This window comes from Vagococcus fluvialis bH819 (assembly GCF_900163795.1).
In the GTDB taxonomy this organism is placed as follows: domain Bacteria; phylum Bacillota; class Bacilli; order Lactobacillales; family Vagococcaceae; genus Vagococcus; species Vagococcus fluvialis_A.
In genome coordinates, this window is the sequence record NZ_FWFD01000005.1 from 1 (window position 1) to 57671 (window position 57671).

At 32.4% G+C, this 57671-nt stretch carries 44 protein-coding genes (1 of these 44 running past the window's edge); 34 read left to right on the top strand and 10 right to left on the bottom strand.

Annotated features, from left to right (window positions below):
* Positions 1-1341: IS66 family transposase (tnpC, locus tag FM121_RS02300; RefSeq protein WP_086950538.1), on the top strand; the 1341-nt coding region annotated here is incomplete at its 5' end.
* Between the two features lie 301 nt (positions 1342-1642).
* Here the strand turns inward: tnpC and FM121_RS02305 are convergent.
* The 4 genes from FM121_RS02305 to FM121_RS02320 form a co-directional block, all read right to left on the bottom strand.
* On the bottom strand, positions 1643-2434 hold the full coding sequence (locus FM121_RS02305; RefSeq protein ID WP_086950539.1) for a glycoside hydrolase family 25 protein: 792 nt from the start codon (positions 2432-2434) through the stop codon (positions 1643-1645).
* A gap of 394 nt (positions 2435-2828) precedes the next feature.
* Entirely contained in the window at positions 2829-3041 is a 213-nt protein-coding gene (locus FM121_RS02310) for a DUF2922 domain-containing protein (RefSeq protein WP_086950540.1), read from the bottom strand.
* A 21-nt stretch (positions 3042-3062) separates the two neighbouring features.
* Entirely contained in the window at positions 3063-3275 is a 213-nt protein-coding gene (locus tag FM121_RS02315) for a DUF1659 domain-containing protein (RefSeq protein ID WP_086950541.1), read from the bottom strand.
* Between the two features lie 80 nt (positions 3276-3355).
* A complete protein-coding gene (locus FM121_RS02320) occupies positions 3356-3856 on the bottom strand; it encodes a sigma-70 family RNA polymerase sigma factor (protein ID WP_086950542.1) in 501 nt (166 codons plus the stop codon).
* Positions 3857-4028: 172 nt separating this feature from the next.
* Between FM121_RS02320 and FM121_RS02325 the strand changes: the two genes are divergently transcribed.
* The 4 genes from FM121_RS02325 to ntdP all read left to right on the top strand — a co-directional run bounded on the left by FM121_RS02325 (position 4029) and on the right by ntdP (position 7529).
* Entirely contained in the window at positions 4029-4841 is an 813-nt protein-coding gene (locus tag FM121_RS02325; RefSeq protein WP_179203776.1) for a competence protein ComK, read from the top strand.
* 55 nt (positions 4842-4896) lie between these two features.
* Positions 4897-5697 carry a recombination regulator RecX gene (gene recX / locus FM121_RS02330; protein ID WP_086950544.1) on the top strand — a complete coding sequence of 267 codons (801 nt, stop codon included), beginning with the start codon at positions 4897-4899 and terminating at the stop codon, positions 5695-5697.
* Positions 5687-6886 (top strand): A/G-specific adenine glycosylase, encoded by a 1200-nt coding sequence (gene mutY, locus FM121_RS02335; RefSeq protein ID WP_086950545.1) that lies wholly within the window; start codon positions 5687-5689, stop codon positions 6884-6886. The genes recX and mutY overlap by 11 nt, the downstream gene beginning before the upstream one ends.
* Before the next feature lie 106 nt (positions 6887-6992).
* Entirely contained in the window at positions 6993-7529 is a 537-nt protein-coding gene (gene ntdP, locus FM121_RS02340) for a nucleoside tri-diphosphate phosphatase (RefSeq protein ID WP_086950546.1), read from the top strand.
* Positions 7530-7756: 227 nt separating this feature from the next.
* Here the strand turns inward: ntdP and FM121_RS02345 are convergent, their stop codons facing one another.
* Together FM121_RS02345 and FM121_RS02350 are read right to left on the bottom strand one after the other, a co-directional pair.
* Positions 7757-8878 (bottom strand): hypothetical protein, encoded by a 1122-nt coding sequence (locus FM121_RS02345; RefSeq protein WP_086950547.1) that lies wholly within the window; start codon positions 8876-8878, stop codon positions 7757-7759.
* Positions 8879-9058: 180 nt separating this feature from the next.
* Positions 9059-9487: a GNAT family N-acetyltransferase gene (locus FM121_RS02350; RefSeq protein ID WP_086950548.1), complete on the bottom strand. Its 429-nt coding sequence runs from the start codon at positions 9485-9487 to the stop codon at positions 9059-9061.
* A gap of 142 nt (positions 9488-9629) precedes the next feature.
* On the opposite strand from FM121_RS02350, the gene FM121_RS02355 reads away from it, so the two are divergent.
* From FM121_RS02355 to FM121_RS02415, 13 genes are all read left to right on the top strand, one after another.
* Positions 9630-10754 (top strand): AI-2E family transporter, encoded by a 1125-nt coding sequence (locus FM121_RS02355; protein WP_086950549.1) that lies wholly within the window; start codon positions 9630-9632, stop codon positions 10752-10754.
* Between the two features lie 97 nt (positions 10755-10851).
* A complete protein-coding gene (locus tag FM121_RS02360) occupies positions 10852-12237 on the top strand; it encodes a hemolysin family protein (protein ID WP_086950550.1) in 1386 nt (461 codons plus the stop codon).
* A 188-nt stretch (positions 12238-12425) separates the two neighbouring features.
* The gene (locus FM121_RS02365) at positions 12426-14333 is read left to right on the top strand and encodes a DUF6020 family protein (protein ID WP_086950551.1); all 1908 of its coding nucleotides are present in this window, start codon (positions 12426-12428) and stop codon (positions 14331-14333) included.
* Positions 14334-14515: 182 nt separating this feature from the next.
* A complete protein-coding gene (locus FM121_RS02370) occupies positions 14516-15922 on the top strand; it encodes a DUF6056 family protein (RefSeq protein WP_086950552.1) in 1407 nt (468 codons plus the stop codon).
* A 37-nt stretch (positions 15923-15959) separates the two neighbouring features.
* Positions 15960-16913 (top strand): glycosyltransferase family 2 protein, encoded by a 954-nt coding sequence (locus FM121_RS02375; protein ID WP_086950553.1) that lies wholly within the window; start codon positions 15960-15962, stop codon positions 16911-16913.
* 49 nt (positions 16914-16962) lie between these two features.
* The gene (locus FM121_RS02380) at positions 16963-17676 is read left to right on the top strand and encodes a glycosyltransferase family 2 protein (protein WP_086950554.1); all 714 of its coding nucleotides are present in this window, start codon (positions 16963-16965) and stop codon (positions 17674-17676) included.
* The gene (locus FM121_RS02385) at positions 17676-18020 is read left to right on the top strand and encodes a DUF2304 domain-containing protein (RefSeq protein WP_086950555.1); all 345 of its coding nucleotides are present in this window, start codon (positions 17676-17678) and stop codon (positions 18018-18020) included. The genes FM121_RS02380 and FM121_RS02385 overlap by 1 nt, the downstream gene beginning before the upstream one ends.
* A 1-nt stretch (position 18021) precedes the next feature.
* Complete coding sequence (locus FM121_RS02390; protein WP_086950556.1) at positions 18022-18363, top strand: EamA family transporter; 342 nt, start codon at positions 18022-18024, stop codon at positions 18361-18363.
* A gap of 187 nt (positions 18364-18550) precedes the next feature.
* On the top strand, positions 18551-21343 hold the full coding sequence (locus FM121_RS02395; protein WP_086950557.1) for an immunoglobulin-like domain-containing protein: 2793 nt from the start codon (positions 18551-18553) through the stop codon (positions 21341-21343).
* A gap of 470 nt (positions 21344-21813) precedes the next feature.
* Positions 21814-24042, top strand: a complete 2229-nt coding sequence (locus tag FM121_RS02400) for a C39 family peptidase (RefSeq protein WP_086950558.1) — start codon at positions 21814-21816, stop codon at positions 24040-24042.
* Between the two features lie 50 nt (positions 24043-24092).
* The gene (locus tag FM121_RS02405; RefSeq protein ID WP_086950559.1) at positions 24093-26288 is read left to right on the top strand and encodes a M15 family metallopeptidase; all 2196 of its coding nucleotides are present in this window, start codon (positions 24093-24095) and stop codon (positions 26286-26288) included.
* A gap of 200 nt (positions 26289-26488) precedes the next feature.
* The gene (locus FM121_RS02410) at positions 26489-28066 is read left to right on the top strand and encodes a peptide chain release factor 3 (RefSeq protein ID WP_086950560.1); all 1578 of its coding nucleotides are present in this window, start codon (positions 26489-26491) and stop codon (positions 28064-28066) included.
* Positions 28067-28091: 25 nt separating this feature from the next.
* The gene (locus FM121_RS02415; RefSeq protein ID WP_143597053.1) at positions 28092-31595 is read left to right on the top strand and encodes a bifunctional glycosyltransferase/CDP-glycerol:glycerophosphate glycerophosphotransferase; all 3504 of its coding nucleotides are present in this window, start codon (positions 28092-28094) and stop codon (positions 31593-31595) included.
* Positions 31596-31693: 98 nt separating this feature from the next.
* On the opposite strand, the gene FM121_RS02420 is transcribed toward FM121_RS02415, so the two are convergent.
* Complete coding sequence (locus FM121_RS02420) at positions 31694-32722, bottom strand: acyltransferase family protein (protein ID WP_086950562.1); 1029 nt, start codon at positions 32720-32722, stop codon at positions 31694-31696.
* A 221-nt stretch (positions 32723-32943) separates the two neighbouring features.
* On the opposite strand from FM121_RS02420, the gene FM121_RS02425 reads away from it, so the two are divergent.
* Entirely contained in the window at positions 32944-35226 is a 2283-nt protein-coding gene (locus FM121_RS02425) for a C39 family peptidase (RefSeq protein ID WP_179203777.1), read from the top strand.
* 116 nt (positions 35227-35342) lie between these two features.
* Here the strand turns inward: FM121_RS02425 and FM121_RS02430 are convergent, their stop codons facing one another.
* Positions 35343-36608: a hypothetical protein gene (locus FM121_RS02430; protein ID WP_086950564.1), complete on the bottom strand. Its 1266-nt coding sequence runs from the start codon at positions 36606-36608 to the stop codon at positions 35343-35345.
* A gap of 385 nt (positions 36609-36993) precedes the next feature.
* Between FM121_RS02430 and FM121_RS02435 the strand changes: the two genes are divergently transcribed.
* Entirely contained in the window at positions 36994-39414 is a 2421-nt protein-coding gene (locus tag FM121_RS02435) for a GH25 family lysozyme (RefSeq protein ID WP_086950565.1), read from the top strand.
* A gap of 105 nt (positions 39415-39519) precedes the next feature.
* Positions 39520-42126 (top strand): serine hydrolase, encoded by a 2607-nt coding sequence (locus tag FM121_RS02440; RefSeq protein ID WP_086950566.1) that lies wholly within the window; start codon positions 39520-39522, stop codon positions 42124-42126.
* Positions 42127-42207: 81 nt separating this feature from the next.
* On the opposite strand, the gene FM121_RS02445 is transcribed toward FM121_RS02440, so the two are convergent.
* Both FM121_RS02445 and FM121_RS02450 read right to left on the bottom strand, forming a co-directional pair.
* A complete protein-coding gene (locus FM121_RS02445; RefSeq protein WP_086950567.1) occupies positions 42208-42522 on the bottom strand; it encodes a DUF1827 family protein in 315 nt (104 codons plus the stop codon).
* Positions 42523-42730: 208 nt separating this feature from the next.
* Positions 42731-44908, bottom strand: a complete 2178-nt coding sequence (locus FM121_RS02450; protein ID WP_086950568.1) for an ATP-dependent Clp protease ATP-binding subunit — start codon at positions 44906-44908, stop codon at positions 42731-42733.
* 211 nt (positions 44909-45119) lie between these two features.
* Here FM121_RS02450 and FM121_RS02455 point away from each other — a divergent pair, with 211 nt between their 5' ends.
* The 13 genes from FM121_RS02455 to FM121_RS02515 form a co-directional block, all read left to right on the top strand.
* Positions 45120-45308, top strand: a complete 189-nt coding sequence (locus FM121_RS02455) for a hypothetical protein (protein ID WP_086950569.1) — start codon at positions 45120-45122, stop codon at positions 45306-45308.
* A 165-nt stretch (positions 45309-45473) separates the two neighbouring features.
* Positions 45474-45740, top strand: coding sequence for a phosphocarrier protein HPr (locus FM121_RS02460; RefSeq protein ID WP_086950570.1), 267 nt, complete (start codon positions 45474-45476; stop codon positions 45738-45740).
* The gene (gene ptsP, locus FM121_RS02465) at positions 45740-47464 is read left to right on the top strand and encodes a phosphoenolpyruvate--protein phosphotransferase (protein WP_086950571.1); all 1725 of its coding nucleotides are present in this window, start codon (positions 45740-45742) and stop codon (positions 47462-47464) included. The genes FM121_RS02460 and ptsP overlap by 1 nt, the downstream gene beginning before the upstream one ends.
* Positions 47465-47763: 299 nt before the next feature.
* Positions 47764-48786: a glycosyltransferase family 4 protein gene (locus FM121_RS02470; protein WP_086950572.1), complete on the top strand. Its 1023-nt coding sequence runs from the start codon at positions 47764-47766 to the stop codon at positions 48784-48786.
* Positions 48787-48802: 16 nt separating this feature from the next.
* The gene (locus FM121_RS02475; protein ID WP_086950573.1) at positions 48803-50035 is read left to right on the top strand and encodes a glycosyltransferase family 4 protein; all 1233 of its coding nucleotides are present in this window, start codon (positions 48803-48805) and stop codon (positions 50033-50035) included.
* The gene (locus FM121_RS02480; RefSeq protein ID WP_086950574.1) at positions 50028-51062 is read left to right on the top strand and encodes a lysylphosphatidylglycerol synthase transmembrane domain-containing protein; all 1035 of its coding nucleotides are present in this window, start codon (positions 50028-50030) and stop codon (positions 51060-51062) included. Before FM121_RS02475 ends, FM121_RS02480 begins: the two co-directional genes overlap by 8 nt.
* Before the next feature lie 20 nt (positions 51063-51082).
* Positions 51083-51997, top strand: coding sequence for an NAD(P)-dependent oxidoreductase (locus tag FM121_RS02485; protein WP_256958398.1), 915 nt, complete (start codon positions 51083-51085; stop codon positions 51995-51997).
* A gap of 98 nt (positions 51998-52095) precedes the next feature.
* Positions 52096-52329, top strand: coding sequence for a YkuJ family protein (locus tag FM121_RS02490; RefSeq protein ID WP_086950576.1), 234 nt, complete (start codon positions 52096-52098; stop codon positions 52327-52329).
* Positions 52330-52461: 132 nt separating this feature from the next.
* Positions 52462-53397 carry a hypothetical protein gene (locus FM121_RS02495; RefSeq protein ID WP_086950577.1) on the top strand — a complete coding sequence of 312 codons (936 nt, stop codon included), beginning with the start codon at positions 52462-52464 and terminating at the stop codon, positions 53395-53397.
* 102 nt (positions 53398-53499) lie between these two features.
* Positions 53500-54783, top strand: coding sequence for a trigger factor (gene tig, locus FM121_RS02500; RefSeq protein ID WP_086950578.1), 1284 nt, complete (start codon positions 53500-53502; stop codon positions 54781-54783).
* A 151-nt stretch (positions 54784-54934) separates the two neighbouring features.
* Entirely contained in the window at positions 54935-56185 is a 1251-nt protein-coding gene (gene clpX / locus FM121_RS02505) for an ATP-dependent Clp protease ATP-binding subunit ClpX (RefSeq protein ID WP_086950579.1), read from the top strand.
* A 416-nt stretch (positions 56186-56601) separates the two neighbouring features.
* The gene (locus tag FM121_RS02510) at positions 56602-57495 is read left to right on the top strand and encodes a phosphate ABC transporter substrate-binding protein PstS family protein (RefSeq protein ID WP_086950580.1); all 894 of its coding nucleotides are present in this window, start codon (positions 56602-56604) and stop codon (positions 57493-57495) included.
* A gap of 70 nt (positions 57496-57565) precedes the next feature.
* Positions 57566-57671, top strand: the 5' end (the start) of a protein-coding gene (locus FM121_RS02515; RefSeq protein WP_086950581.1) for a response regulator transcription factor. 602 nt of this gene lie beyond the right edge of the window; the window shows 106 of its 708 coding nt (coding positions 1-106); its start codon is at positions 57566-57568; its stop codon lies off the right edge, out of view.

Sequence of the window (57671 nt, forward strand, 5' to 3'; positions counted from 1 at the left end):
TCGTCTTTTAATCTAGCAGAGACAACTGAAGAAAAAACCGTCTTTGAGGAAATTAACTATCATCGGAAAAAGAAAAAAGGCTACAAAGCAGCCCTCACAAGAGATTTACCTATAAAAGAAGTTCATTGTCAGCTTGAAGGAGAAGACTGCACTTGTGATTGGTGTTGTTCTGATTTAAAAGATATTGGTAAATCTAAAATCCGTGAAGAAGTTATTTTTGTTCCTGCAAAGATGTATAAAAATGTGTACTATCAACATGCCTATGAATGTCCTATCTGTAAAAAAGATGGGGCTGATGCGATTAAAAAAGCTGTTGTACCTAAACAACCAATCACTCATAGTTTGGCATCTGCCTCTGTCCTAGCCCATTTATTTCATCAGAAAATTGAAATGAGCCTACCTTTTTATCGCCAAGAGAAGGAGTGGGAATCTTATGGATTACGAGTGCCACGTCGAACACAAGCGAACTGGTTCATCACCTCATGTGAAAAATGGTTAACTCCTATTTGGAAGGAACTAAAAAAGAAGCTAGTCAAAGAAGAGCTCATCCATGCGGATGAAACTTACTATAATGTGTTATCCAGTGAAAAACAGAAGTCTTACTTTTGGCTCTTTCGAACCATCGAACAAGCAGAGCATCCAATTATCTTATATCATCATGACCTGAGTCGTAAAAGTAGTGTCGCCCAACAATTTTTATCCGAATTCTCAGGCTATTTACATTGTGACGGTTACTCGGCTTACAACTCCATTGAGAAGACGACTTTGGTTAATTGTTGGGCTCACGTCCGAAGAAAATTTTTTGAAGCGAAAGATTCCACTTCTAAAGATACTCCAGCAAGTCAAGGAGTTACCTATTGCGATCAACTCTTTCATATTGAAAAAGAAATGAAGGGATTAAGTGATCAAGAAAAATATGATTCACGGTTGGCAAAAAGCCAACCCATTCTTGATGAATTTTGGCAATGGATCGAGTCATTTATCGCTCTTCCAGGTTCTAAACTAGGAAAAGCCGTTAACTATGCGCTTAATATGAGGGAAGGCTTGATGAATTTCCTGAAGGATGGACGGTGTGCGTTGTCTAATAATTTAGCTGAACGAAGTATTCGCCCAACAACGATTGGTAGAAAAAATTGGCATTTTTCTGCGAGTGAACGGGGAGTGACAGCTAACGGGATCGCATATTCTATCATTGAAACGGCTAAAGCCAACAACTTAGTCCCTGTGAAGTACTTAGAATATTTGTTTAAGCATCTTTCTAATTTAGAAGATAATTTAAAATCTAAAGCTCTCGAGGTTTATTTACCTTGGTCAGAACAGGTTCAAGCTGCGTGTCGATAAAAAATAAGGAGCCACTTGTCATAGTATGACAGAGTGACGCCTTATTTGGCATATACTCGATTACTTCCCGCTTACCAAGGGCGGTTTAAAAATGTAGGTTTTCGGCGGTTAAAATTTGTAGGAAAACCGACAATTCTTAATCGCCTTTTTCCTACATTTTAATACAGCTGTCTTCAGGACTTACTGATAATGCCAAAAAAGATTTCAAAAAATAGATGGTGTTAGGCGTAAGTGGGTGATAGCAGTAATAAAAAGAGACTAACTCACTTTTCTGAGTTAATCTCTTTTTTTATTACTCTACTTATTCTACCAATTCAACATAATCCTTATGAAGTGTAACAAAGACTTCACGATGATTATAGTATATAAGAGCGTGCGTTGTTGTCTCGGTGTGGCAAATGGTTTGAATATCAAACACAGTACTTTTGGAAAAAAACATCCCAGTATCTTTTTTAAACCATTCATCGGCTTTTATGATGAGTGGTTTTAATGCTTTGAACCGTTTGCCTTTCAGATGATAGTTTGTGCTGTTGCTTGTTTCTGGTAGTCCGTATTTCTTCCAAGCATTTAAGTCACCGTAAAAGTAACTTGTATCGTAAGGAGTGCTAGTGTATTGCCACATGGCGTAATTAGGCCACTGTGAGAGCTTCGGTAAGTTGCTGGAGTATTTAGCTACCCACAGTCCGTAATCTGCTGAAATGACCTCCGACCAGTCTTCAGCATTCGCATCACTTTCATTCATGTAGATGAGTGGTTTGACCTGTGTTTTCTGATAGATGATGTCTAAGAACCGTTTGGCTTGATCAGGTCCTTGTCGACCATACTCTTCGTAGTCCAAAACTAGGAGACATTCTCCAAGGTAAGGCGTGATACAAGAGAGAAAGAAGTTTGCTTGTTCTTCAACAGGAGATTGATCTAAAAAGTGATACAGCCCGAAAGGTTTATCTAAAGAACGAGCTTGTTGGATGAAGTCTTCTAGAGTATCATCTTTGAAGTAATCCCCTTCTGTGACTTTGAAGATAAAAGTATCCGCACTAAGGGAGTTTAACGCTAATCCTCTTTGGTGATTTGAGATATCAATAATAGTTAACATACATATTCTCCTTTAATCAGAGGTTATAAAAATTGTGTTTAGCTTCAAGAAATAAAAAGGAACTCATGAAAATTGCACTTCAAATTTTAATGAGATTCGGTTTATTTGCGAAGAAGCTACAATTTTTATACCGTTTTAATCAGAGGTTATAAAAATTAGACTTCAAAGGGTGAAAAGAGCGGTTAGCTCCAAGCAACTGGAGAAATCCAGAAACAATTCGTGTTCTTTGGATTGATTCTGGATTTTGAAGTTGTCGTAGGAGTTGCTCTTTGAACCTAGACTTCAAAGGGTGAAACAGGTGTTAATTCCAATTTTTATACCGTTTTTTAAAAAGACTATAACAAACTTTTTTATTTGTTATAGTCTCTGTTTTTCGTTTATTTATTTAAATTTATTAAAATAACTCAGTGGTAATTGTCTCAGTGTACTTAGCTGATTTAGTTTCAACGTACATTTTTTCACCTGTTTTTTCGAATAAATCTAGGCCAGTCACACCATCCATAACGTCTTTTACAGTTTCAGCATCCAGTGTTTCACTAGCTACTTTTGGTCTTAGGTAAGTTTTCTTTCCTGTTTCGTTTAAGAATGTCATTGATAATTTTTTCATGGTAATCTCTCCTTATTTTTATTATTTGATGTCAAAGCGTGATTTTTCGATAACCATTACTGCGTTGATGGCTTCATCTTGTGGTGCTAATTGTCCCATCAGTTGTCCGAATTGAACGATTTCTTCATTTTTTGAGTCTTTTTTCATATTATTTAATGTTTGTTGACGTGGTTTTTCATCTCCTACATTGTTGTAATGTAATTCTAATTTTTTTGCTTCAAAGATTGGTTCCATCTTAGCCACTTCCTTCTTTTAGTTTTGTAAGTTGCGCGCCCTACACTATTAATAACGAAATGAGATTGAAAAATGTCCAACTATTTTTTTGAAAAATGAATTATTTTTAAAGCAACATGGTCTCGCCAGTTATAAACAGTGGATCTTGACACGTGATATTTTTTAGAAATTTCGATGATTGAAAGCTCGTTGATATAAGCTTCTTCAAGATAGATTTTTTCTTTTTGAGTTAGCTGTGGACTAATTTTTTCTAAGAGTTCTTTGATTTCTAATAAATCTTCCGTTTCTTTTCCTGGAAGTTGGTACAGTGTTTCTTCGGTGCTAGTTGCTTCACGACGTTCTTTGTCTAAGTATTCTTTTCTAATTTCATCTGTAATCTTCCAGTAAATCCGTTGGTAAACATATTGATTAAAGGTGGCTAAATCTTTTTCTTCTTTGATAAAGTGTCGGTGTGTTTCGATTAATGTCCATCTGGCAATTTGTAAGTAGTCTTCAAATAAGGGATGATAAGTTGTAATGTGACATTTTTTGAGTGCTCCTAATAGTAGAACGTGGTGTTGTTTTATTAAGTCATTTTCCATTTCTATCTCTCCTTTAATCTTTAGACCGGCCAGTCACCAAGAGTATAGAAAAAAATAAAAAGAAGAGCTGGATTCAAAAACATGATGATTTGATTAAATCGTTCAAATAATCCTCGAAATTTGTTGATAAATAACTAAAAAATATGCTATAGTTTTAATGGAAAACGTTTTCATGGTATTTAAAATTAAATCAATTGGAGTTGGTAAAATGTCACTTCTAGATCAAAAAGAGGATCGTTATATTGAGTTATTACATGGTGAGGAGATATCATTACAAGATATGTCGGAGAGTTTTAAGGATTGCTGGTTACATGATGGTTCTGTGAAGATTAATCGAGAGACCATTGGGTTATTTAATATTGCTTCTAAGGATCATCAGTATCAGTCTTTGGTTCTAAGTAGCCAAGAAACACCTACCGTAACAAGAGTCAAGACCAAGGACTTAGTTGTAAAATCCCGTGAAGAAACCGATTTTTGCTTTGATATTAACAAAAAAGTAATCGAAGAAATCTTTAATAAACAAATCTATAAGTTTCCAGAAATCGAACCCAATTTTTTGTTTATCCCTCTAGAAGGACCGTCACAAGGGAATGTGAGCTATATTAATTTTACTAAGTTAAATGATTTAAGAGCATTATCTGGTCATGAAACTGTCCTTTCTTTTTGTAATCATTTAGAAATCATCGTGCCACAAAGATTCCAATCTCTTGAACGACATTTAGAGCGTTCTTTTGAATATTACACTGTTGTCACTTATTTTTCCGATTCGTTTTCAGAGCACCGGGAGACGCTTAGTTTTTTAACTAACTGGGAAGGTAATTATCCAAGTCTTAAAAAAGAGTTAGTCGGTAAAGCCCTTCAAAGAACGTCCAAAAATGATTATCGTCGTCTCACAGCAAAACATCAAACCAAAGAATTATTTTCAAGTGAAGAGGATACGCTAGCGATGGCTGATTTTTTTTTGATTTATAGGCATGCGCTTTAGAGAAGTTTTTCAGATTATGCTATAGTTAGTATTAGCAAATTAGAGGGTGAAAAACATGGAAATTATACAGTCGATTAGAAAATTAAAAAACAACCACTACAACATAACGACAAAGTCAGGACGTAAAATTAGAGTATCAGAAGATACCTTAGTTAAGTTCCGATTACTTAAAGGTCAAGAAATTGAAGATGACACTTTAACAGAAATTGAAAAAGAAGCGGAGTTGGACATTGGCTACCAGTTTGCCTTGTCTTTTTTGAGTTACCAATTAAGATCTGAAAAAGAAATTAAGGATCACTTGAAGAAAAAGGAAATCTCCCCTGAAGGAATTGCTTATGTGATTACCAAGTTAAATAATATTAACTTATTAGATGATTTAGTTTTTGCAGAAAGTTACGTCAGAACAGTGATGAAAACGCAAGATAAAGGCCCACAAACTGTGAAGCAGCAATTATACAAAAAAGGGATTGCTGATGACGATATCGCAAAAGCACTAGAATTATTTACTTTTGAGGATCAGGAAGAGATGGGGACTCGTTTAGCACTAAAATCTTTGAAGAAATATCAAAATAAAAGTCATAAAGAACAAATCAACAAAGTTCGCCAGCATTTATCCACAAAGGGATATAGTGGGGACGTTATCGATCTTGTGATGAGTAGTTTAGAAATCGAAAAAGATGAAGACGATGAGTGGGAAAGACTAGCTGTTGAAGGTGAAAGACTTTGGCGAAGACACCAAAGCTTAGACGCTTCAAAGAAAAAACAAAAAATGCGTCAATCTCTTTTTCAAAAAGGGTATGATTTTGATCTTATTAACCGCTTTATAGAAGAGAAAGAGTTGGAAAATGACAATTAATAATCAGCCAATTATATGGAGTGACAGTCAAAATAGAGAAATGAGTCCAGCGTTACTGGATTGGTATGATCAAGACATGAGGTTATTGCCTTGGCGAGAAAATACAGATCCGTACCGTGTTTGGGTATCAGAAATAATGCTACAGCAAACTCAAGTAGTTACAGTGATACCTTACTTCCATCGCTTTTTAGAATGGTTTCCTACAATTAAGGATTTGGCAGAAGCAGAGGAGGATCGTTTGTTAAAGGCGTGGGAAGGTCTGGGCTATTACTCACGAGTTCGCAATATGCAGAGTGCTGCAAAAGACATAATGGTTCGTTTTAATGGTGAGATGCCATCTAATATAGAGGATATTTTAAGTCTAAAAGGAATTGGACCGTATACCGGTGGAGCGATTGGAAGTATTTCTTACAAACTAGTTGAACCGGCTATTGATGGCAATGTGATGCGAGTGTATAGTCGCCTTTTTTGTTTAGAGGATGATATCGGTGAAGTAAAATCAAGAAAAATTTTTGATGAAAAAGTTCGTGAAACCATCAGCCAAGAGCGACCAGGTGATTTTAATCAAGCATTGATGGATTTGGGAGCAACAGTCTGCACACCAACTTCTCCTAAGTGTGAAATTTGCCCGCTAAAAGAATTTTGCGGGGCACTTTCTAGGGATCAAATGACTGATTATCCTGTAAAGAAGAAAAAAATAAAAACTGTTCCGATGTATTATGTTGCTTTGGCCATTCAAAATGAGCTGGGGGAGTACTTATTGAGTAAACGACCTTCAGATGGCTTACTTGCGAATATGTGGACCTATCCTTTGTTAGAAGTGACAAAAGAGGCATATTTTCAGATAGAAAAAGATTGGAAAAATTATCAGTTAGATATTAAAGAACCTAATTTATTTGATTTTGTTGCTGAGGAGGATTTAAATTTACTAGATGGTAGCATGATGGCTCTTTTAAAAAAAGAGAAACCAGCAGTCATTTGGCAGAAGCAACCATTGGGTGAAGTAAAGCATGTTTTTAGTCACCGTAAGTGGCATATTTTACTAGCCAAGGGATATAAAGTTGCTGAAAAAGAGTTTATTTTAGATCAAAATGAATACTGGGTGAAAGAAGAAGACTTTGATAGCTTTGTTTTTCCTAAGCCTCAACAAAAAATGGTAGGTTTATTAGATGAAAAAAGAAATAAATAGTGATAATAAAATAAGATATATGATATAATAATTTTGATATTGGTGTAATGAACACCCTAGTGGTAAATTTGGCAAAAAGAGCCAAGGAAAGCAGGGTAATTGAGGAATGCGTGTACCTAAAGAAGGAGAGTTTATAACGATCCAAAGTTACAAGCATGACGGGAGCTTACATCGAACTTGGCGTGACACGATGGTTTTAAAAACCAGTGAGTGTTCTATTATTGGGATGAATGATCACACGTTAGTGACTGAATCTGATGGTAGAAGATGGGTGACACGAGAGCCGGCTATTTTGTATTTTCATACAAAGTATTGGTTCAATATAATTGCTATGATACGTGAGAAAGGAGTTTCTTATTACTGTAATCTGGCTTCACCTTATGTTTTAGATGAAGAAGCCTTGAAATACATTGATTATGATTTGGATATTAAAGTTTTTCCAGATGGAGAAAAACGTTTATTGGATGTGGATGAGTATGAAGACCATAGACAAGAGATGAATTATTCAGATGAAATTGATCTTGTATTAAAAGAAAACGTCAAGATATTGGTAGACTGGATTAACAATGAAAAGGGACCTTTTTCTATGGAGTACGTTGATGTTTGGTACGAAAGGTATCAACAATTATCAAGAAGACAGTAAGACTAATCCATCATGTTACGTAGAAAATAATAAAAAGAAACGTTAGGAAAAATCCTAACGTTTCTTTTTTTGAAGTTGCTTGGAGTAAACCGTTTTTTTTTCACCTTATTAATGACGGGAAGATAAAAACTACTCCTACGGCAACTTCAAACTGTAGAATCAATCAAAAAAGCTGATTGTTTCGACAGTTCTCCAGTTCCTTGGAGTAAACCGTTTTTCTCTTCACCTTATTTTAAAATAGACTCGATTTCTTTGTATTGTTCTTCTGATAAGACTGTTTTATAGTTTGCTAGTAGATTTTCTTTTGTTTTGTCGTCGATTTGATCTTTGTGTTCTTTTAGGGCTTTAGTTGCTTCTTGGAAATCAGCATCAGAAATTTCTTCTTTTTGTCCGGCAGGAGCACCTTGTGGGAAGAGTTTTTCTAGTTCTTTAGAAGAGATAATATCTTCTTTTTTAGGTAGCTTGATGTCGGCTTTTTTATCTTTCATTGTTGTACTCATTTTCATTTTTAGTGATTTGATGCCTGCTTCTGTATCTTTTGGTACCATCTTAATGGCCATAGTTGTTTTATCTTTTTTAATGTCTACACTAGTTTTAACTGAAATATCTTTGATTTCATCGAAAGCTTTGTCTAAATCAGCACTTTTATCCTTAGTGCTGTCAGCTGTAATTTTAATCATTTGCGTTAATTCTTCTTTGGTAAAGGTATGAGTAACGACATCCTCTTTTTTTGTAAATGTTTTTTTATCTAATCCTGTTAAGAACTCTGTGTATTTTTTAGTCATCTCTTGACGATTTTTTTCCGATTGTTGGAATTGTTTTGAAGCATCTTGTAATTCTTTTTTACTTGCAGTATCTGCATCGATATCTAAAAGATCAAGGTATTTACCTTTTAATTTTGACATATCTAACTGACTCGTGTCTACAGCACCTTGAGACATAGAACCGACTATATTCATGATGTATTCATAAATATCTGTGGCTAAGTACATTTTAGGCTCTTTACCAAAGGAACCAACCATATTGATTGGCATCTCCATCCCAAGCGCTTTGACTTTCATATCTATTCCAAAGGCTTTCTCTTTTTCAAGATCAGCTTTTACGGTGCCGTCAATTGAGGCATCTTTGATTTGTGTGACCATCATATTGATCATGGGATTAGTTTTTGCTTCTGGTGAGTCGGTTACTTCAATCTCTTCGATTGCCATATTGAAATCCCAAGTGCCAACTGTTTGCTTATTTTGTGATTCCATATACCCGATAAACTCGTCTTGAGGGCTTTTTCCACATGAAGCTAAAATAATAACTGCCAAACTTAAACTGGCAACTGTTCCTAATTTCTTTTTCATTTTTTACACTCTCCTATCATACTTACCCTTTAAATGTATAAAAAGAATTAAACGATGTCAATTCTTTTTCAATGCTTATTTGTTTGTGTATTTATATGTTTGTTTTTTAGAAAAGATAGGGCAACTGTTCTTTTTGTTGTTGAAACGGAAAAAGGGAGAATGGTAAATAAAGGAATGCCTTTATATTTTTTTAGACATTTCAAAGTGCTTAATACCAGCTTCAAAATAAGCATCACTTTCAACTGTGTAGCCAATTGATTCGTAAAAGCCGACAGCACTTTCTTGTGCACCTAGAACAAGTATCTGGGCACCATCTTTTTTTGCTGCTGCTTCTGAGAATAATACTAATTTCTTAGCATACCCTCTTTTTCTTGCTTTTTTGAGGATAGCCATCCGTTGTATTTTAAAAACGTGGTTCCCTTTATCCAGTAATCTAACAGTTCCTTGTGGTTGATCGTTATCATAAAGAACAAAGTGTAGACACTCGTTTTCTTGGTCTATTTCGATAGCTAAGGGAATCTTTTGTTCTTTGACAAATACGTCTTGCCGAATCATTAGTGCGTCTTGATAAGTCGTTGAATGGCTATCTGTTGTTTGCTTGATGTTCATCGTTAAGGCACTCCTTTTTTGATTTAGTAAAAAATAATAAAAGCAATTTTAGTTAAATTATATTATACTATAGGGTAATTATAGAAACAAAAAAGAAACTCTGTTTTCTATCTATGATCTAATCTAATTGGAGGAACTAAAAATGTATGATAAATTGAAACGATCGAAATTAATGTTTTGGTCCATTGAATTATTAGTAATTGCTACACTAATCTTAGTCGGTACCAAAATAAATTTTTTATTTAGACCGATTGGCACGATGTTTACCACCATGTTTGCTCCTATCTTAATTTCTGGGTTTTTATACTATTGTTTTAAACCAGTTGTTTCTTTTTTAGAGAAAAAAGGTGTAGGAAAAACTTTATCAGTAACGATTGTGATGCTTCTTCTAGTGGGCATTATCGTGTTATCTATTTCTTCTTTGATTCCTAATTTAATTAATCAAATTGCTGCGTTAACTAGAAAAATGCCTCAATTTATTACGACTGTTGAATCATGGGCAGATCAATTAAGTAATCAGCCAATGCTTCAGAATTTAGACGTTCAGTCTTATATTGATAAGTGGAATTTATCGCTTGGCAATATTGCACAGTCAACATTTAATGGATTGAGTTCTGGGATTGGTTCTATTGTTTCTTCTGTTGCAGGAATTGTGATGTTAGTTGTGACTGTACCGTTTATCCTATTCTATATGTTAAAAGATGGTCATAAGTTTATCCCAGCGATTGAACCTTATTTACCAACAAAGCATAAAAATGAAATGATCGAGCTTCTAAGTAAAATGGGTGAAACGATTTCTAAATACATTAGTGGTCAAATGATCGAATGTTTATTTGTAGGCGTATCAACCAGCCTTGGTTACATGTTGATTGGGGTAGATTATGCCTTTCTTTTTGGTTTTATCGCAGGCCTAACGAATATGATCCCTTATATCGGTCCTTATATCGGATTAGCTCCTGCTGTCTTTATTACCGTTTTTTCAGATCCTTGGAAAGCAGCTCTGGCTTGTGTCGTTGTTCTGATTGTTCAACAAATTGATGGTAATATTATTTATCCGAATGTAATTGGTAAAAGCCTAGATATTCATCCATTAACTATTATCATTATTTTACTTGTTGCTGGAAATATCGCTGGTTTACTAGGTATGATTTTAGGGGTACCTTTCTACGCAGTGTGTAAAACTGTTTTTGTCTATGTGTTTAACATGATAAAATTAAATAAGCAAGAAACACCACCAACTCAACAGATCGAAGAACCTAAAAAATAGTTGTTTCTGATTGTCAAACTTGCTATAGTGTGATACGATTTTCTGGTAATTGTTTTAAACATTACAACTTATATTTATGTTAGGAGAGAACAAGCTTATGAACGCTGACCCTGATAGTCAGTCTATTTTAATCAACATCATTATTTTAATCATCTTAACGTTACTAAATGCTTTTTTTGCAGCTGCAGAGATGGCAGTGGTATCTGTTAACAGAAGTCGCCTTGAAGCAAAAGCTGAGGAGGGTGAGAAATCTTCCGTTAAGTTATTACGATTGATTAATGATTCTGGTAATTTTTTATCAACCATTCAAGTAGGTATTACCTTAGTCACTATTTTATCTGGTGCGTCTTTAGCTAATTCATTTGCTAGAGAACTTGCTCCATTATTTGGTGAAGCAACTTGGGCGAAACAAGCGTCCCAATTTATCGTTTTGATCTTATTAACGTATATTTCGATTGTTTTTGGTGAATTATATCCAAAAAGAATTGCTCTTAATAAGTCAGAAGAAGTTGCAAAATTTGTGATGGGACCTATTAAGTTTTTAGGAATCATTATGAAACCTTTTGTTTGGTTACTTTCAAGTTCTACTAATTTATTAAGCCGTTTAACTCCCATGACGTTTGATGACGTTGATGATAAAATGACGAGAGAAGAAATGGCTTATATCTTAACCAATGAAGGCGTCCTTGATTCTGGGGAACTTGAGATGGTGCAAGGCATTTTCGATATGGATACAACACTTGCTCGTGAAGTCATGGTTCCAAGAACCGAAAGTTTTATGATCGATATTCATGATTCGTCTGAAGAGAATATAGATAAAGTTTTATCCAATAATTTTTCAAGAATCCCTGTTTATGATGACGATAAAGATCGCATCATTGGTATTCTACACTTAAAAAACTTATTAAAAGAAGCAAGAAAATCTGGTTTTGATGATTTAGATTTATTAAAAGTGATACATGAACCATTATTTGTTCCAGAAACTATTTTTATTGATGATTTGTTAATTGAACTTAAAAGAACACAAAATCATATGGCAATCCTTTTGGATGAATATGGTGGCGTGGCTGGTTTAGTAACATTGGAAGATTTATTAGAAGAAATCGTCGGTGAAATTGACGACGAATCGGATGAATTGACGATTGAAGAGTTATTCGAAAAAATTGGCGAAGATGAATACTTGGTTCAGGCAAAAATGCCAATCGATGATTTTAATGAATCATTTGGTACAAATTTAGCGATGAACGACGTAGACACGATGGCAGGATATGTTATTACTGCTTTAGGTGTCATTCCTGAAGTAGATGAAACCTTATCAATTGATGTGGAAAACGTCACTCTGACAACGCATAAAGTTGAAGGAACTCGTCTTTTAGAAATTAAGGTAAAAGTCCATGAAATAGAAGATGAGCCTGAAGAAGAGAAATATCGACTATTAAAAGGTTCGAGTGATCGTGAGAAGAGTAAGGAAAAAGAAGAGTAGGGAGAGGCTGACTCAAAATGTCAGCCTCTCTTATTTTTTAGTAGTAACAAACAATTTTTGACCATTTTATTTTATAAAATAAAATTTGAATATTCAAGAGAGTATATTTATAGTAGAATAAAACTATGCGTTAAATGAAATATAGGTAGGAGGATATGTGTTTTTTCTAAATACATAAAAAGTAGAAAATGAAAAAAAAGATAAGTTTAGTATTAATGGCTTTTATTATGTCATGTGGTTTGGTAATGACACCTCAGCCGCATAATTTAAGTGGAGGCACTTATGGAAGAATATCCAATGTCTTTATAAAATTTGTCTATCATTTATTTGATGATTTAATGAATTCAATCACTGTTAATCGAATTATTGTTACCATGATATTTGTTCTGATGTATCTTTGTTTAAAATTTATTAGTGAGAAAGCGATCAAGCTAAATTGGATTCAGTATTTATTATCGGCAATTTTATCGGTATTTGCCGTTTCAGGATTAGCATTTTCTTATCCTGATTTAAAAGAGGGTAGTTGGAGCATATTATTTGAAAGTAATACTCAAATAGTGAAAACAGTTATCTTATTTTTATCTTGGTTATGGTTTTACAATTTATTACAAGCTTTATTAGTTTATATGTTAACTCAGTTTGAGATGAAAGAACAAAATTTAGATAAATTTGAGAAATTCAAGATTTTTAATTTTGCAAGAAAGCATGTATTCTTTTCTGCTTTAATATTGTACTTAGTATTAGTGATACCTGTTGTTTTAATGGACTTTCCAGGAACGGTTTCTTACGATACATTGATTCAATTAATTCAGTTTAATCGAGATATGGAGCTTAGAAATGATCATCCGATTTTTTCAACAGCAATGTTTGGGAATGCAGTGAAGATTGGAACTAAATTAGGTTATCCTTCACTGGGTGTCTTTTTCCATAGTTTATATCATATGGTAGGTTCTGGTTTACTCGTTGCTTTTAGTTCTTGGGTCATTTATCAAATAACTGACAAGAAAAAGATGGCCTATAGTTACGTTGTATTGGTAGGACTTTTACCAATTATGACTAATCTGATTACAGTGCCAGTAAAAGATACTATGTTTTCACATGCTTTTGCTGCTTGTGTGGCAAGTGCTTGTTTATATTTATATAAAAAAGACCTGTATTATAAAAATAAAATATATTTAGTAACGATTGTCTCATTAACATTAGCAATACTACTTAGAAAGAATGCTATTTATGCAGTTATTCCACTGTTAATCATTTTAATTCCATTCGAGCTATTTAAGCTTTACCGTAAAAAAGCAACTCATTTCATGTTGATCGCACTGATTATTTTACCAATCGGGATAGCGACTCTTATTGAAAATGGCTTAGTGTCTCATTATCAAGTAAATTCAGCCGTTTTAGAAAGAGAAAAACTATCTGTGCCACTTCAACAAACAGCAAGATACGTGAAAAAATATGGTGACGAAGTAACTCCTAGTGAGAAAAAAGCAATCAATAAAGTTATCAAGTATGAAGGAATTCCTGATAGATATCTGCCGACTAGGTCTGATCCGATTAAAGAATCTTTCCAAGAAGGAGCTTCTTCTGAGGACATAAAAGAATATATGGGCGTTTGGGCAAAACAATTTGCGAAACATCCTGCCGTTTATTTTGAAGCAACTATGCACCAAATATTCCCGTTGTTCACAATGACTAACTACAATGGTTATTATGCGAGTCTAGAATCAACATCTAAAATAACACCTTGGGCTAATTCGCATTTTGAAATTTACAATTTAACACAACCACAAGTTAATACTGATCTTAGCTTAGCTAAATTAAGCTACTCAAAATTATTTGATTCGTTACCCTTATTAGGATTATTAAATAATTATTCATTGTATATTATCCTAATCTTGATGGTTTTAGCGTTGGCTTTGTATCACAAAATGTCTAAGTTACTGTGGCTATTGCTACCGACACTACTCCTTTTAGGTACTTTAGTCGTGGGACCTTTAATGATTGGTTACCATCGTTATTACATACCATTTGTATTACTTGCACCAATTTATTTGGTAGTAATATATAAAGAATTTAATTTAAAAGAAGACAATTAATAAAAACTCTTTAAAATTAGATTAATATCCTAATTTTAAAGAGTTTTTTATAATGGTTGCTTACTATTTTAAATTATCAACTAAAAAGGTTATTTTGTTCAAAAAAATTTTTTTGAGGCTATCTTTTTAACTTTATATCCATTAAAATTAAAAAAATAGGTACTTATTGTGAGGAGGACAAGATGAATAAAGTAAAATCTATTTGGATTTATGCTGCTTTTATTTTTATTATGTCAATGCTTGTTGTGCTATCGTGGGATGATTTCTTTTGGGGTGGTATACAAGGAATGGACCAGCTGGCTAATAACTTTGATGGATATAATGGAAGGTATCTAGGCAACTTAATTATAATGGGAATAACAAGGTCAGTCATCTTGAGAGTTGTTTTATACACAACTGTGAATGTAGGATTAGCATTAGTTATTTCTAAATTACTATCAGATAGAGTGAAGATGAGATACATTGTTTTAATTTTAATGACACTTCCTATTGATATTTTTAGACAAACATATGGCTGGTTTTCTGGATTTGCTAACTATAACATCTCCAGTTTACTCATTTTAGTAATATTCTACCTTGTTTTAAAAAAAGAAAACAGTTGGGTTATGAATATTCTTGTTTTATTAGTTGCTTTTTTAAGTCAATTTTTAGCAGAAAATGTGTCTATGGCAAATGTCATTTTAAGCTTTTTAGCTATTATGTTAATGATCTTTACAGATAGAAAAAGGATCTCTTTAGCTGTTTTCTGGTTTATTGGCTCTGTATCTGGTATGTGGTTAATGCTTCAAAATACAGCCTATCACTCAGACAGTTCAAGAGGGTTATCGAATATTTATTTTTCTGAGTTATTCAAGCATCTTTTGCAAGATTGGTCAGAATTAGTAGTAAAAGATAATATATTTTTAATGGCAGTTTTTTCTTTTGTCATCTACTTAGCATTGAAAAAACCAAAACTGATTGGTTCTTATTTACTTTTATTTAATATTTATTTTATTGGTAGAGATTATTTAAATATTAGTTTTTATCAAGAACCTTTATATATGTTGTTGGGTGAATTATTATTGATTGTTATATTTTTTGGAATTCTTATTTATGCAGGTATTAAAGTGCTTGAAGGTTCCGATCGTACTCTTTACTTTATTTTCTTATTTTCTGCATTAGTGATGGTGGGACCATTTTTAATCGTAACGCCATTTGGACCAAGAAATATCCTTTTAAGTTATCTGCTCTTAGCGATTTCATTAGGCTTAATTTGGGTTAATACCGAAACGACTATAGAAATTAAAACATTTGATAAATATGTGAAAAGTGTATTCCTTTGCTTAGTTGCATTTTATTTGTTCTTATATGGCGTAAACGGTTTTGAAAATCAGCGCCGAATTGCTATGATTAAAGAAGCCGATGATCGTGGAGAAAAAGTAGTAGAAGTTAGAAAATTACCTTTTTCGTTTTTAGGACAAGCATTGGATGATATCGGATATGGTAGTAGAGCAGATGATTTTAAGTATCATTATAAGATAAAATCAAAAATAAAAATTGAAGTGAAAGGTAGAACAATGCCTTTACCTTGGATTCAAACAAATAATTAGACAAAAGGATATTAGTCTAATTTAGGAGGTTTACTTAATGAAATTGATTACTTTTTGTGTTCCGATGTACAATGAAAGTGAGAGCATTAGTGAGTTATATAGACAGTTAAATGAGTTATCTCAGCAATATATCGGCCAATATGAGTTTGAGTTTTTATTTGTTAATGATGGAAGTATTGATAACTCACTGGGGATTGTCAAAGAGTTATCAAAAAAAGACTCAAGGATTGCTTATGTGGATCTTTCCCGTAATTTTGGTAAAGAAGTTGCGATGTTAGCTGGATTTGATCATTGTAAGGGGGACGCAGTCATTATGATGGATGCGGATTTACAACATCCCCCAGGAACGATTCCTCAAATGATTACGGAATGGGAAAACGGTTATCAAGATGTTTACGGCAAAAGAGTGACACAAGAGGGAGAGTCTTTCTTTAAAAAGAAAAGTTCAAAATTATATTATAAACTTCTAGGATATTTCTCTCAGATACCTGTCTTACCAGCAGTAGGAGATTTTAGGCTATTGGATCGAGTGTGTATTGATAGCATAATAAAAATTCGAGAAAGTCAGAGATATACTAAAAGTATGTACATGTGGATTGGTTTTAGAAAAAAAGAAGTCGAATTTGTTTCGAGTGAAAGATTTGCAGGAGAAACTAAATGGAAATTAAGTAATTTAATACAGTTAGCTGTTAATGGGATTGTTTCAGATTCAACAGCAGCTCTTAGATTATCTTTGTATAGTGGCATTTTTATTTCACTCATGTCTTTTGTATACATGATCTATATCTTAATAAAAACACTAATTGTAGGTAGCTCAACTCCTGGATTTCCAACACTAACAATTTTAATTTTATTTTTAAGTGGCTCTCAACTTATTTTTCAAGGTGTGATGGGAGAGTACATAGGAAAAATTTATACAGAAGTCAAAAACAGACCACCGTATCTAATTCAAGAATATCATGCTTCAAAAAAAGAGTCTGAATATTTATAGTAATTATTGGTTTTTTTATTATCTAAAAACTGAGCTAAGGAGATTTTGAATGAAAGTATTAATGATAATACCGGCTTATAATGAAGAAGCGAGTATTTTAAAAACAACCCAATCGATTGAGACATTTAAAAAAGAAGTTTCTTTTGAACTAGACTACCTTGTTATTAATGATGGTTCTACGGATAACACAAAAAAAGTGCTGACTGATAATTCAATTCCTTCTGTGCATTTGATAAAAAACTTAGGCATAGGTGGCGCTGTTCAAACAGGGTATTTATATGCATATTATAATGACTATGATATTGCTGTTCAGTTTGATGGAGATGGACAACATGATATTACTTCTTTACCACAGCTGATTGCACCGATTATTAAAAATGAGGCAGATTTTACTGTAGGATCAAGATTTGTAGAAGGTTCTCCTTCAGCATTTAAGACCTCTTTTTCAAGAAGAATAGGAATTAATCTGATTTCATCCTTTATTTGGTTAAAAACAGGGAAAAAATTATTAGATGTCACTTCAGGGTATCGTGCAGCTAATCGAGAAATTATTGCGTATTTTGCGACACATTATCCTAGGAAATACCCTGAACCTGAAACAAATGCTTTACTTATTAAGAAGAAAAAAAGCGTTCAAGAAGTTGGCGTTAACATGTTTGAACGATTAGAAGGCGAATCTTCTATTACGCCAATCAAATCAGTTCGCTATATGATTGAAGTTCTGACATCGATTATATTATTATCGAGTGGAGGGGAAAACTAATGGCTATTTTGACTATTGTAATGATTATATTTTCTATTTGTTTCTTGGCTTTTATCATAAAGCTCATTCGTTCTTCAACGTTTACTTTGGAGCATTCGTTAGTGTGGTTAGCTATCGGCTTGATAATGTTACTGTTTTCTATATTCCCAAGTATTCCTGAGTATTTTTCGGATGTCTTAGGCTTTGAAACAATGTCTAATTTTCTTTTAGTGATGGCTGTATTCTTTAGTTTGGCTCAATTAATTATTTTTACCAAACACATTACTAAACAGACCAACGATATTAAATCATTAATTCAAGAAGTATCAATATTAAAAGAAAAGATAGAAAGAAAGGAAAAGTAATATGATTTTATTTTTTATATATGTCATTTTATCATCATCAGGAATCATTTTATTTAAATTAGGTTCGGCAGATTTATCGGTCAAAATGGTTAATAGTCAGTTAAATATGAATTTCCCTACATTAAGTCTTTTAGGTTTGTTGTGTTATCTACTTAGCTTTGTTTTGTGGATGATCATTATTTCAAAAGCAGATGTTAGCTTTATTGTACCTTTGGGATTAGGGATAACTAACGTTTTAATTTTAGTGGGTTCAGTTGTCTTTTTAAAAGAGAGTATTAGTACCAATGCGATGATTGGGATTGCTCTGATTTTAGCGGGAACTCTTTTGATGAATTATAAATAAGTGTTTCTTAACAAGAGTTTACTGGCCAGATAGTAAGGGTCAGTAGATTCTTGTTTTTTTTATAACAACTAATAAGATTATTTTTTACTTAAATAAATATTATTGATTAAATAATGAACTAAGATATAATTAAAAAGAAACCAAAATAAAATACGTTATTTAATTATAATGTTAAAAGGAGAAGGTTATGAAGAAGAAGGGTCTTGTTTTAGCTCTATTTAGTACAGTTGTCTTAGCAGCAACATCAACAGGGGTTGTTGATCAGGTTTTAGGGAACGATATTAAAGTAGAAGCAGCGCAAAAGGCAACTGTTTCAGATGCGATTAAAGTATTTAAATATGGTTCAGTGAAAAGAGATAATTATTCAACTTGGAAAAATTTTGCTTGGGATAAAAAAGGCGACTCTAAAGATATTTATAATCAAACGATATTAGTAAAATATAAGTACAAACATAGTAATGGGTCAACTTTCTATTCTTTATACAATGAAAAAGATACTTGGTTAGGCTATATTAATTCAGACGCTGTGGAGATGACATCAGGTAAACAAGGTATGGCATTAAAAGCTGATAAAACAGTTAGTGTGACAGATAGCAACTATCCAATCCATCAAAATTTTGGTTGGACTAAGAAAAATGAAAGCAAAAATTTAAAAGGTCAAGAGCTAAAAGTTAACTATACGTACAATCATTTTAACGGTTCAACTTATTATTCTTTATATAATAAGGACAATACTTGGTTAGGCTATATTAATAAAACAGGGGTCAAAGAAGTAACGACTAATAAAAAACCCCAAGGTGAGGCAATTAAGGTTAATAAGTATGCCACGATAACGAATGGCAACTATGATATTTATCAAAATTTTGGTTGGTCTAAAAAAGCGAGTGCTAGTGATTATAACAATCAAACAGTCAAAATTAACTATGAATATCATCATGTAAATGGTTCTGTTTATTATTCGCTATATGATAATAACGAGCAGTGGCTTGGGTATATTAATCAAAAAGCGACTGTCAATAAAGGATCTAAAGGATTATATCAATCATATGGCAAATATGTTAGTTATAAAAATCAAGAGGCAACTATTTATCGTGATTTAGATAAATTTGAGATGCCAGCTAAAGTCTATACAATGAGAAAAGAAGCAGCAGTTTTTGCTAAAGGTATGTATCAACATTTTGATGGCAAAACATATTATTCATTATATGATGAGAAAGATCGTTGGGATGGTTATGTAGCTGAGGAAGACCTAACCTTAGATGTGAAATCTTCTGGTAAAGGGTATGCAATTTCTCGCCAAGTTAAACTAAGTACACCAAATCAAAAAACCTATCAAAATTTTGATTGGAAAGTGAAACATCAAACGAAAGATTTAATGGATAAAGTATTTACAGCAAAAAGAGCTTATTCACATTCAAATGGAAATGATTATTATTCATTATTTGATGAAAATGGTACTTGGTACGGTTATGTGAATACTGCTTTTGTTAAAGGTGTTGCGCCAACTCTGACTGGTGTGAAAGATCAAACAGTTTATATGTCAGATCAAACATTTAATGCTTTAGCAGGTGTTGAAGCAACTGATTATCTTGGCAGAACATTAAAAGTTAAAGTTACAGGTACTGTTGATATGAAAAAAGTAGGAACTTATGAATTAGTTTATACAGTAGTTGATCAAGATGGTAACAAACAAGAAGCTAAATCAAAAGTAACAGTTGTAGATGATCATGCGCCAATTTTTAAAGGGCTAAAAGATGAAACTATCAAACAAACACCCGTAGCTTTTGATACTAAAAAAGATATTGTTGCGACTGATTTTGAGGGTAAAAATATTGATTATAAAGTAACAGGGGAAGTTAACACTAAAAAAGCTGGTAAGTATGAACTTACTTATGAAGCAACAGATAAACGCCAACACACAACAAAAGAAACAAAAGTTGTCACAGTTGAAAAAGTTGCAGCACCAAAATTATCAGAAATTAAAGATACTGAAATCAAAAAATCTGCTAAAACATTCGATGCATTAAGCGGTATCGAAGCAACAGATTATAACAATAAAAAATTAGAAGTTAAAATCGAAGGTTCTGTGGACATGTCGACAAGTGGTGTTTACGATTTAACGTATACTGCAATTGATGATGTAGATCAAGTCGTAACTGCTAAACGTAAAGTGACAGTAATAAATGATATTAAACCAACAATTACAGGAACTGAAAATGTGAAACAAAATATCGTTGTCGGTTCTTTTGATTCTAAAGCAGATGTTAAAGCAGTTGATAGTGATGGCAACGAGCTTGAGTTTACTGTAACTGGAGAAGTTAAAGCAGACCAATTAGGAATCTATGAATTAACTTATCATGCAAAAGACAAAGCAGGCAATCAAGTTGAAGTAAAACGTTCTGTAGAAATTTTTGAAGTTCAAGTTGAAAGCATTATTGTTTCTGGAGTGAACAAAGAAAAAGTTGGTCGTTCGACACAAATGACTGCTGATATCCAACCGGCAGATGCTAAGGATAAGTCAGTTATTTGGACATCTTCTGATGAGTTAGTAGCCACTGTAGATGAAACTGGTCACGTAACAACTTTAGCTGAGGGAGTAACAACTATTACGGCAACAGCTAAAAATAAAATTGTTGGAAGTAAAGAATTAGTGGTTTCTAATGATCTTTCGGGTAAACTTTATATCAGTTCTCGTTCAACAATAAATGGTGTGATAAAAAGCTTTGGCTTTACATTTATAAATCAAGAAAAAGAAACATTATATGTTAAAGAAGTAGAAGTAGGTGAAGTTGGTTCTAGAAGTACAACATACACAGAACAAGATCTAGCGCAAAACGGGATAGAAACGACAGTAACTTCAAGAAGTCAATTTGGTATGAGTTTAAATAGTAAATTAGGTTGGTTTGAAGACAGACTTGTTGTGAAAGTTAAAGTAGCAACTGAAGATGGTATTGAAAAAGTATTTGAAACAAGACCTTAAAATGTTTTTTTTAAGAGGGCCAGGGTGGGTCAAAAGTCGTTTTGCTCCGAGCAACTGGAGGGAAAATCGAACAATCGCTCTTTTTGATTGATCCATTTTCGTGAAGTTGTCGTGGGAGCAGACTTTTTATCCCCTGACTTTTAAAGATTATTCGCATAAATAAGAATGAGGCTGACATTTGGGTCAGTCTCGTTTTTTTTAACTAAACGGTGTCATAGAAGTAGCTTCTTCGAAAAATAAGCCGAACACTTCTGTCGCAACCTCTTCTTTTTTCAAAAAAATAATAATAGATATATATAGTTATTAATGTTCATTTAATGATATGTTAAACTGATGATAGAAAACAAGCGACTAAAAATATAATCGGAATATTTTTTAAGTTAATGGTTTTATTTTAATGATAACTATCCGATATATAATATGATGCTTTGTTTACAGAACTAAAAGAGGAAAAGGAGGATATAGGTAAAATGAAAAAGAAATTATTACTAGGTTGTTTAAGTTGTGTGTTATTGGTATCGTTCAATCATTACTCTGCTGAAGAGGTAGTCAGCTCAAGTACATCAACTGAAATGACAACAAGCACACAGGACGTAGTGAGTGAAATAGCTAGCACTGAAAAAACAAGTGAAATCACAAGTGATACAACTACGGAAAGATCCAGTGAGGAAAGTGCAGATGAGTCTAAGGCTCAAAAATTAATTACTGAAACTGATGTAAAAAAAGAAGAAATCCATCAGTTTGTTAGTTTGAAAAAAGATAATCCCGTTATCTACGAGGACTTGTCGAGTCAATCAGTGAAGGATAATACTTTTATTGTGGGACAGACATTTTTAGCTAAAGAAAAAATCGAACAAGCAGACAAGGCTGTTTTTTATTTGTTGTTTAATAACTCAGAAGAACCTATTGGGTTTATATCAGCAGAAGACATCAACTTAGCCGAACACCAAGGTGGTGTGTATCAGTCATTCTGGCAATACGCTAATATTACTAATAGTGATGGTCAGGTGTATTCTGATTTTGAAGGAAAGGTAAAAGGGAATTTAGCGCAATATAGTGATGTAACATTAAGAGCTAAAGGTAAGTATCATAGCTTTGAGGGAACTATATATTATTCTTTATATGACAATAAAGATACATGGTTAGGTTACGCTTCTGAAAAGGATGTCAATATTACAGCAGGAGCACAAGGAAATTATCAACCCTTTAATCAATACACTATTGTCAAAATGGGAAACTACAGTATTTGGCAAAATTTTAATTGGCAAAAAAAATATGATGGTAAACAGTTTTTAAATCGAACATTTTTAGCTAAGGGGATGTATCGACATTTTAATGGAGACGCTTATTTTTCTTTATATGATTTAAATGGTACTTGGTACGGTTACATCAATAGCGCAGGAACTCAAATTACTACAAATAAGCAAGGTGATTATGTTTCTTACAATAAATATGTAACAGTAAACAATAGCAATGGAAGTGCTTGGAATAATTTTGAATGGAACGAAAGACAATCTTTATCAAAATTAGCTAATAAAACCTATAAAGCTAAAGGAATATACTACCATGTAAATGGAGAAGATTATCTGTCATTATATGATAAAAATAATACTTGGCAAGGCTATGTTAATAAAAAGTTTGTGACAGTATCAGATGGCGCTCAGGGTGCTTATCAAGCATACGGAAAATATGTTTCTATCTCTAGTAATAATTACACAATGTGGCAAAATTTTAATTGGAAAAAACGCGGTGATTCCAACAATATTTACGAGAAAACATTGTTAGCAAAAGGAAAATATCAACATTATAATGGTGAAACTTATCTTTCGCTTTTTGATAGTTCAGATAAATGGTATGGCTATATTAATGCCAATGGAACAAAGCAAACTGAACGTTCTGGCTATGCTATTCCAATGAATAAAGTCGTTACTGTAAGCAGTGGGAATTATGATTTATGGAATAATCTTAATTTTTCTTCTAAACGTGGCACTACTAAAAATCTAGTCAATAAACCTTATAAAGTGAAATATAAATATGAACATTTTAATGGCTCAACGTATTATTCTATGTACGATGGAAATAAATGGTTAGGTTATTTAAATAACACAGGAGTGAAAGAAGCTGCGAGTAAAAATTCAACATACGTTATGTTAAATGCTCCTACTCATAATCAAAATGAGGCGAATGCTCCGATGGGATGTGAAGCAGCTAGTTTACTACAAGCACTCCAAGTTAAAGGATTTGCTAAAAACCACAAGTTGAACAAATTCATAGGAGAGATGCCTCTTTCAAAAAATAATAACCCAAATGAAGGATTTTCCGGTTCTCCTTATGTGGTTAGAAATGGTATCTATCATTCTATCTTCCCTAAACCACTGACAAATTGGGCAAATGATTATGCTCATGGAACAGCAGCGGATATTTCTGGGACTTCCTTTAATCAACTTTCAAAGGAACTAGAGAAGGGTAATCCGATTGTGTTGTATATTACATTAAACTACAAAGCACCAGAATATTTTAATTACTATTGGGGTAGAGGTGTGGAAAATGCCCACGTAGTAACTTTAGATGGTTACAATAGTCAAACGAATAAGTACCACCTAGTCGATCCAAACTCTAGAAAAGTTAATTGGGTAGATGCATCAACGTTGCAATCGTCGTATCAGTATAATGAAAAAAAAGCAGTGGTTATAAGATAAAAAAATAAAAGGTTGGCTTTTTAGTCAGCCTTTTTTAGAGGAGTTTATTGATGAAAAAAACAAGAATGTTAATGCTGATGGGTCTGCTGTTTGCTACTGCCTTTACAACCAACGTAGCCGCTCAAGAAAGTACTGAGAGTTCGGAAAAAGAAACAACTACACCAATGGAAATGAGTAGTAGCAGCGAAACAAAGGAGAGTTTGATAGAGAAATCAGAAGAATCTGTAGAACAGAAAGTAGCTGATACAGAAACAACAGAATCAGTGAATAATAAAAGTAATCAGGTTAATCAGAAAGTATCCGTTTCTTATTACGGTACGGTCAAAAAAACGGGTGAAACAATTTGGGAAGATCAAGAATTAACTATTATTAAAGGAAAAACAGAGGATATTATTAATAGAACTTTTTTAATAACTGAAGAAGTGACAGAAGAGCATCATCAAAACAAAGCTTATTTATTGGTAGATAATAATCAAAAGAGAATAGGTTACGTTACTTCCTCCTCAGTTGAGGTAACAAATAATGCTAGTGGCATGCCGAATAAAACGGACAAATACGGTACTATCTTGAATTCAAGTTACTTGCTATGGAAAGATATGGAACTAAAAGAGAGAATAGAAGATAAGCAGGCTTTGAATCAAAAAACATTATTGATAAAAAATGAATACCACCATTTTAACGGAAATATTTATTATGAACTTTATAACAATAAAAATGAATTTTTAGGGTTTATAAACCAAGAGGACATTACACTGACTGAGCATCGTGGTGGCAGTTATATTAGTACGTGGAAATATGCCACAGTGACTAAGAAAAATTATTCATTGTGGCAAGACTTCTCCTTTAGTCAAGAACGCAATAACTCCAGTAATTTTTACCAGAAAAGCTTGCTAATGAAGGGTGAGTATCATCATTTTAATGGTTCAACCTATTATTCGGTTTATGACAATCAAGATAACTGGCTAGGTTATATAAACAAAGATGGTGTGACAATTGGGGAGAATCGTGGTGGAATTTATATTCCGACTGGTAAGTATGTAACATTGACTAAAAAGGCTTATCCGATGTGGAAAAATCTTGATTTTAGTCAGGAAAAAAATAACAGTACTCAATTTTATGAACAAACGATGCTTGCAAAGGGGGAGTATCGTCATTTCAATGGCTCTGTTTATTATTCTATTTATAATAATAAAAATGAGTGGTTAGGTTATCTAAATAAAGGTGCTGTGAGTGTTGGTAGTGATCGAGGTGGAAGTTACATTCCCCTTGGTAAGTATGGAACAGTGGGTAAAAAAGGCTATTCATTGTGGAATAATTTTTCTTTTGATAAAGAAAGAAATAATACAACTCGTCTTAATCAGCAAACTTTTTTGATTAAAGGGAAGTATCATCATTATAATGGGTCGGTGTATTATTCAGTCTATGATAATCAAGATCGTTGGTTAGGATATGCTAATAGAGATGCAATTCCTCTTGCTTCTGGTAAAGAGGGGAATGCGGTAAAAGCGAACCAAACAATTGCGATACCAAACAATAACTATCCGATTTGGCAAAATTTTTCATGGCAAAAAAAGAATAATACAAATAATGTAGCAAAGAAGAAATACACTGTGAAGTATCAATATCATCACTTTAATGGAGATATTTATAGTTCAGTTTATGATAATAACAAATGGATTGGTTATTTGAATCAAAAAGGTAGTAAAACATGGCAAGAAAAAAATGGTGTACTGTATATTGATAACATAATGATTGCGAATAAAAAGATCAAACTACCTTCTTATTTTAATCCAGGAGAGAATGGGGAAGCTGGAAGACAAGTTCGTTCTATGATTTATGATATGCAAAGACAAGGAATGAGTGTGAGTCACTCATATTCAGGGTTTAGAACGTATCAATATCAAGAGATAATCTATAATGATTATGTTAGAATTAACGGGCAAGCTAAGACAGATACATTTTGTGCCAGGCCAGGACATTCAGAACATCAAACAGGATTAACTTTTGATTTGCGTCATGGTAATGGGACTTTAATAGAAACGGGTTGGGAAGCTAATTGGTTGTCTCAAAATGCTTATAAATATGGTTTTATTATTAGATATAAGGCAAGTAAAACACCCATTACAGGCTATCAAGGAGAACCGTGGCATGTTAGATACGTGGGAAAAAATCAAGCTGAAAAAATTATGAAATCTAATCAATGTTTGGAAGAATATCTAGGTGTTGAAGGTGGAAATTATAGATAAGTAAAAGGGTAGTCAGGACAGTTAATGTCTGACTATCTTTTTTGATTATAAATCGAATCTTATGTAATAGCATGCATTTAAAAAATTCTAAATGACTATTCGTATCACATTCACTTTACCCAATTATCATGCTATAATAGGAGATGTTTTGTGAAAAATGTCAATGAATTTTAAATATAAAAATGTGTTAGGAGAAAAATATGGTTTTTAATCAAAAGCAAGAAGTGGAACGTCGTCGTACGTTTGCCATTATTTCCCATCCGGATGCTGGGAAAACAACAATTACAGAGCAGTTACTTTTATTTGGTGGGGCGATTCGTAGTGCTGGTACCGTTAAAGGGAAAAAGACTGGTAACTTTGCCAAGTCTGACTGGATGGATATTGAAAAACAAAGAGGTATTTCTGTTACAAGTTCGGTTATGCAATTTGATTTTGACGATAAACGTGTCAACATCTTAGATACACCTGGACATGAGGATTTCTCTGAAGATACCTATCGTACTTTAATGGCTGTTGACAGTGCGGTCATGGTAATTGATAGTGCCAAGGGGATTGAAGCCCAAACGAAGAAATTATTCCAAGTTTGTCGCATGCGTGGCATTCCGATTTTTACTTTTATTAATAAATTAGATAGAGATGGTCGTGAACCTTTAGAGTTACTAGAAGAATTAGAAGAAGTTTTAGAGATTGATTCTTATCCAATGAACTGGCCAATTGGTATGGGAAAAGGTTTTGAAGGACTATATGATATGTTCCATAATCGTGTGGAAATTCATCGTCCTGACCGTTATGATGGCGAGCGCTTTTTACCTTTAAATGATAATCGTGAATTAGAGTTGGATCATCCGATTAAACAATTGTCGATTTTTGATCAAGTCCAAGACGATGTAGAATTATTGATGGAAGCTGGTAATGAGTTTTCGGAAGAAAAAATTGCTAAAGGTGAGCTAACACCAGTATTCTTTGGTTCGGCTTTAACTAATTTTGGTGTGGAAACATTCTTAGAAACCTTCTTACAGTTTGCACCACAACCAACAGAATATAAAACTAAAACAGAAGCTGTAGTAAGTCCTTATAGTGAAGATTTTTCAGGCTTTATTTTTAAAATCCAAGCTAATATGAATCCGGCTCATCGTGATAGAATCGCCTTTGTCCGAATTTGTTCTGGTTCTTTCTCACGTGGAATGGATGTTCAGCTGTCTCGTGGAAATAAAAAAATTAAGTTAAATAATTCAACACAGTTTATGGCAGACTCTCGTGAACAAGTAGAGGAAGCAGTAGCAGGGGATATTATTGGTTTATATGATACGGGTCTTTATCAAATTGGGGACACGATCTATACTGGGAAAGATAAGATTGAATTTGAAGATCTACCTCACTTTACACCAGAATTATTTATGCGTGTCACAGCTAAAAATGTAATGAAGCAAAAATCATTCCATAAAGGACTTAATCAATTGGTTCAAGAGGGTGCTATTCAGTTATATAAAACGTATTTAACAGAAGATATTATCATTGGGGCAGTAGGTCAGCTTCAATTTGAAGTGTTTAAACATCGTATGCAAGGGGAATATAATACTGAGATTATTATGGATCCAATGGGAACAAAGATTGCTCGTTGGATTGATCCTGAACAATTAGATGAGAAAATGAGTTCAAGTCGAAATATCTTAGCCAAAGATCGTTTTGATCAACCATTATTCCTATTTGAAAATCGATTTGCAATGCGCTGGTTTGCAGATAAATATCCAGATATTGAGCTTAAGAGTTTGTTATAAAAACAGGGTAAGTAGGGGGATTAATTTGAAGAAAACAAAAATTAGTGCGGTTATTGCAATTTATAATGTAGAGGAATATATTGTAGAAGCATTAGATTCTCTTTTAGAACAAGAAGTTGAAACAATTGAATTAGAAGTGATTGTTGTCGATGATGGATCTACAGATAACACACCTAATATTTTAAAGGAATATCAAAAAAAGCACTCAAATATTAAAGTAATCGATGTTGATAGAGTAGGTCTTGGAAAAGCTAGAAATGTAGGGATAGAAGCTAGTACAGGAGAGTATTTGATTTTTATGGATGGAGATGACATTATTTATCCCAATGCATACTATGCGTTGTTAGAATCAGCATTAAAAAATAATGCTGACATCGTGGTTGGTAATGTATCACGTTTTGATTCAACAAGAAAGTTTTTTTTAAGCGGATTACATAAAAAAATATTTTCTGATGATTTAGAAGGCACACACATCCTAAAAAATAAACAACTACTTTATGATACGACTGCGTGGAATAAATTATTTAATGCTTCATTTTTTAAAGATAATCAATTGAAGTTTCTTGAAGGAATGTTATATGAAGATATTCCTTGTATAATGAAAGCACATCTTTTATCTAAAAATACAAACATTATATTAGATTATGTTTACAGATGGCGATTAAGGGATAGCGCCAATAATCGTTCTATTACTCAAAATAGACATGACCCTCAAAATTTATTAGATCGTGTAAAATCAGTGGACTGTTTTACACAGGTTGTGGATGAATTAAATATAACAACTAAAGAAATTCTCGAAGAAAAGGAATTCAAAGAGTTGACAGTGGATTATAAACTGTATTTTGATTCTTTAGAAGAAGCTGATGATAATTATTTAGAGTTATTTTCAAATTTGTTAACCAAGTATGTTTCTAATATGAAGACAGATGTGTTTAACACAAGAATACCTACTGAGTTAAAAATAATGTATCAATTAATCATGGATAAAAAATATGATGAATTTTTATTATTTAAAACAAATATTTTAGACTTTAGAAAGCAACAAACAGTTATAAAAGAAAATAAAGTTTATAAGGATATTTCTAACACAAACCTAAATGAGATATTTTTAGATCCGGTAATTGATATGTCAAGTGATATTTTACCAGTCACAAAAACCAAAAAAGTGAAATGGGCAAATAAGGTATTAACAGTTGAAGGTATTTCTTATTTAAGGTACTTAAATACAGATCAAAATACATCTATTCAAGCATATCTTGTTAATCGATCAGAAACTAAAAGCGTTAATTTACCTACTGAGACCATCAAAGATAAGTCTATTACCCAAATGTATGGTGGTGGTGATAAAGATCACCTAATAAAACGCCATGTAAATTATGATTATGCACATTTTAAAACTCAAGTAGATGGAAATAAAGAAGATGTATTAGAGTTATTAAAAGAAGATTGTTTTATTAAATTAATAATTAAAAATTTAGGTTATGAAATGGAAACTTACGTCTCAAATCCATCTAAAGGAGCTGTCTCAAGACCTTGTGATTATATGTTTGAAGATAGAGGATTCCGTGTATTATACAATAAGCAATGGCGATTAGAAATTATTAATGCACCAAAACTTGTGAATCAGTTAAAACCATCCATAGTCGGAACCGAATTAGTATTAACTGGGAAAATAGTAGGTGAGTTCTCTGATGCCTATTTTAAAAATTCTACAAATAATTTAAAGATATGGAATCACACATTTAATTTGTTGGAAGATAACCAGTTTGAACTAAGATTTAATTTAGAACGAATGCTAGAGTGTGATTTTAATTCAGATTTTTATTTTTATTTAGTCAAAGATAGAAAACAAACAATAGTCTGGTTAGAAGATGATTTTTTATCTACATACGATGTGTGGCATGATCATGAAATTCGTTTTACTAAAACATACCATAGATGGTTAAAAATAAATTTAACGGAACATATTCGACCTAAATTAGTGGATTTTAAATTAAATCAGATAAACTCAGAAGCTTATGATTTATTATTTACTATAAGACAACAAATTAAATCAAATGAATTAATTATGAATTCGTTTATTCAAGGTACAAGAGATTCCGATGGAAAACAAGTAACTTTGTCGCCTAAAAAAGTTATTGTTGAGGGGAAAGTATGCATAAGTGATTATCAAATCTCACTTTCAAAAGAGCAACTTTATTTATTTGGAAATTCTAATTGGTCATTTGTTCAATCAAGTGAAACCTCACAAGGAATTTATTCAAATGAAATTTTATTGGATATGGAAAATTTAAAAGCAATTTTTACTATAGATAAAAATATATTTAACATTTTTTCTACAAGAGATGGTGTGGTTAAATTAAATACAACTCTTGAAAAATCTTATTTTGAAAAAGGACCTAGACGTATGAAGATGTTAAAAGATTATGTCTATCCTCTTATGAGATTGTTACCGCAAAAGAAAAAATATGTTATGTTTGAATCTTATTGGGGTAAATCTTTTAGTTGTAATCCCAAAGCAATTTATGAAGAAATACAAAAAGAGCACCCGGAACTTACTTGTATTTGGGGATTTAATAATCCTTATACAGAAATTTCGGGCGAAGGGATCAAAGTTAAAAGGAATAGCTGGCAATATTATTATTACCTTGCACGATCTACTTACTTTTTCAATAATGCAAATTGGCAGAATGATTATGTTAAGCGCTCAAAAAGTAAAGAAATTCAGACGCTACATGGCACTTTTTTGAAAACTATGGGGCTAGATGTAAAGAATGAAGTAGATACAGTAGAGAAACTTGAAGGTTTTAAACTAAGACATAGTAGATGGGATTACCTAGTATCACCAAGTAAATTCATGACAGATATTTCAAAACGAGTGTTCGAATTTAAAGGTGAAATGTTAGAGTATGGTTTTCCTAGAAATGATTTATTAGTAAATGTTTCAAATGAAGAAAATACAATAATCGACTTAAAAGAAAAGCTAGGAATTCCAAAAGATAAAAAAATAATTTTATATGCGCCTACTTTTAGAAATACAAGAGGATTTAATTTAGAGTTAGATTTAAAACAAATGAAGGCACAACTTTCTGATGAGTATGTTCTTTTAGTAAGATTACATTATTTTGTCTCTAAAAAATTAGATTTAGAAGGGGTATCAGATTTTGCTATTAATGTTTGTGACTATCCAGATGCGCAAGATCTACTACTAATCACAGATATATTAATTAGTGATTATTCTTCAATTATGTTTGATTATGCTAATTTAAATAAGCCGATTATTCTATTTACTTATGATTTAGAATATTATAGAGATATTCTAAGAGGAATGTATACGGATTTAGAAGAAGATGCCCCAGGAAAATTATGTAGAACATCTGAAGAGGTTATCCAATCTATTGAAAATATTTCTAGTTATGAAAAAGACTATGAACCTAAACTATCAGCGTTTAGAGATAAATTTAACGAATTCGAAACAGGAAAAGCATCAAAAAAAATAGTAGAGAAATTATTTGGAAAAAATAAATAAAAAATATCATACTATTTAATTATTATAGTGAAAGAGAAGGCCTAGCATACATTTTATTTGCTAGGCCTTCTCTTTATATCGGATATACTATACTTATTCTATTTATAACAGTATTTTATTTTACTAGAAATAAAATTTTTTAATTTAGCTATTAATACACAAGCTATAAAAACAATAAGAGGGACAATAATAACTATGAGGAATAACCAGCTACTCCAATAAAATTTGCCGCTTTGGAAAATAGAATTCCATAACATGGAGCGAATAAGAGGATTATCATGGATTAAATAAACTTCAAAAGTAACACTAGAAATATAAAGGATCAATGCATTATATCGTTTATCAATTGATAATTTTAGAATCAAATTAAAAAGACAGAAAGAAAAAAGTAAAGCATTTAAACTTTCAGTGCCATTAATAAAAAAGTCAGGATATTCCCAATTTAATTTATCTAAAAGTAAAATAATAAATGGTCTAAATTGTAATAAAGATAGAGAAAATAGTGATGCCATTAAAATGTATCTAAAATAAATTGTTTGTAATTCTTTTTGATATTCTCTAATTAAATCACCTATTAAAGCAATTATAATAAATAAAAAATAAACGCTAGGTTTAAAATGTTTTTCAATTTGAAAAATAAAGCCAAATAATCTGGGGCCGTAAAAAAAGAAGATAATAATAATTAGTAATTTAAGTTTATTTTCTCTGTCAGTTAGATTTAGATAATTTTTTAATAATGGCTGGAATAATAGTAGTATAACATAGCCAGTAACAAACCAATATTGATCAAAAATAACAGGGAAAACAGAAGTAATCATTTTTTTAAATTCAAATGCAGACCATAATAAAGAAATCAAAAAAAAGGTTACCGTATAAAAAGTAATATTATTATTTAGATGAAGTAATTTTTTGAGAGAGAAATTTTGTTTATAAAAAAAATAACCAGATATTAAGATAAATAAAATAACACCTATTTTACCAAAATTACCAAGACACAGAATAAAATAATTCCTCAGCCCAATTTCTTTGGGATAATTCCAATTAGTATGGATTGTAAAGTGATGAAAAACAATCATGAGCATACTAATTATGCGAATAAGTTCAATATTGATATTACGTTTACTCATTAATAAACTCCTTAAAATTTTTTCTAATTTAATTATATCATTATAACTAACTTAGAAAAAATAAATTGGGAAAAATTAACTTAATTTGATTTAATACCTTTAGTTATCTAATCTGTTATTAATTTTATCAACTTTTAATATATTTTCTGATATAATGAATGATAGTGTTTAAAAATCTTAGAAAAAATTTTTTACTCATATTAAAAAAGGAGATAGAGGGTATGAAAAAAATTGTAAATAAAATTATTGTGGGAACAATATTTCTTAATGTACTATTGTCACCAGCATTTGTCGTAAATGCCGAAATAAATAAGACAACACAAAGTGCAATTAATGAAGAAAGTACGATTATAAGTTCATCAGAAAAATCAACAATAGATCAAACGTTTGAATCAACAGGTTATTCAGAAACGTCTACTCAAATGGAAAAAGAAACAAGTAGTACAATTGAAAAAAATGAATCTACTGAAAAAATACATGAAAAAAATAAGTCATTGGAAAAAGAGCAAAATAAAAAAGAAGTGTTACAGTTAAAAGATACTCAGAATGAGATTTATGTAACGGTTATACTTCAGTCAACTCAATTATGGAAAACAGAAATAGGACAAGATGATCCTGAAGTACGAGAGGACCTATATCTAAAAACATTTATTTCTAAAGAAAAAAAAATTGTTGATAATCAAGAGTATTACTCACTTTATGAATTGAAAGATAATAAAACTGATTTTATTGGTTATGTCTTATCGGATGCAATTCAAAAAGCAGATGGAGAACAAGGCATTTATCAATCATTTAATAAATATGTTGCTATCTCAAAGGAATCAAGCACAACCTATCGTAATTTTTCATGGGATGAATTATATGATGGAAAAGCAATTAAGGATAAGACATTCTATGCAAAAGGAAAGTATAATCATATAAATGGTTCAACTTATTTATCATTGTTTGATAGTAATGATAAATGGTATGGTTATATTGATTCAAAAAATGTTACAGAAGCTGATGGTCGACAAGGAATTTACCAATCTTATTGGAAATATGTGACAATAACTAGCAAAAATTATTATACTTATAATGATTTCAATTGGGTAGAAAGAGAATCATCTCGGAACATTCAGGGTACTACATACCAAGCTAGAGGTAAGTATCAACATTTTAACGGTTCAACCTATTTATCTTTATATGATGGTGAAGGTAAATGGTGTGGTTACATTAATGAAAAAGCAACTAAAGTTGGAGCCAATCGTCAAGGCGCTTATCAATCACATAATAAATATGTTACGATAACGAGTAAAAATTATTTAACATATAGAAATTTTTCATGGGATGTATTAGGAAAAACGAGTGATTATTATGGTAAGACTTTTTATGCAAAAGGAAAATATCAACATTTTAATGGTTCAACTTATTTATCATTATTTGATAGTAATGATAAATGGTATGGATATGTTAATGAATCAGCAACAAAACTTGCAAATGGTCGACAAGGAATTTACCAATCTTATGGCAAGTATGTAACGGTAACTAATAATAATTATCCAACATACAGTAATTTTTCGTGGAATCAATTAAATGGAACAAGAAACATGTATAGTAAAACTTACCATGCAAAAGGAAAATATCAGCATTTTAATGGCTCAACGTATTTATCTCTATTTGATTCTAATGGTAAATGGTATGGATATGTTAATGAGAGAGCCACAGCTGTAGGTGAAGGTAAACAGGGTATTTATCAATCATTTAACAGACATATTATTATTAGAAGCAAGAACTATGATATGTGGAGAAATTTTAACTGGGACGTGAAGCAACCTTCAGCTAATCAGTATAGTAAAGGTCTAATAGCAAAAGGCAAGTATGTTCATTTTAATGGCGCAGTTTATTATTCTATTTATGATGGTTTGGGAAATTGGCAAGGTTATATTAATGAAGGTGGTGTAACAGTTGTTACGCAATTTGATATACCAACAACTTATTACAGCCAAATGTCAATTGGTGCACTTTATGGATGTGCTGCAACCTCATTATATACTTCTCTTAGAGCAAAAGGATATGCTGGTAATATTTCTTTAGTTAATTTTGTAGATGGATTACCTTTGAGTAAAAACAATCCGGATGAGGGGCAGATTGGAGATCCTTGGGGGCATACACCGTTTGTGAGGGTAATATCACCAATAGGTTTAAATAAGTATGCAAGAAGATATACATCAAATACAGAAATTATTACAGGTAGTTCAATAGATCGTATGATTACAGAAATTAATTCAGGAAATATGGTAATGTTCTGGGGAGAATTCGATATGAGAGATCCTAATGTTTATAAAAACCCGCAACATGTTCTAATGGCTAAAGGATATAAAGTAGTTAATGGAAGAGAATATATATTTATTCAAGATCCAGGTTTATACTCATCGACTGATTATAGATCGTATCGTTGGTATGAGAAATCATCTTTAGATCATTATTTATCAACTAAATATAGAAAAATGTTGGTTATTAGATAAATTTATTTAATCGATTTATAAAAAACTTTCATATACTATTTTTAAAGAAAAAATTTATAAAATAAAATCTACCGATCGAATTGCTAAAAGCAGTTTGATCGGTAGATTTTATTTTTTTATTGATAATTTCCACTTGGATATGTTTCATTCGGGAAAAATGGTTTAGCGCCTACAGCGTCCATGGCTATTCTTCGCTCACCAGTATCCTTTAATTTCACTTTAATATCGTTTCCAGCACGATAATACTTGTGGAAATATGCTTCAAAGTCTGCCTCATTGGTGAATGTTAGACCAGTATTTCCTGCTCTATGCATCCAGTAATCATAAGTTTCACCGCTAGATTCATAGCCTTTTTCTAATTCATCAACAGTAGTTGGTCTTGCCCCATTTTCACCAGTAACAACAGTGGTTGCTTTTGAATTTAGATAACCAATCCAAGTGCCTTTGTTATCATATAATGAGTAATAACGCTCACCGTTGAAGTGGTAATAGCGACCACGAGCTTTTAACGTTTGCCCGTAGTATTTGTTAGTATTACTTTTGTTTTTCCAACTAAAGTTTTGCCAGATATCATAATTTTTCTTCGTAATTTTTACTTCACGACCATCTGCGATATATGGACCTTCTCTTTTAGCAGTTTTTACGACGGCTTTAGCGTTAGCATATCCTTGCCAAACACCTTTTGAGTCATACATTGAGTAGTACGTTGAGCCGTTAAAATGCTCGTAACGTCCTCTTGCTTGATAAAGATCCTCTACAATTTCACGACCTTCTTGTTTTTGTTTCCAGTTAAAATTTTGCCAAGTAGGATAGTTTTGCTTTTTGAACTTCACAAAGGTTCCATCAGAAATATACGGCCCTTGCGCTACTGTTTTAGTTGTAGCATTCGCATTTAAATAACCAATCCATTGATCTTTATTGTTGTATAGAGAATAGTAAGTTTCACCATTTTTGTGTTCATAGCGTCCCTTAGCTAGATAAACTTTTCCGAAGTGATTGGTAGACTTATCTTTTTTCTTCCAACTAAAATTTTGCCAGATGTCATAATTTTTTTTAGTTATTTTTACATAGCTACCGTCAGCAATGTAAGGACCTTGTGCGGGGGTTGTTTCTTTAGTGATAGATTTTTCTACCACATCATTCTTAGGTGTTGCGATCGTTTTTTCTTCTGAAGATACTGTTGTTTGTTCTGTTTCTTTCACTTCGCTTGTTTCGGAAGTGATTTCAGTGATTGTTGTCTCTGTTGATGCTTTTGTTGTTTCGATCGCAATGCTTTCCTCTGTTGCCACAAGTTGGTTTGATTTATTACTTTCCTCAGCGAGTGCTTGTGTACTAAACGCAATCGATGAAAGTAAAATCAAACTGAAGTAAATCTTTTTCATACTCTCTCTCCTTTAAACATTCGTTTTTTAGAATCAGGTAGAGTATAGCATGTTGGAATAATGCTATCAATATTTTTTTGTGAAAAAAAACATTAATCATAATAATTTCAACTTAATTAATCTATATAAAAAAAACAAAGAATAAATATTATTAGAAATATACTAGAAAATAATTGATGGTAGTTATCAGTAGATAAGCATATATTTATTTTTTATAAAAAATAATATAGCGTATTTTTATTTTGATTTAAAAAATGTATTTGTTCATTAATTATAAATATTATGTATCAAAAATGATAAAATGAATAAAAATGTAAATTTTGATTCATTTAGGATATGAATGTGTTAGAATAGAAAATGAAATAAAAAAACGGAGGATAAATAGTTGAGTAAAAAAAGATATTCTTACTTAATTTTAGCAAGTTTAACATTGAGCATAATAACGACTCCTGTCGCTGTGTACGCAGAGCAAGCTGAAATAAAAGATGAAAAAGTTGAAGTTAGTGGAGAAAATGAAGAAGTCGTAAAAAGTACAGAGACCAGTCTAGAGTCTACTTTAGAAACAAAAGAAACTCGTTTAGTAGTAGATGAAGAAAAAAATAGTGATGTTGTAGAAGAAAAATCAGAAGATGAAAGTGATGAAACCTTTTACTATCCAAGTGATCGTTCAGATTTAGCAGTAAGTCCACGTGCTTACAGTGCGCCAAGTACTAGAGCCAATGGTTTATCAATTACTGATATAGATAAACCAAAAGCAGATTTTATTGATGTGTCATCTCATAATCATGATATTTCTGTAGATGAGTATAAAATCATGAAATCGTACGGAGTTAAAGGGGTAGCAGTTAAATTAACTGAAGGAACAAGTTATAAAAACCCTTATGCTAAAAATCAAATTAAAAATGCAGAAGCTGCCGGTTTAATGGTAAGTGTGTATCATTTCAGTTGGTTCGAATCAGAAACAAGTGCGAGATCAGAAGCAAATTATTTTGCTAATATGGCGCAGGAATTAGGTTTGTCTAAATCTACTTTAATGATAAGTGACTTAGAAACACCCGAATTGAAGTATAAAAAAGGTGTAAATCATACTAAAAATTCTAAAGCTTTTGAAAAACAATTGAATGCTTTGGGCTATTCTAGCGTTAATCATTATTTAGGATTACACTGGATTAATGAAGGGGTCATCAAACCCAATGAACTTGGTAATGAAAAAGTTTGGGTGGCAGCATATCCTTACAATCCAACTAGCCATCAATATCACACGCAATATGGGGCTTGGCAATGGTCCTCATCAATGACGTTTCCTGGGGTTCATGGTATATATGATATCTCTAGTGATTATGTAGGTAGTTACTCGAGTAATCAGAAATTACCACCACAGGGAAATTATATTGCTGATGGTCGTTTTGTAAAAGTAAATAAAAAAGGCTACAACACGTGGTCTGATTTTAATTGGACGTACCGAGAGTCTTCAGAAAAAATATATGGACAAAGATTTGAAGCTAAAGGTCGCTACCAACATACGAATGGTTCAGTTTACTATTCATTGTACGATGCCCAAGGAAACTGGCATGGTTACATAAACTCAGAAGCCACGATTGATTTAGCAGGAGCACAAGGGAATTATATAGCTGATAATAATCGTTATGTTTCAATTGAGCAAAAAGGAACTTCAGTTTGGCAAAATTTTAGTTTCAATAATGAAAAAAATAACACGTCTAATTTGTATCAAAAAACATATCAAGTTAAAGGTCATTATGATCACTTTAATGGGAGTACCTTCTTATCTCTATTTGATACACAAGGTAATTGGCATGGTTATCTAGACGAAAAAGCAACTAGACCTGCTGCGAATAAAAACGGAAATTATATTACTCACAACAAATATGTGACAGTTGAGAAATCTGGCTACAATACATGGAGTAATTTTTCATGGAAAGAAAAACTAGCAGATAAAGATGTGTACCAAAAAACATTCTTAGCAAAAGGTCGCTATGAAAATGCGAATGGCTCAACTTATTTATCTCTGTTTGATTTAGAAGATAACTGGTGTGGTTATATTAACGCAGCAGCTATTAAACAAGGTGATGGCGTTCAGGGAGCATATTTTGCAGATGGACGTTATGCTAAAATCGCTACAAAAGATGAAAAAATATATCATGATTTTAATGGAACTGTAAAAAAATCAACAAATGATGTTTATGGTCAAATGTATCGTGCCAAGGGAAGATATCATCATATGGACGGTAAAACTTACTATTCATTATATGATTCAAAAAATAAATGGCAAGGATATGCTGAAGCTAAACTTGTTTCTTTAGAAAAAAGTGGTCAAGGTGATTATATTTCAGATGGATCATATGTTTCTATTCAAAGAAAAAATTATAGCATTTGGTCAAATTTTGGATTTACTAAAGAGTTACTAAATACTACTAATATCTATGAAAAAACCTATTTAGCAAAAGGAAGATATGAGCACTTTAATGGTAGTACTTATTATTCATTATATGATGGTAATGGTAGCTGGATTGGTTATTTAAATAAAGATGCTACTAAAGTTGTTCCAGATAAAAATGGTATCTATATATCCCATTGGAAAAATGTTAAAGTGACACAGAAAAACTATAATACATGGAATGATTTCGATTGGGCTTACCGTGAAAGTGGTGATTCAGTATATAATCAAACCTTTACAGCTCGTGGAAGATACGAAAATTTCAATGGCTCAACCTACTTATCTTTGTATGATAACGCAGGAAAAGGGCATGGTTATATTAATGCCAATGCAACAACAGTAATTAACTAATTATTAGAAGAGGATGATTAATTGAAAAATTATCCTCTTTTTTGAGCGGAAACGAGTATACTAAAATAGTTAGGATAAACAAGTTAAGGAAGGATTGTCAGTAAAATGAAAAAGAATATTTTTACGGTATTGATTGGATGCTTTAGTTTATTTATGTTATCAACTGGTGAAGTACATGCTGAGAAGTTAAATGAGTCGACGGAGGTAAGTACGAGTTCAACCAGTACGACAGAAAAAATCGAAAGTAGTACATCGAGTAGTGAGTTAGAAACAACAGAAACAAGTACAACAAGAACAAGTGAATCCAAAGAAGATGTTAATAATGTTGAAAAAGAATTAATTAAATTAGAAAAATTACAATATGTTAGTTTTATTAAAGAAGAACCAGTTATTTATAAAGATAACGACTTAAAAGAATTGGTTAAATTATCTGAAATTGAAAGTGTTTTATTAAAAACTGATACGAAATTTATCTTTAATGAAAAGACATATTATGTGTTAACAGATTTAAAGGGAAATATGATTGGTGTTGTAGAAGAATCAGAGATTAAATTACACGACACATTAGATAGTGAAAAATTAGACTTCAATAAATATATTAGTCTAAATCAAGATAAGGCAAAAATTTATAAAAATTTAGAGTTAGAGCTATTAGAAAATCATAGCTATGTTAGGGGACAAACTTTTTTAGCTAAAGAGCAAGTTAAACATGTTAACGGAAAAAATTATTATACGCTGTACTCTGTTAAAGAAGAAATGCTTGGTTATGTATTAGCAGAAGATGTTTCTATTGCTGAAACTCAAGGTGGCGTTTATCAATCCTTTGGTAAATATGTGACAATCACAAGTAACCAAGGTAGTACGATATCAAATTTTGATGGTAAAGAAAAACATAAAACGAATAAACTTTATAAAAATACTTACTTAGCTAAAGGAAAATATCATCATTTTGATGGCAGTTTCTACTATTCTTTATATGATAGCAAAGGTACGTGGTATGGTTATTTAAACGAAAAGGATACTAGAGTTGTAGATGGGGCGCAAGGAGCATATCATAGTTTAAATCAGTATGTAATCATGAACAGTCCTAATTATCCGATTTGGCAAAATTTTGATTGGAAAGAAAAAAATAAGAGTAAGAAATTTTACCAGCGTACGTTTTTAGCAAAAGGTGAATATCACCATTACAATGGAGAAATTTATTATTCATTATTTGATTTAAATGATAAATGGTATGGCTATATTAATAAAAATGCGATGAAGCAAACGCAAGGTAGTCAAGGTGAGTATGTCTCATTTAATAAATATGTGACGGTAAAAAATAATAATGGTAGTACGTGGAATAGTTTTGATTGGAATCATCGTCATAAAATTAGTAGCTTAGCCAACCAAACATTCAAAGCAAAAGGTGTTTACTACCATGCTAATGGGAATGACTACTACTCTTTATATGATAATAACAATGTCTGGAAAGGTTATATTAACAAGGACTTTGTAAAAGTAGCAGATGGTGCTCAAGGTAGTTATCAAAACTTTGGCAAATATGTGACAGTGACTAAAAGCAATTATGATATGTGGCGAAATTTTTCATGGAATAGTTTAGGAACATCTAAAAATATTTACAATAAAACTCTCTTAGCCAAAGGTCAGTATCGTCATTATAATGGCTCAACTTACTATAGTTTATTTGATAATAAAGGAACATGGTATGGCTATGTAAATAAAAATGGTGTGACTGTTGCTGATGGTGCTCAAGGTATTTATCAAAGTTATGGCAAAGAAGTGACGATTGTTAAAGGGAATTATCCAATGTGGTCGAATTTTTCATGGAAACAAAAAGGAAATACGTCTTCATATATGAAGAAAAAATTTAATGCTAGAGGCAAATACCAACATTTTAATGGCTCTACTTATGTTTCTTTATATGACAAACAAAATAAATGGTATGGCTATTTAAATGAAACGGCTGTTTCTAGTGAAGCAGAAAAACTGGAAAAAGTTCAACGATTATTGAATTCTAAATATAATTCTTACAATTATGGTATTTATGTTACCAGTTTAGTAGATGGCTCAACAGCTTCAATAAATGGTAGCCGAATTTTTACGGCAGCAAGTACAGGTAAATTACCAGCAATGTACTATACACAAAAAATGATCAATCAAGGTAAAATAGATCCAAATAGAAAGTATTTATACTCTGATGCGATTAACCAAATGCCTATTTATTCATATATGCGTGGTGGCGCAGGTATTCTTCAAGGAAAACCCTTTGGATCGTATTATTCACTAGATACAATGTTAAATTGGACAGCTAAATATTCGGATAATCAAGGCGCTAATTTCTTAGGTTATTACGGTGCTAATCAATATGATTACAAAATGAGAAGTGAAATTTCAAGTATTATCGGACGTCAATGGCAGTCTCCTTTCCAGATATCGGCTAAAGAAAATGCTCTTTTAATTAGTGCAATGTACCGTCAAGGTGGGCAAGTCATGTCATATATGCAAAATACTGTTTTTGATAATCAACGCATTCCTAAATATTTACCTGTAAAAGTTGCGCATAAGATTGGTGATGTAGGGAGTTTTAGGCATGATGTGGCTGTTGTTTACACAGATACACCATATGTTCTATCAGTGATGACTCAAAATAATACATCTTATGAAACCATTTCGATTTTATCAAAAGAAATTTATGATATTATGAAATAAAAATAATGCTATTTTATTAAGGTTATCTAAAAAAACGCTATAAAGTTATCTTAACTTTATAGCGTTTTTATTATATTTTATTTACTTTTCAGTATTTGTTTTTACCTTTTTTTTACGAACTTTCATCGAAATTTCAACAACACCAGTGGTTCTGATGATACTTAAATCATCCTTATCAATACCTCGATCTAAAATTTCCTCTAAAACATAATCCACTTCAAATTCTTTTACTTCTCTTGATTTATTCACAATCACTACTTCAATATGAGTATCTGCAATACTGTGAACGACTAATGTTTTTCCCATTGAGTAAACTTTAACATACGTTGCATCTGTATTTTCTAATTGTTTTGAAACCAGAGTTCCGTAGCTGTTAGTCACGTCGATTAATTTCATACTGATCACCTCTGTCTGTTATTGAACTACTTTTATAATATGTATTCATTATAACACTAATTAAAAAATAAATCAGATTAAAAGTATGACTTGTTTCCATTATTATCAGCAGTGTTAAAACTTGGTTATGAGATTAAGAAACTTGAATTCATGAAACTTAACTATTCAAATCTTTGATGGTAAGGCTGCCGCTTACAAGACGGAAAAATTATTTAGCTTTAACAACAATTTTTTCATTTTCAAGAATGGCGATTAAATTTTTATTTGCGGGGTGTTCCAAGTAATAATCAGCTATTTCATCTTCAATATGTTCTTGAATAACACGTCTAAGTGGTCTTGCCCCCATTTTAGGATCGTAACCAAGATCAACTAATTTTTCGTTGACTTCTTTAGTTGTTTCTAATTTAATTCCTTGATCTTTCATCAAATCATTGACTTCATCTAACATGAGAGCAACGATTGAAAGTAAATTCTCTTTACTTAGTGGTTGGAATTCTACGATACCATCAAAACGATTTAAGAATTCTGGTTTAAAGAAATTGTTTAATTGTCCTAAAACAGATTGAGTTGTTCCATCCTTTGTTGCTCCAAAGCCAACGTTAGCTTCGATAGCACCTGTTCCAGCGTTACTAGTCATGATGATTAAAGTATCTTTAAAACTGATGGTTCGACCCTTAGAATCAGTTAATCGACCATCTTCAAGGATTTGTAGGAACATATGTAAAACATCAGGGTGCGCTTTTTCAATCTCATCTAAAAGAATTAAACTATAAGGATTCCTTCTCACAATTTCAGTTAATTGACCTGCTTCTTCATAGCCAACATAACCAGGAGGAGAACCAATTAATTTAGCGATGCTATGTTTTTCCATATATTCACTCATATCGAACCTAATCATATTTTCTTTATGCCCAAACAGCTCAAAAGCAAGTTGTTTGCCAAGTTCTGTTTTTCCAACACCAGTAGGACCAACAAATAAAAATGAGCCAATTGGTCGATTTTTTTTATTTAAACCAATTCGATTACGTTTAATGGCACGTGAAACTTTATCGATAGCTTCAACTTGACCAATAACATGTTTTTTTAAATCTTTGTCTAAGTTTCTCATTTGAGTTTGCTCTTTTTCTTTGAGATCACCAACAGGTATTCCAGTCATTAATTCGACAACTTCTTCCATATCTTTTAGAGTGACAGTTGGAATATCTTCATCAGCAATTTGTTTTTCTTTTAAATCAGTTAATTTTTTGATTTGATCTCGGTAGTACGCAGCTTTTTCAAAATCTTCATCTTTTGAAGCAAGTTTTTTTTGCTTTTCAGCATCTTTTAAACGTTGTTCTAAGACTTTAGGATCGATAAATTGGATAGTTAGGTTTTTCTTAGAACCAGTTTCATCTAATAAATCAATAGCTTTATCTGGTAGTTGGCGATCCTGAATAAAACGACTAGATAGTTTTACAGCCCCTGTAATAGCTTCGTCTGTATAGGTAACATGATGGAAATCTTCGTATCGTTTTTGAATTCCTTTTAAAATAACAATAGTTTCTTCTTCAGAAGGTTCATTAACACGAACGGGTTGCATACGTCGCTCAAGTGCGGCATCTTTTTCAATAATCCGATATTCATTGAGGGTAGTGGCACCAACCATTTGTAATTCACCACGGGCAAGTGCAGGTTTTAAGATATTACCAGCATCCATATTTCCATCACCGACTGACCCTGCGCCTACAATTTCATGAACTTCATCGATAAAGAGGATTGTAGAAGGGTCCTCTTTGAGTTCTTGAATTAGTTTTTGCATTCGTTCTTCAAATTGACCTCTAATTCCTGTTCCTTGAACTAAAGAAGCAACGTCTAGGCGGATAATTTCTTTTTCGAGTAATTTTTGTGGGACCGCTGATTCAACAATTTTAAGTGCTAAACCTTCAACAACCGCTGTTTTACCTACGCCAGGTTCACCAGTTAAGACGGGATTATTTTTCGTTCTTCTATTTAATATTTCAATCACACGTGTAATTTCCTCATCACGGCCAATAACAGGGTCGATTTTTCCATCTCTAGCAGCTTGAGTTATATTTTCACCAAACTCTTGTAAGATTGAACCATTTCCTTGATTAGGTGGATTAGGTGGTCCCGTATGTCCTGACTGTGTTTTGGGTGATTTATCTTGTGATTGTTGGTAGTTTTGTTCAGCTAATTGACGGAATAAATCATTAAGTGAGCCAAAACCATAAGGATCTTGCGTCATTTTTTCACGATGTGCTAAATCTTCTTGTTGTTTAATTTCTCTGTAACAATTTTGACATAAGTCAATTTGTTTTTTTTGACCTTGAACATTAGTATATAAATGAATGGTAGCGTCATTTGCTTGGCAATTTTGACAAAGCATTTCATCACTCTCCTAACTTGATAAATAAAGTCAAAAATCTGATTGACCTTTTTTGACCTTTAAGTAATTATAACTTATTTACTTACTTTTTATCAAGAGATTGAACTTCTGAAGGTGAGGTGATTTTGAATAGAAGAAGAAATTAAGCTATAATTATTTAACAAAAGAGTGAATACCTAAAACGAATGGAAGTAGGTGAATATCAATTATTATGGAAGAAAAAAATTATATTGATTTAATAGAAAATTTACTTACAGAAAAGATTGAAGAGATTTACGTAGAAAAAGAAGATTTCTTTTTATTTAGAGATGCTTGGCTAAACCATCCAGAAAAAGATAAAATTATAGGAGAAGCAATTTTAGGAGGCAAGGTTATTTACAGAAAAGAAAGCGAAAAATAATTTAGAGCTTTCAAGTTCAGATAATAACTTGAATGAAAAAAGTTGTCACAGTTAGTAAAACATGGTATTCTTTATCATTGAAAGGGTTATAAAATTTTAGTGAATCGCTATCATTTTATAATCTAAAAAAACACATTTCAGATAATTGAAGGAGAATGATTAATTATGGAAAAAAAAGAATTTCACGTAGTAGCAGACACAGGTATCCACGCACGTCCAGCAACTTTATTGGTACAAACTGCAAGTAAATTCAGTTCAGATATTAACTTAGAATATAAAGGCAAATCAGTTAACTTGAAATCAATCATGGGCGTTATGTCTTTAGGCGTTGGTCAAGGTGCTGACGTAACTATTTCTGCTGAAGGTGCTGACGAAGTAGAAGCAATCGCAGCAATCGAAGAAACAATGAAAAAAGAAGGTTTATCAGAATAATGACTAAACAATTAAAAGGTATTGCCGTTAGTGATGGCATTGCGGTTGCAAAAGCTTATCTTTTAGTTGAGCCAGACTTATCATTTGAGAAAAAATCAACTGATAATGTCGATCAAGAAATTGCTCGTCTTTCTGATGCATTGAAACAATCAACAACTGAGTTACAAGCAATTCGTAACAAAGCTGTTAAAAGTTTAGGTGAAGAAGAAGCACAAGTATTTGATGCTCATTTGATGGTCCTTTCAGATCCAGAATTAGTTGGAGCTATTGAAGGTAACATCAAAGATAACCAAGTCAACGCAGAGTCAGCACTTAAAGAAGTAACAGATATGTTTGTTGGTATGTTTGAAGGTATGGTAGATAATCCATATATGCAAGAACGTGCTGCAGATATTAAAGATGTAATGAAACGTGTGATGAGTCATTTAGTAGGCGTTAAGTTGCCAGACTTATCAATGATTGACGAAAAAGTTATCATTGTTGCTGAAGATTTAACACCAAGTGATACTGCTCAGTTAGATCGTAATTTTGTTCAAGCCTTTGTTACTAACATTGGTGGACGTACCTCTCACTCAGCTATCATGGCTCGTTCATTAGAAATCCCAGCAGTAGTTGGAACTAAAGACATTACAGAAGCTGTCTCAGAAGGCGATATGTTAGCCTTAGATGGTAGTGAAGGTATTGTTACAGTTAACCCAACAACTGAAGAAGTAGCTGAATTTGAAGCAAAAGCAAAAGCTTTCGCAGATCTTAAAGCTGAATGGGATAAATTAAAAAATGCTCAAACTGTAACGGCTGATGGTAAACATTTTGAATTAGCTGGAAATATTGGTACACCTAAAGATTTAGAAGGTGTTAATGGACATGGTGGCGAAGCTGTTGGTTTATACCGTACAGAATTCCTATACATGGACTCACCAGATTTCCCTAGTGAAGATGATCAATTTGAAGCTTACAAATCAGTTTTAGAAGGTATGAATGGTAAACCAGTTGTGGTTCGTACAATGGATATTGGTGGAGACAAAGAGTTACCATACTTGAAGTTCCCTGAAGAAATGAACCCATTCTTAGGTTACCGCGCAATTCGTATCTGTCTAGCAGAAGACGAAATGTTCCGTACTCAGTTGCGTGCTCTTTTACGTGCCTCAACTCATGGTAACTTGCGTATTATGTTCCCAATGATTGCTACATTACAAGAATTCCGTGATGCAAAAGCAATGTTGTTGGAAGAAAAAGCTAAATTAGTTGCTGATGGTGTGGAAGTATCTGATGATATCCAAGTGGGTATCATGATTGAAATCCCAGCAGCAGCAGTAATCGCTGATCGTTTCGCTAAAGAAGTTGATTTCTTCAGTATCGGAACAAATGACTTAATTCAATACACAATGGCAGCAGACCGTATGAACGAACGCGTGTCTTACCTATATCAACCATATAACCCTGCAATCTTACGTTTAATTAAAAACGTGGTTGACTCAGCTCATGCTGAAGGCAAATGGGCTGGTATGTGTGGTGAGATGGCCGGCGATCAAACAGCTGTTCCATTATTAGTTGGTTTAGGTTTAGACGAATTTTCAATGAGTGCAACTAGTATTTTACGTACTAGAAGCTTAATGAAACGTTTAGACTCAACTAAAATGGCTGAATTAGCTAACAAAGCAATCACTGAATGTGATACAGCTGAAGAAGTTGTGGCTTTAGTTAATGAATATACAGCAGAATAAGGGTGGAAGAAAGGTCGTTCAATCTAAGTGATTGATGCTACTTTTGTAATACCTTTGTTAAAATACAGGCTTGTGAGGGAAGTTTTTAAACTTTCCTCACAAGCCTTTTTTATTCTTCGTAAAAAATCATTGTTTTTTGTAATAAATTTATGATTATTACTCAAAACATGTTAAAATGATTGGTGGTTTCTTTTTTTAGCATTTTTTTGAATATGCTATAATAAAAAGACAAACTAGGACTGTGGTAGGATGTTTTGGCATTCGTTATTCAGTATAGTAATCAATAGGGAGTGAATTAATTGCTGAAGATTAATATGTTTTCTTCTGCTGACAAGGTAAAGGGGCAGGGCGTCGGAAGTGCCTACAAAGAATTAATAAAAATGTTAACTAAAACATTCCCTGAAGAATTTGACATTAAGATAAATAAATATACAAAATCAGATATCGCTCATTATCATACAGTGGATCCTTTATTTTTTATGTCCACTTTTTTTAAGAAAAGAAGAGGCGTAAGAATTGGCTACGTTCATTTTTTACCAGAAACATTAGAAGGTAGTATCGCTATTTTTTCACCTTTTCAAAAAATATTTGATCGTTATTTGATCTCATTTTATAAACGGATGGATCAATTAGTTGTTGTGAATCCTTCTTTTATTCCAAAATTAGAAATGGCTGGAATCAAGACGGATAAGGTAACTTATATTCCAAATTTTGTGTCTTCAGAAGACTTTTATGAAATGACAACAGAAGAAAAAAAACAATGGCGAAGTGAATTAGACTATCAAAAAGATGATTTTCTTATTTTAGGTGCAGGTCAAATTCAGCAACGTAAAGGTTTAGATGATTTTATAAAATTAGCAATGGATAATCCTGATATTCAGTTTGTTTGGGCTGGAGGGTTTTCGTTTGGTAAAATCACAGATGGTTATGATCGTTATAAGAAAGTATATGATAATCCGCCCAAAAATTTGAAATTCACAGGGATTATTGACCGAGATGAGTTAGTTAAATATTATAATATTGCGGATATTTTTTTATTGCCTTCGTATAACGAGTTATTTCCTATGTGTATTTTAGAGGCTTTTAATTGTGGAACCCCTGTGATGCTTCGTGATTTAGACTTGTATCATGCGATTATTGAAAATCAGTATATTGATACAAAAAATGTGGCTGAGATGCAGAAGTCTTTAACAGAATTAAAAAATAAACCAGAGATGTTACAAGAGTATAAAGAAAAATCCAAAGAGTCTGCTAAATATTACTCAGAAGAGAATGTAGCTAAAATTTGGTACGATTACTATACTAGTAGTATAAAAAAATAAAAAGGAGGTGAGTGTTGTGAAGATTGGTTTTTTTACAGATACCTATTTTCCACAAGTGAGTGGAGTTTCGACTTCTATTAGAACACTAAAATTAGAATTAGAATCTCGAGGTCATGAGGTTTATATTTTCACAACGACTGACCCCAATGTAAGAGAATTAGAACCAAGAATTATTCGCATGCCAAGTATACCCTTTATTTCTTTTAAAGAAAGACGCCTAATTGTTCGAGGTATGCTGTATGCCTATTATGTTGCGAAGGATTTAGAGTTGGATATTATCCATACTCATACAGAATTTGGTTTAGGATTACTTGGCAAACAAGTAGCTAAGCAACTTGATATTCCTTGTGTCCATACGTATCACACGATGTATGAAGATTATCTACATTACATTGCGAACGGTAAGTTAATCCGCCCGGTTCATGTGAAACAATTTTCTAAATTATATACAGCGAGTTTATCAGGAATTATTTGTCCAAGTAAACGTGTAGTGGATAAATTAGAAGAGTATGATATTGATATTCCTAAATATATCATTCCAACAGGGATTGATATTTCTCAATTTACAGCTGTTTCAGAAGAAAAAAAACAAGCGATTAGAGAAAAGTACGCTATCGATAAAAATGAGATTTTTTTACTTTCAGTTAGTCGGATTTCTTATGAGAAAAATATTCAAACAATTCTTGATGGTTTACCTGATGTGGTTGCTAAAGTACCTCAAATTAAACTTTTAATTGTGGGGGACGGCCCTTATAAAAAAGACTTAGAGAAACAAGTAGCTAAATTAGAATTAGAAGACTATGTTATTTTTTCGGGAGAAATTCCAAATGAAGAAATCTCTCCTATTTATCAAGCAGCAGATATTTTTGTTAGTGCTTCTGATTCTGAGACTCAAGGATTAACGTACACTGAAGCAATGGCCGCTAAAACAAAAGTTGTTGCTAAAGGCAATGATTATTTGAATGATTTATTTGATGACTTAAGTTTAGGTCTAACCTATAAGGAAAATCAAGATTTTTCATCGGCCTTAGTCGCTTATTTAAAAGAAGAACATCCGGTAAATGAAGCTCTTATTAAACGTAAGTTGTATGAAATTTCAAGTGAAGCATTTGGTGAGAGAGTGGCAGCTTTTTATGAAGAAACTAGAGCTTATTATGAACTTCTAGAAAATGATCAAAAAGATATTCCAATTAACGAACCTACCTCAGTTGACGGGTTTAAAAAAGCAGACGAGGTAACTGATGAATAGGAAAAATATCATATACTTAGGATTGGCTTTTTTTCTGGGAGGAATTGTGATTTGGAATGAGCTGAGAAAGGTAACTCTTAGTGAAGTATATATGGAGATTATCACAATTAAGTGGCAATGGTTAGTAGTAGCTATCATCTGCATGTTAATGCATTGGGCAATTGAAGGGAAAATGATTCAGCTGTTTTTAAAACGAAGTAACCCAGATTTTTCTTTTAAGAATGCTTTTAGAATCCCGTTAATCGAACATTTATTTAATGCTATTACACCTTTTTCAACTGGTGGCCAACCGGCTCAAATTTTAGCATTGGGTAAGTCCGGAGTTGATTATGGTGTTTCGGCTTCTGTATCGTTGATGAAATTTGTTATTTATCAAATTTGGATTGTTGTAAATTTTATTATGTGCATTGTCTTAGGCTTTCACTGGGTATCTGGAAATTTAGAGCGATTGTCTTACTTTATTTTGATTGGTTTCGGCATTCATTTTTTTGTGGTTTTTTGTTTGCTTATGGTGATGTTTTGGCACAGTGGGACACAAAAAATTGTTAATGGTTTTTTCAATATTTTAGAAAAATTTAAGTTGGGTCGTAAACGAGAAGAGTTACGTAAAATTATTTTAAACAAAATGGATAATTTTTATGATCATAGCCTTTACATGAAAAATGAAACTAATTTAATGATAAAAACAAGTTTATTAACAATTGGACAACTTTTAGTTTACTATATCGTACCTTATTTCGTTTTACTCGCATTAAATACAGAAGATGTTAACATCCTGAAAGTAATTGTGTTTCACGCATTTATTATTATGATCATCTCTCTTTTTCCTATTCCAGGAGGAGCTGGTGGAGCAGAATACAGTTTCACCTTATTATTTGGGACTTTTGTTGTTGTCAAAAGCAAGTTAGTTCTAGCTATTTTTTTATGGAGAATCGTTACCTATTACATGGGAATTCTTTTAGGTTTAGTCGCTTTAATGGTAAAACCTGATCTACCTAAAAATAAATCCGTTGAGTCTGATACTTAGTATTAGGCTCTTTATTATTTATCAGTGATTGTTATAATAGAAGTACTAATACAAAGAGGTGGATAAAAATGAAGAAAATTGGTTTTATCGGAACTGGCGTTATGGGAGCATCAATCGTTAAGCATCTGTTAAATGCAAATTATGAGGTCACTGTTTACAATCGTACGAAAAGCAAAACAGATTCTTTAGTTGCACTAGGAGCTAATTGGCAAGATACACCTAAAAAAGTGACAGAAGTAAGTGATGTGATTTTTAGTATGGTTGGTTTTCCTAAAGATGTTGAAGGTATTTATTACGGAGAATCAGGAATTCTTAAAGCAGATATTAAAGGAAAAATTTTGATTGATATGACAACAAGCACACCTTCTTTAGCTCAAAAAATTGCAGAAACAGCTAAAGAATTAGGAGGAGATAGTTTAGATGCTCCTGTTTCTGGTGGTGATTTAGGAGCAAAAAACGGCACTTTAACAACAATGGTTGGTGGAGATCAAGCAATTTTTAATCAAGTCGAAGCAATTCTTACTATTTTTAGTGGTAAAGTAAACCTACAAGGCGGGGCTGGTAGTGGCCAACACACTAAGATGGCTAATCAAATTATGATTGCTGGAACGATGACTGGCATGACCGAACTTCTTGTATATGCAAAAGCGGCCAATTTAGATGTTGAAAAAGTGCTGGATACAGTTGGCGGAGGTAGCGCAGCTAACTGGTCATTAACAAATTATGCACCTAGAATTTTAAGGGAAGATTATTCGGCAGGTTTTTTTGTTAAACATTTTGTAAAAGACCTTAATATTGCATTAGAAGAAGCTGAAAAAATGAATATAAATCTACCAGCAACTAAAGAAGCTAGAAATCTTTATAATCTGTTGATAGAGCAAGGTTTTGAAAATGATGGAACACAAGCACTGATCAAACTTTGGTGGCACGAATAACTTTTTTTTAAAATAATGAAAAAAAAACAGATTTTCGATGCATGTTACCTCACTTTCTGTTACAATAAAGCAGAAGAAATTTGAAGGAGGCTAGCTCTATGAAAAGTTCGCAACTAACTGCAATCTTAAAAAGATTGAGCGCAATGGTAGAGGCTGAAGACAGCGAGGTTCAAGTACGTCGTTTTGAACGTGAAGGACAAGAGCGATGCATCGTAACATTTGATAGCAGCAACGAAATGTTCGAGTTAACAGAATCAGGTTCTCAACAAGTGTATCAATTCGATGATATTGATTTAGTAGCATTAGAAATATTTGAGTTATTACAAGATTAAGAAAAATTGTAATATTGATTGAAAAAACAATCAGTTTTGCTAAAAATAAAAGAGGTTGACTAAAATGTCAGTCTCTTTTTTTATTAATAATTAGGTAGAAAAAAACTGATTTTATAAAGAAAAGGTGAACTTATGATTGAAATGCCAGAGTTATTTGAGCGACACATGATACTAGGTAAGCAATCTTTTGAAGAAAATGAATATGAGGTAGCTAGAGAACACTTTGAGGAAGCTTATAATTTAAAGGATGATATCAAAGCTAATGTTTATTTAACAAAATCTTTGATGGCTTTAGAACTGTATTATGAAGCTTACCAAGTGATGAGTGAAAAAAAAGCTGAATTTCTTTTGAAAGAAGAGTATCAAGAAATATATTTTAATTTGTTAGTTAAAACGAAATTACTTTTAGAAATCGAGAAATTTTTAATTGTAACACCAAGTTTTAAAAAAACTGAATGGGAAAAAAAATATAAAGTTACTAAAGAGTATGAATTAACAATAAATGAAAGAAAAATACTAGAAAATGAAAAAGAATTAGCCGATATAAGTAACGTAACACCTGTTCGGCAACCTGAATTTTTAAAAAAAATATACTATTTACCTAAAGAGCGTTTTATGGAACTTGCTAAAAATATGCTCCTTGACAATAAAATCTCTTTTTTGATAAAAAGTGAATTAATTAATCAACTCACACAATTAGATATAAACGAACCGTTTAACACAGTAACTTGGGATGGAAAAATTAGAACGTTCATTCCTAATCATCACCTTCCTTTAAAAAAGATGTATGAAGAAAATCAAGTACTAAATCAAATTATTGAATACTTTGAAAATTCGGATCCATCTTTAAAAGAAGTTGTAACGAGTGAAGTGAAATTACACTTAGGTTGCTTGTATCCTTTTGAGATAGAAGAGATGCAACCGGCAGAAAAATGGGTAGATAGCTACTTAAAAAAAAGCGAGTATTCTTTTGAAAAAGAAGCTGTGAAAGAAGATTTAAAAGAAATTTTGAGCCAGCAACAAAAAATAGAAGAACAAGTGATGAATTCACTTTTGTTTCACGAGTAATTAAAGGGAAAAATGTTTACAAATAATGACCTTTAGTGTAAGATTGTATGGTATGTTGGAAACTAAAACTATGAAAAATAGATAATCGGAGGGACAATAATTATGTCTACAAAATGGGAAAAAAAAGGAACTAATGATGGTCTTTTAACATTTGAAGTTGCCGAAGATAAAATCGAAGAGGGCTTAAAAGCAGCCTTTAACAAAGTGAAGAAAAATATCAGTGTACCAGGATTCCGTAAAGGAAAAGTGTCACGCCAAATGTTTAACCAAATGTACGGTGAAGAAGCATTGTTTGAAGATGCTTTAAATCACGTATTACCAGAAGTTTATGGTTTAGCAATTGAAGAAGCTGGAATTGACCCAGTTTCACAACCAAAAATTGATGTACTTAGCATGGAAAAAGGACAAGCATGGACTATTACAGCTGAAGTTACTGTAAAACCTGAAGTTAAATTAGGTGAGTACAAAAACTTAACAGTACCTAAACAAGACCGTGAAGTAACAGATGCTGATGTTGAAGAAAACTTAGCACAAAAACAAGCAAGTCAAGCTGAATTAGTTATCAAAGAAGACGCAGCTGCTGAAAATGGCGATACTGTTGTCATTGATTTTGAAGGTTTCACAGGTGATGTTGCCTTTGAAGGTGGAAAAGGTGAAAACTATTCATTAGAATTAGGTTCTTCTTCATTCATTCCAGGCTTTGAAGAGCAATTAGTTGGAACAAAAGCTAATGACGAATTAGACGTAACAGTAACTTTCCCTGAAGAATACCAAGCAGAAGACTTAGCTGGTCAAGAAGCAGTATTTAAAGTGAAAGTACATGAAGTTAAAGCGAAAGAATTACCAGCTTTAGACGACGAATTTGCTAAAGATATCGACGAAGAAGTTGAAACATTAGCAGAATTAAAAGAAAAAATTAAAGCTGAATTAACAACAGCTAAAGAAGAAGCAGCGACAAACGCTATTGAAGAAGCAGCTATTGCATTAGCTGTTGAAAATGCTGAAATCGTTGAATTACCACACGTTATGGTACATGACGAAGTTCACCGTGGTATGAATGAATTCTTAGGAAATATGCAACAACAAGGTATTTCACCAGAGTTATACTACCAAATGACGGGTACAACAGAACAAGATCTACACGAACAATTTGAAGGTGAAGCCGAAACAAGAACTAAGACTAACTTAGTGATTGAAGCAATCGTGGCTGCTGAAAAACATGAAGTAACAGATGCTGATATTGAGGCAGAAATTAAAGATTTAGCAGAACAGTATGGAATGGATGAAAATGCTGTACGTGGTGCATTAAATAATGACATGTTAGCACATGATATTAAAATGAAACGTGCCGTAGATTCTATTACATCAACTGTTAAAGAAGCTTAATTTTATTGCTTAGAAAAGGACGGGGTCTAGTTACTCCGTCTTTTTTAATCACTGCTTATTTAATGCATCTAAAATAATGTTGTGTTAGAATATATGTCGATGGAAGATAAGTACTAGAAAGCAAGGTCTTTGTTTAACAGGAGGGAAGCATATGTACGATAATACAGATGAGAATAATGAAGTTCGTTGTTCTTTTTGTGGTAAATCACAAGATGAAGTAAAAAAATTAGTAGCTGGTCCTGGTGTCTATATATGTAATGAATGTATTGATTTATGTAAAGAAATCATCGATGAAGAAATCCAAGATGAGATTGCATCAGATTTAATAAATGTATTAAAACCAAAAGAAATTTTGGAAATTTTAAATGACTATGTGATTGGTCAAGATAGAGCAAAACGCGTCTTGTCAGTGGCAGTTTATAATCACTATAAGCGAGTTCAACAAATGTCAGTTGAAATGCCAGAAGAAATTAATGATGAAATTGAGCTTCAAAAGAGCAATATTTGTTTGATTGGTCCAACTGGATCAGGTAAAACATTCTTAGCTCAAACTTTAGCCAAGACATTGAATGTTCCTTTTGCTATTGCAGATGCGACAAGTTTAACAGAAGCAGGTTATGTAGGTGAAGACGTAGAGAATATTCTCTTAAAACTTCTACAAGCCGCTGATTTCAATGTTGAAAAAGCCCAACGTGGCATTATTTATATTGATGAAATCGATAAAATTGCTCGTAAAAGTGAAAATGTTTCAATTACACGTGATGTTTCTGGGGAAGGCGTTCAACAAGCCTTACTAAAAATATTAGAAGGTACTGTTGCAAGTGTTCCACCTCAAGGAGGACGTAAACACCCACAACAAGAACTAATCCAGATTGATACAACTGAGATTTTATTTATTGTTGGTGGAGCTTTTGCAGGAATTGAAACGATTGTAAAAGAACGTTTAGGTGAAAAAGTAATTGGTTTTGGTTTAAATAATAAAAAACGTGATGAAGAAAAAAGTATCATGTCTCAAATTATTCCAGAAGATCTATTGAAATTTGGTTTAATCCCTGAATTTATTGGACGATTACCAGTCATTGCTTCTCTTGAAAAACTAACAGAAGAAGATTTGGTTCGTATCTTAACTGAACCTAAAAATGCCTTAACAAAACAATACAAAAAACTATTGTCATTAGATGAAGTGACGCTTGAATTTACACCAGGTTCTTTAAATGCGATTGCTAACCAAGCTATTGAGCGTGATACAGGAGCTCGTGGCTTGAGATCAATTATTGAACATGTGATGATGAATGTGATGTACGAAATTCCAACGCGTGAAGACGTGGAAAAAGTAGTTATCACAAAAGAAGCTGTTATTGGTGAAGGCGAACCAGAATTGAAGACTAAAAAAGTCAGTTAATATCAGAGTGGTGAAAATGGCGTTTTGCTCCAAGCAACTGGAAGAACCTAAAAATAATTCACGGTTTTAGAATTAATTTTAGGTTCTGAAGTTGCCGAAGGGGCTGCCATTTGAACCCGGACTATATCAGAGTGGTGAAAATGGCGTTTAACTCCAAGCAACTGGAAGAAATTAAAAATAATTCATATAGAAAATAGGCAGACTCATTTTGAGTCTGCCTATTTTTGCTAAAATTTACATTCTTTTTACATCTAACATCTCCTTGTCATGAAGTTTACGCTTATTTGACAGCTTTTTAAGAGGAAAAGCTAACAAAAGTTCTTTTTACTTATTTTTTACACTATCTAGGGAATAGAATTTACATTTGGTTGTTACACTCTGTGTGTAGTCAAAAAACTAAAGGAGTTATTACAACCATGAAAAAAATCTTATTATCGTTAACAACAGTCGGTATTTTATTTACATTAGCAGCGTGTGGTGGAGGTAGTGATACAAAAAGTTCAACAGGTGAAAGTAAAAAGACCAACTCTAATGAAAAAGTCGAAATTACTTCTGTAGGTTCAACTGCGCTACAACCGTTAGTGGAAAAAGTAGCCGAAATATATATGACCGATAATCCTAATTATACAATTACAGTTCAAGGAGGAGGAAGTGGAACTGGCTTAACACAAGTTTCTAGTGGCGCTGTGGATATCGGTAATTCAGATGTTTATGCTGAGGAGAAAGATGGGATTGATGCTTCTAAAATAGAAGATCATCGAATTGCAGTTGTAGGTGTGGCACCAGTTATTAATAAAGAAACAGGTGTGAAAGATATTACAAAAGATCAATTAAAAGGTATCTTCACTGGAAAAATTACCAACTGGAAAGAAGTTGGGGGGAAAGATCAAAAAATTGAAATCATCAATCGTGCGGCAGGGAGTGGAACACGCGCAACTTTTGAACAGTGGGGATTAGATGGAGAAGAGCCTGCTAAAGGACAAGAACAGGATTCTTCAGGAACGGTGCGTAAAATCGTTGCTGAGACGCCAGGTGCTATTAGTTATTTAGCCTTCTCTTATATTGATGATTCTATTCAAGGATTATCAATTGATGGCGTTGAACCAAAAGATGAAAAAGTTGTGGATAATTCATGGAAAATTTGGGCTTATGAACATATGTATACACAAAAAGATGGGAAAAAAGAAGCAACAACTTTTGTTGAATATATGAAGAGTGATGACGTTCAAAAGAATGTTATAAAAGAATTGGGTTACATTGCAATTTCTGATATGAAGGTTGAAAGAGACATAAAAGGAAATATCAAATAATTAATAAGCACGGCCTTTCTATGGTATAGTGTAAGAGATTAATGACTACTAGAAAGGACGTGTTTTTTGAATGAAAAAAGTTTTAGTAGTAGATGATGAAGTATCGATTACGACACTTTTAAAGTATAACTTAGAAAAAGAAAATTTTACTGTAGATGTTTGTCATGATGGAGAAG

Excerpts from the sequence above, each read along its gene's own strand:
- FM121_RS02390 (WP_086950556.1), top strand. The coding sequence starts at position 18,022 with ATGATTTTATTTTTTATATATGTCATTTTATCATCATCAGGAATCATT.
- FM121_RS02480 (WP_086950574.1), top strand. The coding sequence starts at position 50,028 with ATGAATAGGAAAAATATCATATACTTAGGATTGGCTTTTTTTCTGGGA.
- FM121_RS02510 (WP_086950580.1), top strand. The coding sequence starts at position 56,602 with ATGAAAAAAATCTTATTATCGTTAACAACAGTCGGTATTTTATTTACA.
- FM121_RS02345 (WP_086950547.1), bottom strand. The coding sequence starts at position 8,878 with ATGAAAAAGAAATTAGGAACAGTTGCCAGTTTAAGTTTGGCAGTTATT.
- FM121_RS02315 (WP_086950541.1), bottom strand. The coding sequence starts at position 3,275 with ATGGAACCAATCTTTGAAGCAAAAAAATTAGAATTACATTACAACAAT.
- FM121_RS02370 (WP_086950552.1), top strand. The coding sequence starts at position 14,516 with ATGAATAAAGTAAAATCTATTTGGATTTATGCTGCTTTTATTTTTATT.
- FM121_RS02490 (WP_086950576.1), top strand. The coding sequence starts at position 52,096 with ATGAAAAGTTCGCAACTAACTGCAATCTTAAAAAGATTGAGCGCAATG.
- FM121_RS02355 (WP_086950549.1), top strand. The coding sequence starts at position 9,630 with ATGTATGATAAATTGAAACGATCGAAATTAATGTTTTGGTCCATTGAA.
- FM121_RS02320 (WP_086950542.1), bottom strand. The coding sequence starts at position 3,856 with ATGGAAAATGACTTAATAAAACAACACCACGTTCTACTATTAGGAGCA.
- FM121_RS02405 (WP_086950559.1), top strand. The coding sequence starts at position 24,093 with ATGAAAAAAACAAGAATGTTAATGCTGATGGGTCTGCTGTTTGCTACT.
- ntdP (WP_086950546.1), top strand. The coding sequence starts at position 6,993 with ATGCGTGTACCTAAAGAAGGAGAGTTTATAACGATCCAAAGTTACAAG.
- tig (WP_086950578.1), top strand. The coding sequence starts at position 53,500 with ATGTCTACAAAATGGGAAAAAAAAGGAACTAATGATGGTCTTTTAACA.
- FM121_RS02420 (WP_086950562.1), bottom strand. The coding sequence starts at position 32,722 with ATGAGTAAACGTAATATCAATATTGAACTTATTCGCATAATTAGTATG.
- mutY (WP_086950545.1), top strand. The coding sequence starts at position 5,687 with ATGACAATTAATAATCAGCCAATTATATGGAGTGACAGTCAAAATAGA.
- FM121_RS02410 (WP_086950560.1), top strand. The coding sequence starts at position 26,489 with ATGGTTTTTAATCAAAAGCAAGAAGTGGAACGTCGTCGTACGTTTGCC.
- FM121_RS02375 (WP_086950553.1), top strand. The coding sequence starts at position 15,960 with ATGAAATTGATTACTTTTTGTGTTCCGATGTACAATGAAAGTGAGAGC.
- FM121_RS02430 (WP_086950564.1), bottom strand. The coding sequence starts at position 36,608 with ATGAAAAAGATTTACTTCAGTTTGATTTTACTTTCATCGATTGCGTTT.
- FM121_RS02325 (WP_179203776.1), top strand. The coding sequence starts at position 4,029 with ATGGTATTTAAAATTAAATCAATTGGAGTTGGTAAAATGTCACTTCTA.
- ptsP (WP_086950571.1), top strand. The coding sequence starts at position 45,740 with ATGACTAAACAATTAAAAGGTATTGCCGTTAGTGATGGCATTGCGGTT.
- FM121_RS02365 (WP_086950551.1), top strand. The coding sequence starts at position 12,426 with ATGAAAAAAAAGATAAGTTTAGTATTAATGGCTTTTATTATGTCATGT.
- FM121_RS02385 (WP_086950555.1), top strand. The coding sequence starts at position 17,676 with ATGGCTATTTTGACTATTGTAATGATTATATTTTCTATTTGTTTCTTG.
- FM121_RS02440 (WP_086950566.1), top strand. The coding sequence starts at position 39,520 with ATGAAAAAGAATATTTTTACGGTATTGATTGGATGCTTTAGTTTATTT.
- FM121_RS02400 (WP_086950558.1), top strand. The coding sequence starts at position 21,814 with ATGAAAAAGAAATTATTACTAGGTTGTTTAAGTTGTGTGTTATTGGTA.
- recX (WP_086950544.1), top strand. The coding sequence starts at position 4,897 with ATGGAAATTATACAGTCGATTAGAAAATTAAAAAACAACCACTACAAC.
- FM121_RS02360 (WP_086950550.1), top strand. The coding sequence starts at position 10,852 with ATGAACGCTGACCCTGATAGTCAGTCTATTTTAATCAACATCATTATT.
- FM121_RS02425 (WP_179203777.1), top strand. The coding sequence starts at position 32,944 with ATGAAAAAAATTGTAAATAAAATTATTGTGGGAACAATATTTCTTAAT.
- FM121_RS02310 (WP_086950540.1), bottom strand. The coding sequence starts at position 3,041 with ATGAAAAAATTATCAATGACATTCTTAAACGAAACAGGAAAGAAAACT.
- FM121_RS02450 (WP_086950568.1), bottom strand. The coding sequence starts at position 44,908 with ATGCTTTGTCAAAATTGCCAAGCAAATGACGCTACCATTCATTTATAT.
- FM121_RS02305 (WP_086950539.1), bottom strand. The coding sequence starts at position 2,434 with ATGTTAACTATTATTGATATCTCAAATCACCAAAGAGGATTAGCGTTA.
- FM121_RS02445 (WP_086950567.1), bottom strand. The coding sequence starts at position 42,522 with ATGAAATTAATCGACGTGACTAACAGCTACGGAACTCTGGTTTCAAAA.
- FM121_RS02460 (WP_086950570.1), top strand. The coding sequence starts at position 45,474 with ATGGAAAAAAAAGAATTTCACGTAGTAGCAGACACAGGTATCCACGCA.
- FM121_RS02380 (WP_086950554.1), top strand. The coding sequence starts at position 16,963 with ATGAAAGTATTAATGATAATACCGGCTTATAATGAAGAAGCGAGTATT.
- FM121_RS02350 (WP_086950548.1), bottom strand. The coding sequence starts at position 9,487 with ATGAACATCAAGCAAACAACAGATAGCCATTCAACGACTTATCAAGAC.
- clpX (WP_086950579.1), top strand. The coding sequence starts at position 54,935 with ATGTACGATAATACAGATGAGAATAATGAAGTTCGTTGTTCTTTTTGT.
- FM121_RS02495 (WP_086950577.1), top strand. The coding sequence starts at position 52,462 with ATGATTGAAATGCCAGAGTTATTTGAGCGACACATGATACTAGGTAAG.
- FM121_RS02455 (WP_086950569.1), top strand. The coding sequence starts at position 45,120 with ATGGAAGAAAAAAATTATATTGATTTAATAGAAAATTTACTTACAGAA.
- FM121_RS02395 (WP_086950557.1), top strand. The coding sequence starts at position 18,551 with ATGAAGAAGAAGGGTCTTGTTTTAGCTCTATTTAGTACAGTTGTCTTA.